The organism is Nocardia sp. NPDC051911 (assembly GCF_040681035.1).
Lineage (GTDB): Bacteria > Actinomycetota > Actinomycetes > Mycobacteriales > Mycobacteriaceae > Nocardia > Nocardia sichangensis.
Genome location: NZ_JBFAXY010000005.1, coordinates 1 through 55,977, shown reverse-complemented (window position 1 = coordinate 55,977; position 55,977 = coordinate 1). Strand labels below are relative to the sequence as shown.

Below are 55,977 nucleotides of genomic sequence, written 5' to 3'. Positions count from 1 at the left end.
GGCGCTGGTCCGTGATCCGGCAGGTACGACCGCCACGGGTGGCAGCAGATCGAGTACTCGCTCGCCCACGTCGCCATGAAGTACGAAGGAGCCGCGCAGCACTGTCGTGGCTCCTGGCAGACCGTCACCGTAGGTGCGTGGGCCCATATTCCGGAGCGCGCCCGGTTCCCGGCTGTGGTCGAGGACGACTTTGCGCCCCTCCTCGATCAAAATCTGAGGCGGGGTGGTCGGACTATCGGCAACCGTATATCCGCCGGTCGTTTTCACCACGGCGATACCGCCCTCGGGCACCGGCACCTTTGTCGTGTGGGCATCGTCGAGCCGCAAGTGCGCCGGACCGCCGAGCACCGCGACGACAGCGAGCGCTGGATGTCCGGATGCGGCGAAGGTCAGCGACCACGGCGGCCGCTGGATGAGCTGGCGTACCTCGGTATTGCCCACTCGCGCTCGATGCAACAGATCGCTCAGCACGTCCACAGCGACCCACGTTAGACGATCACAAAGAAATCCCGGATCTTCTCCCATGGATCGTCTGGCTGCTGCTCGATTGGATGATTGCCATGACCAACATCCTGATTCTCGGCGGCACCGGTAAGACCGGCCGACGGATCGCACGCCACCTCCGAGCCGCGGGCCATCCGGTACGGGCGGTCGCCCGCACCGGGGGCGATATGTCGTTCGACCTGGGCGACCTGACGACTTGGTCGGCAGTGCTCGACGGCGCCACCTCCGCCTATCTCGTGGAACCGGCCCTGCAATTCACCGATGAGGGCCGAGCGCGTATCCCGAAATTCATCGAGGCGGCGGTCGGGGCCGGTGTCCGGCGGCTCGTACTACTGTCCGCACCGGCCGCCGACCAGGCCGATCATCCCCTGCACGCCGCCGAGCGCGCGACCCGGGACAGCGGGCTGGAATGGACCATTCTGCGACCCAACTGGTTCGCGCAGAATTTCAGTGAAAGTTTCTGGCTGTCAGGCATTCTCAACGGCGCGCTGTATATCCCCACCGGCGACGGCCGTACCCCGTTCGTGGACGCCGACGACATCGCCGAAGTCGCGGCGCGAGCACTGCTCGATGACCGGCACAGCGGTAACACCTACGAGCTGACCGGCCCGAGGGCGATCAGCTTCGGCGAAGCCGTGGACATGATCGGAGCGACCATCGGCCGCACGATCCGCCACGTCGACATCGACCCCGTGAATTTCGTCGAACAGCAGATCGGCTTCGGTGTCTCGCCCAAGGCTGCGCGGCTACTCACCGACATTCTCACCCGGCTTTCTCGCGGCGGCCCTGGCACGACACCCACCGACGACGTGCACCGCGCCCTTCACCGTCCGGCCCGGACATTCGAGAACTACGTCGCCGAAGCCGCCGCCTCAGGCTGTTGGCGCCGGACCACTACCTCGTAGCGCAACAGTACGGCTGGTGCTGACAACGGGATGGTCGGGTCGAAACCGGCACCATCGCGATCTTTCACGAGGTTTGGCCGCAGAAAGGGTGGGCGGCGATGAGGAGGGCCGATTCAGCTATCAGTTTTCGAGAGCGGAGCGCGGGTAACACGACCTCGTTGAATGCTGGAATGGAGAAGGAATCGACCATGGGAAAGCAATCGTTCAGCAAAGGAGACGAAGTCGAATGGAACAGCCACGGCAGTACCGCCGAGGGCAAGGTGGAAGAAGTGATCACGTCCGACACCGAAGCGGCGGGCCGAACGGTACGGGCCTCCGAACAGGAGCCACAGTATCGGGTGCGCAGTGCGAAGAGCGGCCGTGACGCGGTGCACAAGCCCGGCGCGCTACGTCCGCACGACGATTGACATCGAAAATTGGAGCCGCGCCATGACGACGGAAGACAAAGACACGCGCACAGAGTTCGGCAACATCGTCAACATGACGGCGAAAGAACTGCGCCGGTGGCTCGACACCGACGAGTCGAAGTCGGTGGGGCAGAAACCGAAAGACGGCGGCGAGTCGACCGGGCACGCGAGCGGGCGGCGCATCGCGGACATCCTCGAGAAGAAGAAACCGACCGACGATGATTACGCGCACATGCGCAAAGTCATCGGCTATGCGCACCGCCATCTCGAGCAGCGACCCTCCGGCGAAATCGAGAACACCAAATGGCGATACTCGCTGATGAACTGGGGCCACGATCCGATGAAAAGCTGACGGCAGCAGCGAATACGCGTCACATCCAGCGTCTCTTGCCGATTCGAGCCGTCTCCGGCGGGCACGGGCAGACGCCGGGCGCCGCTAATCGCGCCAGACAGGTGGGCGCTTCGCCAGGAAGGCCGCCATTCCTTCGCGGGCGCCGGGAAGTTGGGCGGCTGCGGCCATGACTTCCAGGGCGAGGGCGTAGGCGTCTGCCTCGGGGCGGTCGAGCTGGCGGTAGAGGGTGCGTTTGCCCAGTGCTTTGCTGGCGCGGCTGCCGCGGGTAGCTCGGGCGAGCAACTCGTCGACGGCGGTGTCGAGCTCGGCGTCCGGCACCGCTCGGTTGATCAGGCCCCACTGTTCGGCGGTGCGGGCATCGATCGGGTCGCCGGTGAGGGCGAGTTCCATCAGTCGTTTGCGGCCGACGGCGCGGGCTACCGGCACCGCGGGGGTGTGGCAGAACCAGCCGCCCTTGCCACCGGGGAGCGCGAAACCGGCCGATTCGGCGGCGACGGCCAGATCGCACGAGGCCACCAGTTGGCAGCCGGCAGCCGTGGCCAGACCTTGCACGCGGGTGATCACCACCTGCGGTACCGACTCGATGGTCGACATGAGCTCGGTGCACAGTGTGAGCAGTTCCCGCACGCCGAGCAGGTCGCGTGCGGCGACATCGGCGAAATCATGTCCCGCGGAGAACACCGGACCGGCTGCCCCGAGCACTATCCCGGTGGCGTCCGTCTCGCCCGCAGCGCGGAAGGAGGCGAGCAACTCGGCCAGATGTTCGCCGGACAGGGTATTGCGTCGCTCCGGCCGGTTCATCGTGATGCGCACTGTGTCGCCGTCCCGCGCGACCAGCACATGCTGATACTCCAAGGCGGTCATATCTCCACCGTAGAGCTATACGGGGAACGACACGACACTTACGGGATGATCTCCGAACAGCTCGCACGGCTGGGTCCCCCGCTGGGCGGTGGTGGTGGCGGGGCCGCGTCCCGGCTGCGGCGACCTCGATGCGGATGGCCTGCTCGGCATCTTCCTCGCCGCAGGCGCCCGATCGGACGCAGGTGCCCGTTCACCGAGCGCTAAGGCTTGTTCGGCATCGAAGTCGGTAGCGTCGAGAGCGCGGTAGCGACGCGGCCCGACGCTCGGATACCGCAGTGCTCACGTTCGTCAGGATTGGCAACACTGCAAACTGATCGGATGATTGTGGGGATCGACGGCTCATGTTCAGCTCGATGCCAACTGGCGGTCGGGCTCGGACGGTACGCATCGCTGGTGAGAATGCACCGCAGTACCCGAAGCGCGCTCGTCATGGTCGCCGTGTGCGCGACCGCCGTTCTGTCCGCTTGCTCGTCGTCGAACTCGGAGGCGGGCTTCACCGCCGCCAAGGACCAGCCCTTGGTGATCTCGCTGGATGATCTGCTGGCGGCGACCGGCGGCAGCGCCGCGGTCGGGATCACCGATCCGCAGCACGGCACGATCACCCGTCGCACCGACGGTGCGGTGGTGTACACGCCTGCGGCTGGATACACCGGTTCCGACAGCATCACTGTGACCACCACCGACGCCGTGAAGCTGTTCACCACCGATATCCCGCCGCTCGGTGACTTCGGTGGCGTGAGTCTGCAGGGCAGCGGATACGGGTCGGCGTTCACGCCGGTGCCCGGATCGACCGACGAGTTCTATGGTCTCACCGACCGCGGTCCGAACGTGGACGGCAAGGGCAAGAACGAGAAGCTCACGCCGATACCGACTTTCACGCCCACCATCGCGAAATTCAAGTTGGTCGGCACCAAGGCGGTGCTGGAAAGCGCCATTCCCCTGAAGAATTCAGCGGGCCAGCCGTTCAACGGCCTGGTCGACGCCTCCGCAAGCACCGGCGAGACCATCCGCGACCTCAACGGCACCGTCCTGCCGCCGACCGATCACGGCATCGACAGCGAAGGCCTGGTCGCGATGCCCGACGGCAGCTTCTGGGTGTCCGACGAGTACGGGCCGTTCGTCGTGCACTTCGACGCCAACGGCACCGAGCTGGAGCGGCTCGCACCGGGACGCGGTCTGCCCAAAGAGCTTTCGCTGCGCACCCCGAACCAGGGTATGGAGGGGCTCACCATCACGCCGGACGGCAGCACATTGGTCGGCATCGTGCAGAGTGCACTGAACGAGCCAGGTGTCGCGTCGGCGCGTGAGGTGCCCATGACCCGGATCGTCACCGTGGATCTGAAGACCCGGGACGTCAAGGAATTCGTATATCCGCTGGAGAATCCGAAGCAGAAGCTCGCGGTCTCCGAGATCACGGCGCTGAGCGAGACCACCTTCCTGGTCGACGAACGCGACGGCGGCAAATCACCCAAGGCCGACAAGAAGCTGTGGACCATCGACATCACCGGCGCCACCGACGTCGGCCCGCAGGCGAAAGTCCAGAACGCGCACTACGATCCACAACTCGGCCTGCTGGTCGACGGCAAGCCGCTGGAACTCCTCGTCGGTGCCGTGCCCACTGCCGAAGGCGTCGCCACGCTGCGGAAGGCGGGTGTCACCCCCGTCGCCAAGAAGTCCGCCCTGGACCTCGGCGGTCTGCTGGACGGCCTGAACGCCGACGGCAAGTTCTTCGGCCACGACAAGATCGAGGGCGTCGCCACCCGCGACGGCGGCAAGACCCTCTACATCGCCGACGACAGCGACTTCGGCATCGAGGCCGCCACCGGCGACCAGCCGCCGTTCGGACTGAAAGCCAAGCTCCTCGCCAACGGCGCCCAGGACACGGGTGAGGTGCTGATGGTCGACACCACCAAGCTGCCCGCCAAGACGCAGACGCGGACGCTCACGATCACCGTGAAGTAGCGGACGTATGGCGCCCGACGCCGTCGGGAACCCTCCCGGAAGTGGCAACAGCCGTGACCGGGAGGGCGCCATTGGTCAGTGCGAAAACACGTGTGCGGTCCTCTGGAGCCGCTATTCCCGGGTGACACCGTGCCCTGCCCGCTGTCCGGCCTGTGCCCGGGAGTCGACCAGCTGGTGCGACCGGTTTCTCGGCGGCGAATGGCTCGGCGCAGGGAAGAGGCATCGGCGTAGCCGACTCGATGGGCGGCAGCCTCCGCAGTGGTTCCCGATCGGATCAGCGTCAACGCCGTGTCCGTGCGGATGTACTGGACGAAGGCTTGCGGGCTGAGGCCGGTAGCGCGCTGTAGGCGTCGTGCGAGTGTGCGGGTATGAAGTCCCACCGCGTCGGCGAGATCGGCGGTCGTGAAGGATCGGCGGAGATTGCTGACGATCCAGTCGTGGGCGTGCACCAGATCGGGGTCGTCGGCGATCAGCACGGTGAGCATCATGTAGGGACGCTGCGAGGTCCGGCGGTCGATGAGCTGATAGCGGGCGCACAGATCGGCCACGTCCGAGCCGGTGAGCATCTCGATCGCCGCGAGCATGACGTCGACATGGGCGAGTGATGCTCCGCCGGTCACCGTGCGGCCGTGCCGGACCAAGATCTTGTCGGGTTCGACGGTGATCGCGGGGTGCCGTGCCTGGAGTTCGGCTGCGAGGAACCAGGATGTCGTCGCGCGGCCACCGTCGAGCGCTCCGGTTCGCGCGAGCAGGAACACGCTCGAACAAGAGGGTCAAATCCTATGAGAATCTCGATGTTCCGCGCATCGTCGCGCTCAAAGCAGCGGCACGTGCGGCCGGCATGGGAGTTCTCGGACACGTCCCGTACGGGCTCGGGCACGAGGATGCGCAACTGCCGGATGGGCAGCACCTGTTCGGCATGGCGCCGCCGGCCAGTATTCGGCGGGACCACGTCTTCAATCGCATGATCGACTGGGACGCTGTCGACGACCGCCGCATCGATCTCATCCGGCAGGTGAGCGCCGACCGCGGGCTCGCGGTCACGCCGACGCTGAACACCTCCACCGGTGTCCTCGATCTCGAGCGGCATCACCAAGCGCGCGACGAGCCCACAGCGCGAGCGCTGCCGTCGTTCTACTCGGCCATCGTGTGGCACCCTCGACACGGCATCCCTGCCTATCGCGACATCCGACGCGAGGACTTCGATCGGTGCAGGCGCGCCGTGGAGCGCAAACATCTGCTCGTCAACCGTCTCTTCGGTGACGGTGTGCCGCTGCGGTTGGGTACGGACACCCAGCAACCGTTCGTCGCGCCGGGGATCGCCCTGCATCGCGAACTCGAGGCCTTCGAGCAAGCCGGTATCCCACGCCGGGACTCGTGGCGGCTGGCCACCGCCACCGCGGCGAGCGCGCTCGGACTCACCGATATCGGCACCGTGGACCGCGGTGCGCGCGCCGAACTCGTCGTCACTCGATCGGATCCACGCCATCCGAGCTGGTCGGTGAGCCGGGACCTGACGGCGACGGTGGCCAAGGGAACGTTGATCACCGCAGCGGATCTCGACGTGGCCATCGGCAAAGAGCTCGCCCGCTTCGAGGGTGCCTTCGGCGAGTTCACTACGCGATTGCTCGCGCGCCTGACCATGCGGCGGCTCGCCAGGAACTTCGTCAGTTGATCCTGCGATATCCCGTGCGCGCCCCGACCGCTCGGCCGGTTGGGTGCATTGACATGACCGACATCATGCGAGAGCGTAGTTCACATGATGGTCGACATGCGAAATTCGCCCTCCGGGGAGGGGCAGCGCGCGCGACAGAAACGAGAGTCGTTGACGCGCATCCTCGACGCGAGTGCCGCTCGGCTGCGGGTGGATGGTCCCGATGGCGGCGCTATCGGGAAGGTCATGCGGGACGCGGGCCTGACGCACGGAGCCTTCTACTCACACTTCGCGAGTAAGGACGATCTGGCCATCGCGGCCTTCCGGCACGGGCTTGCCGAAAGCCGGCCGCGTTGGATCGGCAAGACGCGCGACGCGTCCTGGGGCGCCCGCGCGGCCCGACTCGCGCGCGGCTATCTCAACCGGACCCACCGCGACGAGCGGGCGGATTCGTGCGCGTTCTCGGCGATCGGATCCGACGCCGCGCGCATGCCCGCCGAGTTCAGGTCAGCCTACGAGGAGGAACTGCGCAAGACTCTCAACGCGATGGGTGGCCGTCCGGTGGACGATCCGCAGGAGCACGAACTCTATGACGAAGCCATCGCGACCCTGGCCTTGTGTATCGGCGGACTCGTGCTGTCACGGGCTGTGGAATCCGAGTCCTTCTCGTCGCGGATTCTTCGCGTGTGCCGGAACGCGGCGGCGCGGATGGGCGCCGCGGTCGACGAGCGCGCCGAGCGCGGGCCTGGGGCAGAGGTGTGAGTGATCGGACTGCCGCAGCGGCATAGACCTGCCTTCAACGGGACACCTACACATAAGGAGACTCTGTAATGCCATACAGTACAGCGCCTTTCGCGGCGAAGAAATTCTCGGATATTCGCGGACAGCGCATGGCCTACATCGACGAGGGGCAGGGCGACGCCATTGTCTTTCAACACGGCAACCCCACATCGTCGTATCTGTGGCGCAACGTCATGCCGCACTGTGCGGGGCTGGGACGGTTGATCGCCTGCGACCTCATCGGCATGGGTGATTCCAGCAAGCTCCCCGATTCCGATCCCGACCGATACACCTATGCCGAGCACCGCGAGTATCTCTTCGATCTGTGGGATGCGCTCGATCTCGGCGACAATATCGTGCTGGTCCTCCACGACTGGGGGTCGGCTTTGGGATTCGATTGGGCCAACCAGCACCGCGACCGCGTCCGGGCAATCGTCTACATGGAAAGCATTGTCATGCCGGTGACGTGGGAACAGTGGCCCGAAGGCGCACGAGGCGTGTTCCAGGGTTTCCGGTCGCCTGCCGGTGAGGGAATGGTGCTCGAGAAGAACATCTTCGTCGAGCGGGTTCTCCCCGGTTCGGTACTCCGGGCGCTGAGCGACGCGGAGATGGCGGAATATCGGCGGCCGTTCGCGTCGCCGGGCGAGGATCGCCGGCCCACTCTGAGCTGGCCTCGCCAGATCCCGATCGAAGGGGAGCCGAAGGATGTCGTCGAGGTGGTCGAGGACTACGGACGATGGTTGAGCACCAGCGATGTCCCGAAGTTGTTCGTCAACGCGGAACCGGGCTCCATTCTCACCGGACCGCAACGCGAATTCTGCCGCACCTGGCCCAATCAGCGCGAAACGACCGTCGCGGGATCACATTTCATTCAGGAAGACAGCCCTGATGAAATCGGCACCGCCATAGCGGAATTCGTCAAGGAAGTACGCTACTGACGGTGCGTGAGTCGCCGAGGCGACAGCGACTGGGCCGGTCGGCGAGCGTATGTCCAGCAGCCGCGCTGGTCCGGTGGAGTCACGGATCCCGGTGAGGTCGATGATCACGGCGACGTACTTGTCGCCGCGCGGTCTTCGGGGGCGGTGATCGTCCCGTGGCGCTGGTCCGGTCAGACGCGGTCGTGGAGAGTGACCTGGTAGCCGTCGGGGTCGGCGAAGGTGAATGTCCGACCGAAGGGGCCGTCGATCGGTGCGGAGACGATGGTGTGACCGTCGGCGACGAGAGCATCGTGAATGGCCTGGACGTCGGTGGCGTGGAGCCAGATCGCGGCGCCGATGCCGGGCTGAGCGACGGATGCGAGATCGGTGCCGGGAACGACGTCGCGGAGTGCGAACGCGATCGGCTTCGTCTCGAAGACGACGGCGTGTGGAGGTCCGGCCTGCGAGCGGACGAGGCCGAGGTACTGCTCGTAGAACGCCTGCGAAGCAACCAGGTCGCGCGCTTGCAGCGAGATGAAGTCGGGGCCGGTAACGGGCATGATGATCTCCTCATTCGGTGTCAGTTTTCTGACATGGGGCCAAACTATGTCAGAATACTGACATGAGTCAAGACCGTGCGGGCGTCGACTTGGAAACGTCACTGGGCTACCTGCTGAAAGAGGCGTCGAGCGTCCTGCGCGTAGCCATGGAGGAGGTGCTGCGGCCACTCGGGATGAGCGTGACGCACTACTCCTGCCTCGAGCTGCTGGCGCAACGACCGGGCCTGTCGAACTCCGAGCTCGCGCGGGGCGCGTTCGTGACACGGCAGACGATGAACGTGCTACTCCAGGCTCTGGAACGAGACGGCTACGTGACCAGGCCCGCGGAGGCGCCCGTCGGGAAGGTTCTTCCCACACGGCTCACGCCCCGCGGACGACGGAGCCTCGAGAAGGCGACCGTGGCGGTCCGGTCCGTCGAGGTCAGAATGCTCGCCGGCCTGACCGAGACCGAGCGGTCCAGCGCGTTGCGGATCCTGCGGAGCATGATCCATTCCCTGCGCGATGGCAACGACGGTGCATAGCTCGTTCCCCGGCGCACGTCTCGTCGCGCTTGGATAGCAGTGCGGCCGAACGTGAAAATACCCGCCTACCTGGCAATGATCGCGTTACCGGGTAGGCGGGTATTCCGCGTCAGCGGCCGATGAACTCCTCGTCTTTGGCGAGGAAGGCCTCGACGGGCATGTGTGGGTCAGGCCGGCTGCTCGACGGTGTCGGGCCTCGGTGTCTTGCGGGCGAGAGCCTGGAGCGCCTCGTCGTACTGGGCCTTGAAGCGAGCCACCAAGTCCGCGACAGTGAGGTTTTCCTTGATCGCGCCGATGCCTTGCCCGGCGCCCCAAATGTCCCGCCATACCTTGGCGCTCGCATTGCCGCCGGAGCCGAAATTCATGATGGAAGGGTCGGAATGGGGGAGGTTATCCGGGTCCAGGCCTGCGGCGACGATGCTGCCGCGCAGATAGTTGCCATGGACGCCGGTGAACAAGTTGCTGTACACGATGTCCTTGGCCCGGGAGTCGACGATCATCTGCTTGTATTCCGCAGCCGCTATCGCCTCGACGGTCGAAAGGAATGCCGAACCGATATAGGCGAGGTCAGCGCCTGCGGCCTGAGCGGCGAGGATGGAGCGGCCGTGGGCGATCGCGCCGGACAACAGCACCGGCCCGTCGAACCACTCCCGGATCTCCTGGACAAGCGCGAACGGCGACTGCGTTCCGGCGTGGCCGCCTGCGCCTGCAGCGACGGCGATGATGCCGTCCGCGCCCTTTTCGATTGCCTTCCGAGCGAACTCGTCGCTGATCACATCGTGCAGGACGATTCCGCCGTAGGAGTGCACGGCGTCGTTGATCTCCGGGCGTGCGCCCAGAGAGGTGATCACGATAGGCACGCGGTGCCGCACGATCACGTCCATGTCGTGTTCGAGGCGGTCGTTGGTCCGGTGGACGATCTGATTGACGGCGAACGGCGCGACGGTGGCGTCCGGGTTCGCCGCCGCGAACGACGCGTTTTCCTCGGTGATGTGGTCCAGCCAGTCCGCCAGCAGTGACGCCGGACGTGCGTTCAGCGCGGGAAAGGATCCGATCACCCCGGCCTGGCACTGCGCGATCACGAGATCGGGTCCGGAGGAGATGAACATCGGCGAGCCCACGATGGGCAGGGTGAGACGACCGGACAGAGCGGCGGGTAAGGCCATGATGACGTCCTTCGAGGAGTTCTGAAGCGTTGACTCGCGGCGATTCCGGCCGCACAGCGCTGCGTTACGACGAAGCTATCGACGCACCCCGCATTCATGCAATAAGTTGCAAAAACATGTGTGGCCGATCACATGCCCTGTGGTCACGGCTTCACAAGTGGCCGGATCCCGGGCCGCGCAAGGTCGCGCGCACAGCCTTCGCCGGGGATACTCCGGATTCAGGTCGCGGGACCGACGCGCTCGACGCTCTCTAACATGGGGCCGTGGCACTGCAGTTCGCGATCCTCACCGCGTTGACCGAACGGGCCTCGACCGGCATCGAACTCGCTCGGCGCTTCGACCGCGCGTTCGGATACTTCTGGTCGGCCACCCATCAGCAGATCTATCGCGAATTGGATCGGCTCAGCGGTGGCGGTTTGGTCGCCGAGGTTTCGCAGCCACAGGCGCCGGGGCGTGGTCAGCCGAAGCGTTTCTCCATCACACCGGCGGGCACCGCTGCGCTTCGCCGTTGGGTGTGCGAGGTCGACGAGCCGCCGCAGCAGCGAGAAACGCTGCTGATCAGGTTGCGAGCAGCGGCCGCCACCGGGGACTTCGAAGGTGTCCGCGAGGTCGTCGCGCACCACCTCGCGGTGCACGAGAAGACGTTCGCGACCTATCGGGAGATCGAGGCACGTGATTTTCCGGCTGTCGGCGACGATGCGGGCGCGATGAGGCATCTGATCCTGAAGGCCGGTCTCGGGACCGAACGTGCCTGGATCGTCTGGTGTAGGGAAGTCATCGAAGCCCTCGATGCCATGCAGACGCCGAGCGAATCGCGCTCGACCTGAGCCTCGGCTCGTGGCGGCCGCGGCCTGCCGGCGAAGTTCGGGGTCGAGGCGGGGTCCGATGGATGGCCCGCGCAGAGCGCGGGCGGCCGCGTGGCGTCATCAAGTGCATGGTCTATCTATGAAACCGATATCCTCGCTGCATGAGGCGTACATCCTTCGCACGATGGCCATGCTCCGTCGCGCGCACGATGGATCTGCTCGGTGATTGGTGGACCCCGCTGGTGATGCGTGAGGCCTTCTATGGAGTACGCCGTTTCGAGGACTTCCAGCAGCAGTTGGGCATCGCGCGCAATACCCTCAGCAACCGTTTGCGTCGTCTGGTGGACGAAGGCTTGCTCGAGAAACGGCCGTATCAGGTCGAGCCGACTTGGTACGAGTATGTGCTCACCGAGAAGGGCGCCGACTTCTGGAGCGTGTTGCTGGCGATTTCGAGCTGGGGTGATCGCTGGCTCGCCGACGAATCGGGTCCGCCGGTGCTTGTGCGGCACACCGCGTGCGGTCATGACACACAGGTCAAGGTGGTCTGCGAGCACTGTGAACAGCCTGTCCCGATCGAGGAATCCCGCCTGCGCATGGGTCCGGGCTACCCCGAACATCTGCGCGAACGTCCCGACGTCGTGGAGCGCTTCGCGCGGCAAGAGTCGAAGTAACTGACGAAAGTTCACCGGGGCGGGTTTCGGGTCACGAGGCGTAGCGGCACACCGAGTTGCTGGTCCACGGCCATCGTCGCTTCGGTGCTCTGCTCTGCCGAAGGACACTCCGAACGAGGCGCTACGCGCACAGTGGCCGCGTTCTTCGCGAGCCGAATTCACCTGCCTCACCAGCGCTTATGTACATGTTGTGTGGCAGATCACATCGATAAATGCGGGCCGTCGGTATTGACCGCGGCCTGTCCGATCCAGCATCGTATGCGCTGAATAAGCGCTTAGTAAGTAGCTGGGAGGTTGGGCACATGCCCGAAGCCGTCATCGTCTCCGTCGCCCGGTCGCCGATCGGACGCGCCGTCAAGGGCTCGCTGAAGGACATGCGCCCCGACGACTTGGCGGCGCAGATCGTCAAGGCCGCGCTGCAAAGGGTGCCCGCGCTCGATCCGGCCACGATCGACGACCTGATGCTCGGCTGCGGCCAGCCCGCGGGCGAATCGGGTTTCAATCTCGGACGGGTGGTGGCGGTACTGGCCGGGCTCGATCGGGTGCCCGGCGTCACGGTCAATCGCTATTGTTCGTCGAGCCTGCAGACGACCCGGATGGCGCTGCACGCGATTCGAGCCGGTGAAGGTGATGTGTTCGTCTCGGCGGGCGTCGAGACCGTCAGCCGCTACAACAGCGGCAATGCCGATGGCCTGCCGGGCACCCAGAACCCCCTGTTCGAGGACGCGGTCGCGCGGACGTCGAAATTCGCTGCGGGAGGGCAGGTTTGGTCGGACCCCCGCGAAGACGGAGCACTGCCCGACATCTATATCGCGATGGGGCAGACCGCCGAAAACGTCGCGCAGTTCGCGGGTGTCAGCCGCGCGGAGCAGGACGCCTTCGGCGTGCGTAGCCAGAACCTCGCCGAAATCGCGCTGTCGAATGGATTCTGGCAACGCGACATCACCCCGGTGACTCTGCCCGACGGCACGGTGGTGTCGGCCGATGACGGTCCGCGCGCGGGTGTGACGCTGGACGCGGTCGCGGCGTTGAAGCCGGTGTTCCGGCCGGACGGCACGGTCACCGCGGGCAATTGCTGCCCGCTCAACGACGGTGCCGCCGCGGTGGTCGTCATGTCGGATACCAAGGCGGCGGAACTCGGATTGACGCCACTCGCGCGCATCGTCTCCACCGGTGTCAGCGGCCTGTCGCCGGAGATCATGGGCTTGGGCCCGGTCGAGGCGTCGCGGCGGGCGCTGGCCAACGCGGGCATGACGATCGGCGACATCGACCTGGTCGAGATCAACGAAGCCTTCGCGGCGCAGGTCATCGCGTCCATGCGCGAATTGGATATCGACCTCGACAAGCTCAACGTCAATGGCGGCGCGATCGCCGTCGGCCATCCCTTCGGAATGACCGGTGCGCGGATCACCACCACCCTCGTCAATTCGCTGCAGTTCCATGACAAACAATTCGGCCTGGAGACCATGTGCGTCGGCGGGGGCCAGGGCATGGCCATGGTGCTCGAGCGGCTGTCCTGAGCGCGCACCGCTGTCGTCGACCGGTTACGCGTGGACCGTCGAGCATCTGTCCATCCCGAAGGAGAACACCATGAGCGATCGCGCAGATTCCCGTCGCGCGAGCGGGGTCGCCCGAGGATGTCGCACACACCGTCTCATTCCTGGCGAGCGAGGGTGCGGGATTTGTGTCGGGGCAGGTGGTGTACGTCGCCGGAGGACCGAAGAACTGACCGGCACGGTTCGCGACCGTCTGCGAGCGGGACCTGCAGTTGACCAGATTCGCTGTGAGGCAGAGTTTCTCGACGGCAACGGACGCCATCCCGGATGTATGGCCGAATCGATGAGAAGAGGAATGTCATGACGAAGACTCAGCAGATCCGTCTGGCGCGGCGTCCGTCGGGGCTGCCCGGCGACGACACCTGGAGCCTGACGACCGAGGAACTGCCCGGACCCGCCGAAGGTCAGCTGCTGGTGAAGATCGACTTCATCTCCATCGATCCCGCCATGCGTGGATGGCTGCGAGATCAGCGTTCCTATGTGCCGCCGGTCGGGATCGGCGAGGTGATGCGGTCGTTGGATATCGGCACGGTCGTGGAATCGGCGCACCCCGACTTCGCCGTCGGTGACACGGTCAGCGGCACTTTCGGGGTGACCGAATACGCGATCAGTGACGGCAGTGACGTCTCGAAGGTCGATCTGACCATCGCCCCCGGCCCCACCTGGCTCGGCATCCTCGGAATGCCCGGCATGACAGCGTATTTCGGCCTGCTCGAGGTCGGGAAGCTGCAGGCAGGCGACACCGTGGTGGTCTCGGCGGCGGCAGGCGCCGTCGGGAGCGTGGTCGGTCAGATCGCCAAAGCCAAGGGCGCGGAGGTCATCGGGATCGCGGGTGGCCCGGAGAAGGCCCGGTTGCTCACCGAGGAACTCGGCTTCGACGCGGCTGTCGACTACCGCAACGACAACGTTGCGAAGCGGCTGCGCGAGCTCGCCCCGCAGGGCATCGACGTCTTCTTCGACAACGTGGGCGGTGACATCCTCGATGCCGCGCTGATGAACTTGCGCCGTGGGGCCCGCGTGGTGCTGTGCGGCGCGATCTCGGCCTACAACGCCGAGCAGCTGCCTCCCGGTCCGTCGCGCTATATGTCACTGCTGGTCTTCCGCGCCTCGATGACGGGATTCGTAGTCTTCGACTACGCCGATCGCTACGGCGAAGCCGTCGCGCAGATCGCGCAATGGCTGGCCGAGGGCAAGCTCGAGAGCCGCGAGCACGTCGTCGAGGGAGGCGTCGCGCGTTTCGGCGAGACGCTGAACATGCTGTTCAGCGGTGCCAACAACGGAAAACTCGTGCTCGCACTCTGAGCGGCGACCACCGCAGCGTATCCGGGATCACAGCCGTGCGACGCGCCGAAGGTCACGACAGCATCGACGCCGGTCGCGCGAGGGCCGGACCGATACCGTCCGGAAGTGTTCGATGGCAGGATGCGAGACTGTTCAAGTGACCGAATCACGTGCGGACGACACACGAGCTCGGCTGCTGGATGCCGCGGTCGTCGCCTTCGCCGAGCGGGGCTTCCACGGCTCCACCACTCGCGACATCACCTCGATCGCGGGGCTGAGCACGGCAGCCATCTATGTGCATCACCGCTCGAAAGAGGAACTTCTCTACGAGGTCTCCCGGACCGGTCACCACAACACGCTGGAGCGCTTAAAGAGCGCTGTCGCTTCCGCTGACGATCCGGTCGATCAGTTGATCGCGGCGGTCCGGGCCTTCACTGTTTTCCATGCTCGGGCGCACACCGTGGCCCGGGTCATCAACTACGAACTCGCCGCACTCAGTCCGGAGCATCAAGGCGAGATCAAGGCGATCCGTCACCTCATCGACGCGGAGATACGGCAGCTGATCGAGCGAGGTGTGGCGGCGGGTGTGTTCGACAACCCGAATCCGCATATGGCGGCGGTCGCTCTGCTGTCGCTCGGCATCGACCTCGCTCGCTGGTACCGGGAGGACGGCTCACTCTCGCCGGAGGAGATCGGCGACTATTACGTGGACCTCGCGCTGCGCATCGTGGGTGCGTCCAAGTAGACCGGTCTCCCGGTGAATGACCGGCTACGGATCGCCGGATTTTGCCGATTCCCTCGTCGGAGAGCCATCGATTACTCCAGCCCGTCATGTCGGCGATCGATGAAGCGACGCCCCGTCTAGGGGCGTCCGAGAGTCGTCCCCAGTGGATCAATCGTGCGGGGTGCCGGGACGATCACAGTTCGCCGACGATGTGCGCGGCATAGCCCCATCCCCGTGAGTCCAAATGTGAAACTCAGCTGTTGAGTGGTCTGAAGAGACCGTTGTAGTGCTTAGTCTATCTATGCAACTATGGGCGAAACAGACGGAAGGAGCTGATCGTGGAGTGGACCGGGCAGGTGTATGCCGACACCCCGACCGTGGCAGTTCAGACCTTCATCGACGCGCCACCGCGACGGGTGTGGGCATTCGTCAGCGATATCCACCTCATGCCGCGGTTGAGTGAAGAACTACAGAGCGTGGAATGGCTCGACGGCGCCACCGGACCCGCGGTCGGCGCGCGGTTCATCGGCCGCAACGCCCACGAGGCCATGGGGAACTGGGAAACGACCAGCACGGTTGTGGAATTCGAGCCGGAGCGGCGCTTCGCCTGGGCTGTCGGCGATCCCGGATACCCATCCAGCATATGGCGTTTCACCCTCCAACCCGAGGGCGCGGGCACCGTCCTGGAGCAGTGGACCCAGATGGGTCCCGCGCGTTCGGGACTCAACTTCGCGATCGATGCCATGCCCGAGAAGGAGCAGAAGATCGTTTTCGTGCGCCTGCGCGAGTTCGAGTTCGGCATGGCCGCCAATCTGTCCGCCATCAAGGATCTAGTGGAGAAGGACGCGTGATGCGCACGGCCACCACCATCGAGGCCTCGGGGGCGAACTGGCCCGACCTCGTCGAATTCGTAGTCGAAGCCGAGAAACTCGGCCTGGACATCTGCTGGATGGCCGAGGCGTGGGGGAGTGATGCGGTGACACCTTTGGGTTTCCTCGCCGCGCGCACCGAGCGAATGCGGTTGGGTACCGGCATCATTCAGCTCGGCACCCGGTCGCCGGTCCTGATCGCCCAGACTGCCATGACCCTGGCACGACTGTGCGAAGGCCGATTTCTGCTCGGTCTCGGTGCTTCCGGCCCGCAGGTCATCGAGGGTCTGCACGGCGTGCCGTTCGCCCGTCCACTGGCCCGCATGCGCGAGACCGTGCAGATAATCCGGGCGGCCTGCACCGGTGAGAAGGTCGTCTTCGAGGGCCGGCACTTCACAATCCCGCTGCCCGGTGGCGAGGGCAAACCGATGCGGCTGAGCGTGCCCGCGGTCGCGGTTCCCATATACCTGGCCACCCTGTCACCGAAGATGCTGGAGTTGACCGGCGAGATCGCCGACGGCTGGCTGGGCACCAGCTTCGTCCCCGAGGGAGCGGACGCCTATTTCGAGCATCTCGACGCCGGGCTGGCCCGTTCCGGCCGGGACCGCGCGGATCTGGACATCTGCCAGGGCGCGGAGATCAATATCGTCGCCGACGAGGCCCAACTCGACGAGGTCCTCGGCAGCCGCAAGAAAGAACTCGCCTTCTCGCTGGGTGGAATGGGATCGGGCTCGACCAACTTCTACAACAACGCCTACAGCCGCCAAGGCTGGGCCGATGTCGCCGCTCGAGTGCGTGAACGGTGGCAGAGCGGTGATCGCGATGGCGCCGCCGCGCTGGTCACCGACGAAATGGTGCTGGCCACCACGCTGATCGGCACCGAGGACATGGTCCGCGAGCGGTTGCGAACCTGGCGCGACACCGGCGTGGACACGGTACGTCTCTATCCCGCGGGCGACACCCTGCACGCGCGACTGGACAATCTCGGCCGCGGCATCGATCTTGTGCACGGGCTGGATGGTCGTTCGACGATCTGTCACTCCCAGGGTGGTTAGACGCATGCTCCGGCGCGAGTGGCGTGCTCTGACCAGCCGGTGAAAGACTGTTGTGATCAGAAGCCGAGGCGTTGTGCCTGGCCACGCGACGGGGGATCGGCGGGAATCCCGGACCGGTCCAGTCCGATGAGCCGCACGGCAGTCAGGGCGACGTAGAGTTCGGCGGCCGCTTTGGGATCGGAGCAGCGGCGGTCGGTCAGGGTTTCGATGCGGCGCAGCCGGTAGTGGATGGTGTTGCGGTGGTAGTGCAGACGTTGCGCGACTTCGGTATTGGAGCCTCCGCATTCGAACCACATGGCGAGCGTGTCGAGAAGGGGATCGCACTCCTCTGGTGGCAGGTCGAGTACGGGTCCGAGGATTTCGTGCGCCATTTCGTGCGCAGCGGACGGAGCATGCGCCAGGACGAGCGGGATGGGTGTGTCGCCGTAGACGGTGACCGTGGCGGTGCCTGCCGGTGCGCAACGCCCGGCCAGTTCGGCCTCCCGCAGTGCGGCGCCTGCGTCCCCCGCGGTCGAGAACGGGCGGCTCACGCCGACCCGGCCTGTGGCGTGTTGCCGCAGTTGAGCGAGTACCTGCTGGTGCGCGCGCTCGGTGGCCGGGCTGAGCAGCCCGATGCGAGCGCCGGCTTCGGTGATCCAGATCGATTCGACGTATTCGGCGCGGAGCCGGGACTCGATGCCCATCAGTGGTGCCAGTGCTTCGGGATCGGCTTCGGCATGCACGACGACGAAGCTGCCCAGCGGGGGCAGGTGGAGGGCGCGGGCGATGTCGCGTTGTGTCGGATCGTGGGAATCGCCGTTCAGTAGACGGCGCAACAGAGCGCGGCGTTCGGAATCGTCGTGGCGGACTCGCTCGGTCAGATAGTCGCCGTACGCCTCGGCCGCCGCTCCCGAATAGTCGTCGATGATCCGCCACATCTCCGACCCGAGCTGGGGCAACACGTCGAGTCTCGTGCCGGTGGCCACTGCGAGCGCGCGTTCCCACAGCAGTCGTCCGGCCAGCCGGTACGCGTGCAGCACCGCGGGGAGGGGCACGCCGAGCTCGGCTTTGACCCGGCCCACCACGGTAGCGGGCTGCAGCCGACGCCCGACACCGCCGGAGAGCTGGCCCAGCAGCGAGACGAGGTTGTCGCGGACGACGAAGCCCAGCTCAGCGTCGGTGAGCGCGGTCGATTCCGCGTAGGCGTGGTCCCCGGTCCGGATCCGGCCGACGAGTTCGGCGGTGAGGTCGTCGACCTCCGCGAGCAGCGTGCGCGCCACCGCGGCGGAATCATTCACGGGCGGCTCCGTCAGCGTGGTCATGGATAGATGGTAGGCATTCGCCGGGAATGCGCTTGTGCTCTGGCACACATATCCGCCGTGGATCGGTAGGCCCGTGCACATGGTGGTTCGAGGCATCCCCCCAGCAGTATCGACTTCGACAGTGACCGGGGTCATAGCGCCCCGATTCGAGAATTGATTTCGAGAGAGGTGCCGACCGTGTACGACTATGTCGTCGTAGGCGCCGGATCCGCCGGATCCGTGCTGGCGAGTCGATTGTCCGAGGACCGGCGGGTCCAGGTGGCCGTGATCGAGGCGGGGCCGCAGGACACGGCGGACGAAATCCATCTGCCGGTCGCATTTCCCTCTCTGTTCAAAAGTCCGCTCGATTGGGATTACGACACCGAGCCCGAAGCCGGGCTGCAATTCCGCCGCGCCTATCTGCCGCGTGGGCGTGTGGTCGGCGGAAGCAGCTCCATGAACGCGATGATCTACATTCGCGGAGCACGTGCCGACTACGACGGATGGAGCTTCGACGAGGTCCTTCCCTATTTCATGAAGGCCGAGGACAACGAACGCGGAAAGGACGCCTACCACGGCGTCGGCGGGCCGCTGGCGGTGAGCGAAAGCCGATCGCGGCATCCGCTGGGCGACGCGTTCCTGCGCGCCGCCGAGCAAGCGGGCCACCTCCGCAACGAGGACTTCAACGGGTCCACCCAACTGGGCGTCGGTCGCTATCAGGTGACACAGCGCAATGGCATGCGGTGCAGCGCCGCCGTCGGTTATCTGCACCCGGCCGCGTCGCGCCCCAATCTGACGGTGGTCACCGGCGCGCTCGCCCATCGAGTCGTCATCGAGAACGGCCGCGCGACCGGTGTGGTCATCGGCCGGGACGGCAGCACGGAAGTGATCCAGGCCCGGCGCGAGGTTGTTCTCGCCGCGGGCGCATACGGATCGGCGCATCTGCTGCTGTTGTCGGGTGTCGGCCCGGCCGATCAGCTGTCGGCGTTCGGGATCGAGACGATCCGCGACCTGCCGGTCGGGCGGAATCTGCAAGACCATCTGTCGGTGTTCCTCAACTACCGCACCGATCGCGAGTCGCTGATGACCGCACTGACCCCGGAAAACCTCGCTCTGCTGCAGGAACAAGGACGCGGCCCGCTGACCTCCAATATCGGCGAGGCAGGGGGCTTCATCGAGACCCGCGGCGGTCTCGCGGGGCCCGACATCCAGTTCCATATGGCGCCGGTGCTGTTCCACGGTGAAGGCATGGGGGCCGCGACGGAGCACGGATACGCCTTTGGCCCGTGCCTGATCAACCCGACGAGCCGCGGCGAAGTCACCTTGCGTTCCGCGTCCCCCGGCACGGCGCCACGTATCCAGCACAACTATCTCCAGACCGAAGAGGACCGCCAGAGCGTGATCGCCGGGCTGCGCGGCGCCCTCGGGATCGCCGATCAACCCGCGCTCCGGGAGCTCACCACCGGTGAATTCTCGACTCCCACTGGCGATTCCGATGCCGAGCTGCTCGATTTCGCGGCTCGGACGGCGCAGACCCTGTACCACCCGACGTCGACCTGCGCGATCGGCGCCGTCGTGGACCCGCGATTGCGCGTGCTGGGATTGCGCGGTCTGCGCGTGGCCGACGCGTCGGTCATGCCGTCGGTAGTGCGCGGAAACACCAACGCTCCCACGATCATGATCGGCGAGAAGGCTTCCGACATGGTCCTCGAGGACGCCGAATCGGAAGGAACCGAAGCATGACCTCGACCGTGACGGCAACCGTCGGCGCCGCGGTCTCCGCACTACGGCGTGGTGAAGTCGAATGGACGCGCACCGCGCTGCCCGCACGGCGCCGACTGCTGGATCAGATTCATGTCAACACGGCGCGGCATGCGCAGGAGTGGGTCGAGACCGCGGCCCGGATCAAGAAACTGACCTCGGATTCGCCCTTGCTCGGTGAGGAGTGGGTGAGCGGACCGTATTCCCTGCTGACCGGGGCTGCCGCGCTCGCGGAATCCCTGCTGGCATTGGAGGAGGGGCGCAGCCCGGTCGACGGGTACCCGATGCGTCCGGCCCCCGGTGGCCGGACGGCCGTCGAAGTGTTTCCGCACGGAGTGTTCGACGCCCTGCTGCTCAACGGATTCCGCGCCGAAGTCTGGTCGCGGCCCGGCGTCGACGCCGAAACCGTCCGCGCCCGCGCGGGCCTGGGGCAGCGCACGCCGACCAGCACCGGCGGCATCGGCGTCGTCCTGGGGGCGGGCAACATCTTCTCGATCGCCCCTCTGGACGTGTTGTACCAGCTCTACGCGGACAACAGGGTGGTGGCGCTGAAGCTCAACCCGATCACCGATCCGCTGCTGCCGGTGCTGGAGAAGATCTTCGCTCCGGCGATAGAGCGCGGATTCGTGCGCCTGATCACCGGCGGCCCTGAGGTCGGCGCGGCCTTGGTGCACCACCCGGATGTCGACGCCGTCCACATGACCGGCAGCGCGGCGACCCACGACGCCATCGTGTTCGGCACCGGAGCGGAGGCCGAACGGAACAAGGCGGCAGGCACGCCCAGACTCACGAAGCCGATCACCAGCGAACTCGGCGGTGTTTCTCCCACCATCGTGGTGCCGGGCCGATGGTCCAACGCGGACCTGCGCTTCCAAGCCGAGCACCTGGCGACGCAGCGCCTCCACAACAACGGGTACAACTGCATCGCCGCACAGGTGGCGGTGATCTCCGCGGATTGGCCGCAAAAGGAGCGGTTCCTCGCCGAACTCCGTGCGGCTATCGGCCGCGCGCCGCAGCGGCCGGACTACTATCCCGGATCCTCCGACCGTGTCGAGGCCGCCCGACAGAGCTACCCGCAGGCGCAAGTGATCGGCGCACGCACCCTCATCGAGGGCCTGACACCGAATCGGCGCGAGCCCGCTCTGCACACCGAATACTTCGCCCCGGTGCTCGGCGTGATCGAATTGCCCGGCGGCGACCCGGCCGAGTTCCTGGCGCGGGCGGTGCAGGTATGCAACGACGAGTTCGAGGGCACGCTCGGCGTCAACATCATCGCCCACCCGGCCACCATCAAACAGTTGGGCGACCGATTCGACACGGCCGTCACCGAACTGCGCTACGGCACGATCGCTGTCAACGCCTGGACCGGCTTGGGCTACCTCACCGCCCGCGCGTCGTGGGGCGCCTTCCCTGGGCACTCTCTGACCGATATCCAGAGCGGCATCGGTGTGGTGCACAACGCCTTGCTGATCGCCGAACCGGAACGAACCGTCCTGCGCGGGCCGTTCCGCCCCTCGCCTCGGTCGCTGCTGCACGGCGAATTCAGCCTGTCGCCGAAGCCGCCGTGGTTCGTCACCAACCGCACGGGCGCCACCACCTTGCGGCGTTTGACCAACTTCGCGAAGAAGCCCGGCGTCGCCCCGCTCGCGCCGATTTTCGCCTCCGCGCTGCGCGGCTGAAACCCATGAGACCAGCCCGGGCCCGGCGGCAACGTCGGCCCGGGCTCACCACGTTCCCGTCGGCCGGGCATTCTTCGAGAAAGACGAGCACGAAATGACTTACCCCGAGCACGACCTGCCGATGCCGAGCACCATGCAGGATGAACCCCTTTCGTTGGCGACGCTGCTGCGCTACGCCACCACCGTGCACGCCGATGCCACGGTCCGCACCTGGACGGGCAGCGGGTCGCGGGTACTGACCTACCGCGAACTCGGTGATCGGGCCGCCCAACTCGCGCACGCCCTCACCGCGCTGGGAATCGGCCGCGGCGACCGAGTGGGCACTTTCATGTGGAACAACAACGAACACCTCCTCGCCTACTGTGCCGTACCCGCCATGGGCGCGGTGCTGCACACCCTGAATATCCGTCTCTTCCCGGAACAGATCGCCTTCGTCGCGAATCACGCGGGGGACAAGGCGGTGATCGTCGACGGTTCGCTGGTGCCCGCCTTCGAGCGGGTGCTGCCGCAGTTGCGTACGGTCCGCCACGTCATCGTCGCCAACGGTGACGCGGCGGCGTTGCGCGCACCCGAGGGGGTGGCGGTACACGAACTCGACACGCTGCTGGCCGGACATTCGTCCACGTTCGACTTCCCCCTGCTCGACGAACGATCCGCCGCCGCGATGTGCTACACCTCCGGCACCACCGGTGACCCGAAAGGCGTTGTCTATTCGCACCGTTCGAACTGGCTGCACTCCATGCACGCCTGCACCACCGACGGCATGGGCATCAGGACGGGCGATCGGGTGCTGGCCATCGTCCCCTTGTTCCACGCCAACGCGTGGGGCCTGCCCTACGCCGCGCTCATGGTGGGCGCCTCGCTGGTGATGCCGGACCGCTTCCTGCAGCCGTCGCCGCTGCTGGAACTCATGGCAGCCGAACGCCCGAGTTTCGCCGCCGCCGTACCGACGGTGTGGAACGGTGTGCTCGCCGCGGTCGACGCCGCCCCGCAGGACCTCGGCCACCTGCGAGCGGTCGTGGTCGGAGGCTCGGCCGTGCCGCCGCAACTGATGCGCGCCTTCGAGGACCGCCACGGAGTGCGCATCATCCAGGCATGGGGGATGACCGAGACCTCGCCGCTGGGCTGCGTCGCGTGGCCGCCACCCGGAACCGAGGGCGAAGACGCCTACGCCTACCGGGTCACCCAGGGACGCTTCCCCGCTCCGGTGCAAGCGCGCCTCGTCGGCGATGACGGCGCGGAGCTGCCCCGCGACGGAAAAGCCGTGGGGGAGCTGGAGGTTCGGGGGCCCTGGATCACCGCGTCCTATTACTCGCCGGATGCGGGCACGGTCGGCTCCGACGCGTTCCGTGACGGCTGGCTGCGCACCGGTGACGTCGGGACCATCACCGCCGACGGCTACCTCACCCTGGTCGATCGAGCCAAGGACATCATCAAGTCCGGCGGCGAATGGATCTCGTCGGTCGCGCTCGAGAACGCGATCATGGCGCACCCGGACGTCGTCGAGGCCGCCGTGTTCGGCGTACCCGACGAGAGATGGGACGAGCGACCGGTCGTCGCCGCCGCGTTGCGGGCCGGAGCGGAGGCGGACGCGGGCGTGCTGCGTGCGTTCTTGGCCGGTAGGACAGCGAAATGGCAACTGCCCGAGCGCTGGACTTTCCTGCCCGAAGTACCCAAGACCAGTGTCGGCAAATTCGACAAGAAAGCCCTGCGCGCCCGGTACTCGTCAGGCGAACTGGATATCGTCGTCATCGATTCGACCAGCACGCAGACGAACTCGGACAGCAGGGCGGGTTGACCGGCACAGGCTCGCCGACCCGGCTCCGCGCAGTCGCGAACCCATCACGGAGATGGCCGGCACCGCTGGGGTCATGCCCACGGCCACTGCCGACGTCGCCGCGAGGTCGAACGACTGTCGGCCATGGCGGCGTAGGTGAGGGAAGTGACCAGCCCGTACGCAAGATGTGGCACGAGATCACTGAGCCAGTCGGAACGTGTCCATCGGCGCGGATCGGAAACACCCAAGTTGAGAAGCGATAGCGCCGTGACGGACATGGCCGTGGCGGTATTGACCGTGCTGGCGGCGAGAATCGACGGCTGCCACTTCATGGAACGGGCGAAACCGTAGGCACAGCCGACCGAAACGCCGGTCCCCGTGCCCAGCAGCGCACCCGCGCCGGAAATCCGGCTGCGCCGTTGTTCCTCGTCACCCGGCACCTGCACGCCCAACCTGTCGGTCATGCGCTCGACGCTCTGTTCGGGCGTGCGACTCGGTGGTCGGGCGCGCGCGATCATGTCGAGGAAGGTGACGGCGTTCAACGCGGTCGTGCCCGCGGCTCCCGCCGCGGCGCCGCGGAGGATCGACTTCAGCATCGCTACACACCTCACATCGGCACGATCGTCTTCAGCCAGCCGTCTTCGCGCCGGTCGAACGTCTCGTAGGCCTCGATGATCGAGACCGGGTCGGCGCGCTGGGTGATGAAGGCGGTCGGATCGATGTCGCCCCGGGCCACCCTGCCCAACAGGCCGGGGACGTAGCGGCGGTGGTTGCAGTTGCCGCCCTGAACGGTGAGATTGCGGTTGACCACGGCGCCGATCGGGAAAGCGTCGAAATTCGGCGGATAGACTCCGATGACGCCGACGCTACCGGCTTTGGCGACTGCCTCGAGTGCCCACCGCGCCGCCAAGCTGGGCGCGTCGCCGGCCAACCACCGCGCGCCCTCGGTCCTGCCCTGCGGGGCCGCCTTCTCGCGCTCGGCTTCCAGCGTCGAATCCGAAACCGGAAGATTCTGTGCGGCCGGTCCGGACTTCGGGCGTTGGGCATCCACACCGACCGCGTCGATCACCCTGTCCACTCCGATACCGCCGGTCAGCTCGCGCACCGTTGCCACCGGATCCTCGGCATTGAAATCGATCGGCTCGGCGTTCTGCGCGCGAGCGGTCGCCAGACGATCGGCGATACCGTCGACGACCAGCACCCGTGCCGCGCCTCGACGCTTCGCTGCGGCGATCGCGCATTGCCCGACCACGCCAGCACCGAGCACCAGTACCGTGTCGCCCTGCCCGACTTGCGCCAATCGGGCGCCGAACCAGCCGGTCGGCAGCACATCGGAGACCATGATCGCCTGTTCGTCGGACACCGAATCCGGGACTTTCACCAGCGTCGTGGCGGCGAAGGGGATGCGCGCGTAAGCGGCCTGCAGCCCCGCGACGGGGCCTGTGCTCTCCGGTCCGCCGAAGAAACTGGTTCCCGCCTGCGGTCCGTTCGGGTTCGCGGTATCGCACTGGGCGAAGTAGCCGGCACGACAGTAGGAGCAGGTCCCGCATGCGATGGTCGAGCACACTACGACCCGATCGCCCTGGCTGAACCCGCGCACCGCTGCCCCGGTCTCCTCCACCACTCCGACAGCCTCGTGCCCGAGCACTGTTCCCGGCTGCATGCCCGGCATCGTGCCGCGCACGAGATGGAGATCGGTACCGCAGATAGCCGAGGTCGTGATCCGCACAAGCGCATCGGTCGGTTCCACTATTTTGGGATCATCGACTTCGTCGAGCCGGATATCTCCCACGTCGTGCCACACCACTGCTTTCATCGAAGCACCCTCCTCGCCGTCAGCTTGCAGAGCGCACACCCGTCCGCTCGACTCGCGATGCGGAGTTCACGACGGCTGGAGTGGGTCGTGTCCGAGTGACATCAGATGCCTGCGCCAGTCGTCTCTGCCCGCGCGCGGCTCGCGCTCTGCTTCCGCACCGCGCACCGCGGTGATTTCGTCCACGGCCCGGCGCATCACCGCGATGTCGTCGGCATCGAGGTCGGTACGACGTTTGCCGAGAACCGCAAGGATGCGCCGGCCGATCTCCGGCCCCGCGCGATCGGGTTCCGTTTCGGTGCCGGTACCGGCACCTTCGGTGCGCAGCCAGTCGCGCAACTGCCGGGACGACATATTGACCAGGCGGTGGAATTCCTCCCACAGCTCGTCGTCGATGACGGTTTCGGCCATGGCTTCACCTCCAGTCGGTTGTCCCGGCGGACGCGTGGCGACTACCCGGGCCTGGGTCGGCCAAACCACCGTTCGGAGCGTATTCCGAACGCACGCGCGGATTCGGATTCGTGCACGCCGAACCGGGTACGCGCCGGATGTGTATGGCACGAATCTCAGAGAAATAGCGCAACGGCGGGGCCCGTTCGTCTCGCTCTGCGTCGACGCCTCGCACAACACCGAAGACGCCGAGCAGCAAAAAGCGTTACGGTGGCGCTCGATCCGCGAGCAATTGGCCGCCCAGCACGTTCCCGAGAAGACGCTGACGCTACTCGACGACGCGATCAGCAAAGTCAAGGCGGAGAAAGGGCGTGCAGGCCGCCTGCTGATCGCCGATTCGGACAGCGTCCTCGTCGATCACATGCTCGCCGAGCCGCCCGCACGCGAGACAGTGCGGGTGTCGGCGCTTCCGTATCTGTTGCCTCTCATCGAGCAGCAGTCCCGTGAGGTGCCGCATGTGATCGCGGTCGTCGACCGTGTCGGCTGCGATCTGTACGGCGTCGACGAGGACGAGAACCTGATCGAGATGACCGCCGAAGGCACCGCGCATCCGGTGCACAAGATCCATCACGGCGGAGGGTGGGCACACCTTTCGATGCAGCGCCGGGTAGAGGAAGTGGTCCGCCGGAACGTCGGTGAGGTCGCCACGGCGGTCCGCGATCTCGCGGATCGCGTCGGAGCGCAGGTCATCGTGCTGGTCGGTGAGGTCGGCGCCCGCGCAGCACTGGCGAAGGCACTCGATTCGCCTACCGCTCGGATCGTCGAGGTCGAGGCCGGTGCCCGGGCCGCGGGTGCTGACTCCGCCGCGCTGGAAGCGCAGGTGCAGCAAGCGGTGCGGACGCAGGCACGGCAGCGCCAGGGACAGGTCGTCGAGCAACTGAATACCGCGCGGGGCAGGGCAGACGGCCTGGCCGTCGAGGGGCTGCCCGAGACGGTCTCGGCGCTGCTGGCGGCGAACGCCGATACTTTGCTGATCGATCCGGACACCGTGGGGGACCGATCCGTCGAACTCGATCCGGAATTGCTTCGCGGCATCACCGCGGCGCAGTGGATCGATGATGCGACATCGTCTCGCGCCTACCGCGCGGACGAAGCGTTGCCGGTGGTCACATTGCTGCAGGGTGGCTCGATCGTGCCCGTCGAAGGTGCTGTCGTACCCCGGGAAGGGGTCGCCACCCTTTTGCGCCACCGCTAGCGCGCCGGTGTCCAGCAACCGCAACAGGAGAAGATCCCATGGAACGAGGAAATACCAAGCACGGTCCCGTACACGACGACGAGTTGGCCCACGAGTTGGAAGGCACGATACGAGGCAATCGTTCCAGCCGAGCAGAAGAGTGGCATGACCCCGAGCCGCCGGCTGACGACGACACCCTCATCAACGAACAGGTGCAACGGACCGAACATCCGTAGCACTTCGAACTGAAGCATCGAATTCACCGGACGCGCGAACGCTGGAATACGGCAGTGCGGAATGGTGGGCGCACGCACGTTTCCGCGGTTCGAGGTTGCATCTTGTACCTGGGTACGGGCTTACCGTGAGGGCATGACGATCACGCCTCCGACCGGTGATTGGGTACCGGACTCGTGCACACTGCCCACCGTAGAACAGTCGGTACGAGTCGCTGAGTTCGACCGTTTCATCACCGGATCGGTGCGGCGCACGGATCGGCCCGCGCGCACGCGACTGAATCTCCTACTGGCCGCCGAGGCGGAGGAGGAGGAGGGCCGTGACCTCGCCGCGCGCGAGTCCGGTTGCTGCTCGTTCTTCACCTTCGGCTTCGACGCCACCGAGGACGGTCCGGTGATGCGTATCGCCGTTCCCGACAATCAGGCCGCGGTCCTCGACGCGCTGGCCGCGCGGGCGGACGCCTGGATCGGCGGCGATCGGCGTTGACCGGATTGCGCACCGGCGAGCTGGCCGCGGCCGCCGGGGTGAACACTCAGACGTTGCGGTACTACGAGCGGCGCGGTCTGCTCGCCGAACCGCAGCGGTCTCTCGGCGGGCATCGACTGTATCCGGAGCGGTCCGTCACGGTGTTGCGTGTGATCAAGGCGGCCCAGCGGCTGGGGTTCACCCTCGACGAGGTGGCCGAGCTTTTGGCCGCCGCCCGATCGGGTCGCCGTACTGCTGTCGGGCTACAAGCGCGCGCGGCGGCCAAATTGGCCGAGATCGATGCGAAACTCACCGAGCTGACCGCGGTGCGCGACACCTTGCATGCCGCATTGGAGGCAGGTTGTGACGACTTGCTTGCCTGCAGCGAAAGCCCTTGTTGCCCAGTACCGTTCACCTCCGACTCCGCCGGTGAAGGAGGCGAGTGTGGGTGCTGAGCGCACGCGGACGCGACGCTGGTGGGTATCGATCGGGCTGGGCGCGCTTCTGTGTGTCGGATGCTGCGCGCTTCCAGTCCTGGTCGCCGCCGGAATCTTCGGCGGCGGGGTGGCGTTGGTGAGCCTTTCGTGGCTGGAGTCGCTGGGCATCGCCCTTATTGTCGCCGGTGCGATCGGTCTGTTGTGGACCCGCGCCCGGCGCGCCGGATGCACGACCACCTCGGGGCATTGCGCGGATGCGGGATGCGGCTGCGGCACGGGCGCCTCACTTCGAATTCGCCGCGCTTTTCGAACGACGGCTGGCTGTGCCGTGCCTGGTGCCTTCGGTGATGACGTGACCCGCGGCTTTGACCGTGGCGAGTACGGGTGTCACTTCCAGTGTTCGAATGGCGTCGTCGCTGCCGAGGCGGCGGGTCAGGTAATGGTGCAAGGCGCTGGGATTCGGGCACATCGCTTGGGCCACAAGGTTACTCGGACCGGTGGTGGCGAGCACGAAGGCGAGTTCGGGATGCCGCGCCAACTCGAGGCCGACCTGGTCGAGCCGCGCGGGAGCGACCGACATCCACAGCAGTGCCTGGGTGGTGGCGCCGAACCGGGTGTCGTCGGCCTGGACATCGAAGAAGATCTCGCCCTGCGCCCGTAGATCGGCCAGGCGGCGCGCGACCGTCGCCGGGGACCATCCGGTGGCTGCCGCCAGCTCGGCCAGCCCGGCCCGTCCATCGGCTTGCAGCGCGGACAACAGGGCATCGTCGGCGCTGGAGAGCCGGCGTGCGGACAGCGCGTCGTGATGGGGTGGTGTGAGTTGTCGCTGCTGGTGCTCGGTGAGGGTTGCGACTTGTCCGTGCCACGGCGTCGGACCGCCCAAATAGGTGTGGAGCACATAGTGAGCCGACACGGTCGTGATACCGGCGGTGCGGGGGATCTCCTGCAGCAGCAGCGGATGTGCCGCGTCCGCCTGGCGCGGCATGCGAAGGATGAGAAGGATTTCCGTGCCACCCGACAGGAGTTTGATCCATGAGGTGTCGGGTCGTCGGGCGAGGGAATGAGCGAGTGTCCGGGCTGCCGTCGTGGTGGCGCCGAGGCGGACCAGCCAGCGGGTGTGGTCGTCGCGGTCGAGACGGCTCAGCCCGACCACCCGCAACCCGGCCTCGGCGCGCAGTCGCCGGTAGCGCCGGGCCACCGTCTGCGTCGACACACCGAGCACCGTGCCGATACGGCTGAACGTTGCGCGGCCATCGATGTGCAGCGCATGGACGATGCCCCGGTCCAGCTCGTCTATCACGGTCATTTCTTTCAGCATTCCGTCTTCAATGGAAAATTTCCACCGATATCTCCCTGTGGATGGAGCTGGCGGGGGCTCCGGGCCGATGCTGGGTCCCGTCGTCGGACAGGACGTGACGACAACGATCCACGGAAGGGACTCTCATGATTCTGGTTACCGGCGCCACCGGCACTGTCGGCCGCTCGCTCGTCGACCGACTCGTCGCCGCGAAGGTGCCCGTGCGCGCGATGACCCGTCGGCCCGCCGCCGCCGGTCTTCCCGCTGCCGTCGACGTCGTCGCGGGCGACTTGGGTGATCGCGGCAGCATCGCCGCGGCGCTGCGCGGGGTGGACCGCGTGTTCCTGCTTTCCACCGGCCCCGACATCCCAACCCACGACGCGAACCTGATGCGCGAAGCCGTACGCGCCGATGTCGCGCATGTCGTCAAGCTGTCCTCCGGGCGTACCGGCGACGACACCGCGACCGACCCCATCCCGAGCTGGCATCGCCGCGGTGAACAGGCACTGCGCGACAGCGGCATTCCGTGGACGATCCTCGGCCCGCTCGGGTTCATGGCCAACGCATTGCACTGGGCCGACTCGATTCGGAACCGCGACAGCGTGTTCGCCGCCTATGGCCACGGCCGCATCGCGGTCGTCGACGAACACGACATCGCCTCCGTCGCCGCCACCGTGCTCACCACCGACGGTCATGACGGGCGAACCTACCGGCTCAGCGGACCGGAGGCTTTGACCCCCGCCGAGATGACCGCCGTACTCGCCGACGTGCTGGGCAGGCCGCTACGGTTCCTGGAAGTCGAGCCCGCCGCCGCCCGTCAGGCGATCTTGGACCACGGACTTTCCGAGATCATGGCCGACGCCATCATGGCACTGCGAGCCACCGCGCTGGAGTCGTTCACCTCCGTCGTGCATCCGACGGTGCAGAAAGTCACCGGCGTGCGGCCGACCTCGTTCCGCGAATGGGCCACCCGACACCTTGCCGACTTCGCGCGTGTGTGACAGCGCGTGCACATCTCGATTCCTACCGTTTCAGATTCTCGTGCGGCGTGTCGCTGAAGGTCAGCCCGCAGCGTCGGATTTGAATGCAGGCTGGCCGGTCGACAAATGCGCGAACTACTGGAGGTAGAAGATCGTGATCCGGCGGTTTCTCTTGCCCGGCAGCAGGCGCAGCGGTGCGATCGGCGGTGTGGCACTCGGGCTGCTCTTGGCGACGACGGCAACCGCGCAACCGCTGTATCCACTGCCCGATCCGGACCCGTTCTATGCCGCCCCGGCGGATCTGGCGGCACACGAAGCAGGGGATGTGCTGGGTGTGCGGGCACTGCCCGCGCTGGCGATCTTCCCCGCAGCCACTGTCACGCTGGTCAAGTTCCGGTCCACCGACTCGCATGGAGCGCCGATCGCGGCGACTACGACGGTTCTGACTCCCTTCGCCCGACAGCCCGGCGGGCCGCTGCTGTCGTATCAGCACTTCATCAACGCGCTCGGCACCGGCTGCGCGATATCGCACAAGCTGTACAGCGACGATCTGAACCTGGTGGCGACCACGCCGATCTTGAACGTGGCGCTGGCCCAGGGCTGGACTGTGGCGCTGCCGGATCACCTCGGACCGCAGTTCGCTCTCGGGGCAGCGCGTTTGGGTGGCCATGTCGTATTGGACGGCATCCGTGCGGTGAAGCGGCTACCCGCACTCGCCGTGGAGCACAGCCCCGCGGTCATGGCCGGTTATTCCGGCGGTGGCCTGGCCACCGCATGGGCGGCCGCGTTGCAGCCGGCATACGCACCGGAGCTGAAACTCGCGGGTGCGGCCATCGGTGGTGCCCCGATGAATCTGATGACGATGGCCGAGACACTGGGCCTGGACCGGCACCCCTCGTTCGGGTTGGCCATGGCGGCGGCGATCGGTCTGGAGCGGGAGTACCCGGACCGACTGCCGACGAGCTCGTATCTCAACCCGCGCGGCCTCGCGGTCGCTCAGGACATGGCCAACAGTTGCAGCAACGACATCCTCACCGCGGGCGTCGACGGCAGCGCTCGGGAGTACCTCGACAACACCTCGATCGTCGACAGCCGCGAAGCCCGCTCGGTGGTGGAGGAGAACAGCCTGGAACTCTATCCCGGTATGCCGGAAAACCCGATCCTCGAATGGCATTCGCCGAAGGACCAGCAGATTCCGCTCGGTGCGATCGAGAATACCGTCCGCCGCTGGTGCGCGGCCGGGGTGCGGGTGCAGACGGTGCTGGTGCCGTCGGTTGAACTGCCTTCCGCGCTGGAACATTTGGCCCCTGCGGTATTGGGTGCGCCTGCGGTGCTGCTGTGGCTCGAAGGCCGGGCCCGCGGAGAGCTCGCCCCTACCAATTGCTGACATCGACGCCCACGTAGCGAAGCGGAACTGCGGCAGATGGCCGCCGAACGCCGTGGGCGGATGGCCCCTGGCCGGCAGGAGGTAGACCGCGTCGGTGTGGTGCGCGGTCACTTCATGAGGGCGAAGTTGCGCCAGAGGTTGATGAGGCTTTCGGTTCCTCCGAACAGGGTGGTGAAGTTGGTGGAGTCGATCATGACGATGTCGCCTGCGCGTCGGTCGGTGGGCGGCAGCCAGATCGCGGTGTTGAATTCGGTGTTGCCTTCGGCGGTGAAGGGGTGGGGTCGGTCGAGGTCGATGGGTTGCCGGGCGAGCAGGCGCACGGATGCGCTTGCGGGCGCGGTGAGGTGATAGTGCGGGAGGTGGGGGTGGAAGTTGAATGTGGTGACGTTGTCGAGCAGGTGCAAGTCGTCGAGGTCAGGAAATGTGGACAGGGGCGCAATGGATTTCGTGCCTTCGGCGACGGCGGGTCGGAGTCCGTACATGTTGTGCACCGGAACGTCGAGGGCTTTCATCAGTGAGCGGGTGTAGGCGCTGAAGCGTTGTTGGCGCGGCACCAGCGGGTCGCCGTGGTGCTGAAATTCGACTTGGCGTTGCTGGAGGTCATCGGTGCAACCCACGTCGTGATGAGGCGCCAAAAGCAGACAGGTGCCTTCGCGTCGCAGCCATTCGTCGAGGGCCGCGATCTCGTCGGGCGCGGCTTCTGCCTGACCGAGAACGTGGTCGAGGCCGAAGATCATGAGAGTATCGGTGTCGGCCAGAATGCGTTCGTCGAGGGGCAGTTCGAACCCGGCTTGATCGATGCGCTGGAAGACCGCGACGGGGTGACCGGTGGCCTCTCCGGCGATCTGCTGGAAGGTAAGGGTGGAGCGGTGGAACAATTCCAGCGTTCCGGCGATCCCTTGCAGAAAGTGCGCGGCGTCGTACTCGGGCGTCTCGTAGGCAGGCCAAGCCGCTTGGCGCACCTCGGTCATGGTGGAGAAGCGGTTGTCGAGCGCGGCGGGATCGCGCTGTGCCTCCCAGGGATAACTCCACGTCCAGTAGATGCTCAACCGGCGTCTGCCGGGAGTGTAGGTGCGTGGCAGCTGAGATTGGTTGTAGGTGCGTGCCTGGGTGACGGTGCTCATGGTGCCACCTCGTTGTCGGTAGGGGTGCAGAGGTAGCGCAGTGCGCGGACACCGGGCATGAAGAAGTACGCGCCACCCCTGAGAGTTGTGAACGCCGGTAATCCTCTGATGGTCTTGCGGATCGGACGTTTGGGGATCTTGTATTCCAGGGTGCCGTCTTGGTTGCCGATGATCGGATCCCGCTCGTTGCCGAGTTCGTGGAACGTCTTGTCGTTGATCCACACGTTCTGGGCGAATTCGAATTGGCGCACCAGGCTGGCACACAGCACGAAGGCCGCGATTCCGCGCTCGGCGCCGTCCTCGGAAACGCCTTCGGGGAGGTGCGGTCCGTAGGTGGCGCCGCGGCGGATCATGCGCCGCCGCTGCATGTTCACCGCGGTGTCGCGGGGATTCAGCCTGCGGATGTGCGAGCCCAAAGGCACGGCGTACCCGTAGGGGTCCATCTGTTTGTAGTTGAAATCGTTGTTTCGCCGCATATCTGCGCCGAGTTCGGGATCGTCCCGCTCGGGGGCGAGCACCAGAGGAGCGCCGCTGCGCCAGCGGCCCATGAGTTTCGCGGCCAGCAACTCCTGTTCCTCCGGGGTGTCGGTGTGCTCGGCCAGGAACTCGCGGAATCGCCCGACGTGTTCTTGTAAGCGCCGGTAGGCCATGTAGCTGCCGTTGCGCGACAATACCTCCGGTTGCGGCAATCCCACCGGAGGACCGTCCTCGTCGGGATATCCCAGGATGAACTCGCCGGCCTTGATCGGGGCACCCGTGCCCGGTGTGGGCTGCTCACCGGAGCCTTCGATCACCGGCTGCGACAACCTGTCGCGGTAGCCGAAATGGTCGTGCGGGTACTCCAACGGCGGAACGGCCGCGAGGTCCAGCGACGACAGCACCGTCACTCCGGTGCAGCGGCCGAGCAGCTGCTGGTGCTCGTGCACCCAGCGAGCGCGTTCGGCGTCGTCGTGGGCGAACAGGATCGCGATCGCGTGTAGATCGTCGCCCGCCAATCCACCGACCCAATGGTCGGGGTGAGCGGTCCCGGTGTCGCCCAGGATGGCGGCCCGCGCTGCCATGCCCTGGCGGAACTCCTCGGGGAACGTTGCCAGTGACTGTTCGGGCACGCCGAGTGCGCGTAGGCCGGTCCAGGTGAACGCGAGTGTCACCCATCGGCGGTCGGTGGTCACGGAGCGTTGTGCGTCGGCGGCCGAGGCCACGCGGTCGACCATGGCCGACAGCCACGCCCGCCCACCGGTGGCACTGGCGAACGACAGGAACTCGTAGCGTCCGGTCAGCGCTGGGACGCGAGTCAGCAGAATGTGCTGGATGTCGTCGAGTTCGAGCATCGGCAAACCTCTCGGTCCCTACTGCATCTGGTCGAGCATGTCGGAAAATGCCGCCTTCACGCGCAGCGCCTTCTTGACCTCGTCCGCGGTCACATAGGGGTACTCACCGTACTCCAGGAAGCTCGGGAATTGATGCTCACGGAAGAACTCGACCACCGCATCGGTATTGGTCTTCCAGTCTTCGGGGAACCCTTCGAGGTTCACGAATACGGTTGTGATGCCCGTCGACAGGAACAAGGCGATAGCATCCTCGACGTACTTGTCGAAGTCGGTGTCGAAGATCCCCTGATATTGGAAACACAACCCGTCGCCGATGTCGAACAGTACCCACCGCAAGTAATGCAGCCGGAGCGGCGCCAGCACAGTGGGATCTTCGGCTACCGCGGCCTCGATTTGCTTGCCGTACTCCCGGATCGCCTCCTCACGGCCGGGTTTGACCCGCGCGATGATCGAGAAGCCGTAATTGGCGGGTGTGCGGGGAAAGACCGGCCCGTACCGGCCTTGCTCTAGCTCGAAGAACCCCTCCTTCGGCAGGGCCATCGCCGCCGGCCTGGACCAATCCGCATCGCCTGTGGTCATGTCCGCCTCCATCTCGAGCGGTGCGGCGCGGAGCGAGCTGGAATTCCTCGGCCGGACCGCTCTTGTCGTTGTTATCTGATCGTTTGACCGAGGTGTGGGTCTCGAAATCCATCGCTGCCCTTGGGTAAGCGGATTGCGACGATCGCCGGAGCCGCGGACGGATGGGGCTGCTGGTCCGCATTGCTGCCTGCGACAGCGGGCCGCCCGCCGGTCGAGCCGACCCGCCGCATTTCGACCGTGGCACGGCTGGTCTCGGGACAAGGATCCGATTTCTCGCGGGTCCATGTACCGGTCAAGAATTCGGTGGGGTCGGGGCCCACGTCGGACGCGAACAAATCCCAATTGAATGTCGCGATGGTGTGCGGCTCGTTCGATTCCGCGAAGCAGGGAAAGGGGATGCTGTAATCGGTCCGCCAGACCCCGCCCTCGAGCCTCAACATCGGAGCGAAGACGGCGCGTGGATCTTTGCGCGGATCTGTGCCGGAATTTGTGTCCGTCGTTGCGGCGCAGCGGTCGCCCTCACGCATGCACAGGGTGTTGTATTGCTGCCGGAACTTGCTCGGCGGTGGGGGATTGGGAACGTCTGGTGTCGCGGTATACGTGATGGTTACGTCGTAGGAGCCGCTGATCGGCGCGATGGTCGGGCTGGGACCGCGGTCGGGGATGGTTTCGGGAGGGACGACGTCGACCTTCGGGTCGATCTCGCCGACGCGGGAAAGCTTCATCTCTTGTTGTTGGGTGTATGCGCAAGGGCCGCCGACGAAACTGAAGGAGTTTCCGGTCCACGCCGGGATGCCGGGTCGGAATTCGAGTCGCTGCCATGCCGGGACGTTCTGCGGCACCTTGGTGATCGGACTTTCGCAATCGGGGTCGGGGCGGGCCCGTATGTCTCTTGTGATCGTCCACGTGCCGTCGCGATAGTCCGCGCTGAACTTGGCCGGGGCTGTCTCCCGCTCGGCCGTGCTCTGGCTGGTTATCGAGGCCACGCAGCGTTCGCCGTGCGGTGGGCAGTCGGATCGGACTGACCATGTCCTTTCTTGGGGGGGACTGTTGTCCGGCTTCCCGTTGAGAGTTTTGGGCGTGTAGGTGACTTCGTATTTGCCGTCGAAAGCGACTTCCGGCTTCGATGGCCGGGTCAGCCACCAAATACCCGCTCCTAGGGCCGCGGCGATGAACGCGGCGACCACGGTCACCACTACCCCCACGACAGGCCGTTTACGTCGAGGCGGTGCGGTGCCGCCACGTGCGATCCCGCCCGATTCGGATCGAATGGGCTGAAGACCGGGCAGATCTACGGGAGGTCCAGCGTTGATCGTGGAATTTTGCTCCGCGTACGGCTCTGTGGGGGGTACCGGCGACGGCGGCCCGGGCCGATCGCGGAGATCTCCGAAGCCGGGGGGCACCGAAGCGGGGCCGGCTCGGGGAGCGCTTCCGGCGGCAACCGCAGGAGCAGTGGTGAGAGCGTGTTCGGCGGCGGCTGCCAGCTCTCCGGCGGTCTGGTAGCGGTCGTCCGGGTCCTTCGCCATGCCCCGGGCGATGACATCGTCGAACCCGACCGGTAGGTCGAGCCGCCGCATGCTCGGCGCCGGGGGTGCTGCGGTCAGGTGCGCCGCGACCTGTTGCTCCGTGCTGGTGCTCGGGTAGGGCGGTATTCCGGTCAGGAATTCGCACAGCACACAGGTAAGGGCATACACGTCGGACCGAGCGTCGGCGACCCCGCTGGTGAATCGCTCCGGAGCCATGTAGGCCAAGGTTCCGATCATCGTGCTGGTGCTGGTCAGCGGGGTATTGCTGGCCGAGCGCGCGATACCGAAGTCGATCAGATAGACGAAGCCGGTATCGGTGACCAACAGGTTGGATGGTTTGACGTCGCGGTGTACCAGACTTTGAGCGTGCGCCGCATCCAGTGCCGCCGCGACTTGGGAGATCACCCCAACCGCTGTCGCAGGCTCCATCGCACCATCGCGGTTGAGCAGGGTTCTCGCGTCGTCGCCATCGATCAAGCGCATATCGAGATAGAGGTGGCCTTCGATCTCGCCGTAGCCGTGGATCGGGACCACATGTGGTTCGCGCAGTTGAGCGGTGTCGTGAGCCTCGCGTCGGAACCGCTCCCGGAAGCTGGGATCAATCGCACAGCGCTCGGGCAGCAATTTGATCGCCACGATGCGGTCGGTAGCGGTGTCATAGGCCCGCCATACCTGGCCCATGCCGCCTTCGCCGATCAACTCGTGCAACCGGTAGCGACCGAACGCTATGCCGTTCACCGACCACCTCCCGCACGGATGAATCGCGTTCGCTATGGAGGATCAGCATTGTGAAAAGGTCGCGGTATCGATGATATCGGCCTCGGCATTCCTACTGCATCATTGTCGCGATGCTGCCCGCGTTGCACCTCTCCGAGACAGTTTCGACGGGCTGGCCGACGCGTCGGATCCTCACACTTTCTCGGTGGCGGGCAGATGGGCCGCGCAGACCGCCTCGACGAATTCGCCGACGGTGCTATCGGCCAGATTGCGGGCCAGATCGGCCTCGGTGATGATGCCGACCAGCATGCCGTTGTCGGTGACCGGGAGCCGACGGATCCGCTGCTGCTCCATGAGGACCAGCACGTCGCGCACATCGGTGTCGATATCGACGGTGTGCAGTCGGTCGGCGCCCTGCGCCAATTCGCCGGCGGTGGTGGTCTTCGGATTCGCGCCGACACCGACCACCTTCACGACGATATCCCGATCGGTGACTATGCCGACGGGACGGCATTCGCCGTCGCAGATGGGCAGTGCGCCGATGTCGAGCTGCCGCATGCGTTGGGCGGCTGCCTCCATGGTTTCTCGAACACTGATGTGCTGTACGTCGGGCCGCATGATGGTCCGCGCGGTCGTCATGATGCATCTCCTTCTATTGCGGTGGCGTGTTCGCTACTCCGATCATCATTCGACGGCGGCGAAGGTATCGACAGGGCAGAAGGTCATCTGGCGACCGCCTCGGGCGCCGTTGCGCGAACTCGAGCAGTGAGTGTACAGTCACTCACATGAGCAGACGTGCCACTCTTTCCACCGCGGAACTCCGGCGCGAGGCCGTCGTCGACGCCGCGATCGACGAGTTCGCCCGCACCGGCTATCACGGCACGCCGATCACGAGCGTCGCGGCGCGCGCATCGATCTCGCCCGCGTACGTCTTCAAGTTGTTCCCCGGCAAGGTATCGCTGTTCGTCGCCGCGCTCGATCGCGCCTTCGAACTGATCGAGGAAGCGTTGTCGGCCGGCGCGTCCCGGCCGGGCGAGACCGACCCGGATGCGATCCTGTATCGGATGGGTGGCGCCTACGCCGAGCTCATCGCGGACAACCGACTGCTCATGGTGCAGGTGCACGCCCAATCCGCGGCCGACATCCCGGAAATCGCCGCCGCTATGCGCAGCGGGCTCGAACGGGTCACCGCGTTCGCCGCGGAGCGGTCCGGCGGCAGCGCCGAGCAGGTCCAGCGCTTCATCGCCTACGGCCAGCTCTGTCATCTGATCACCACGCTCGACATCGACGCGAGCGCAGGAGAGTGGGCGGCAATGCTCACCCAGGGGATCCGGCACCCGAACCGCATGTAATCGACGTCCCGAGTGGCGAAGTCGCCATTTACCCATCGAGTGATTGATCAATCACACACTAGGAGGTTCCGAGATGAGCACACCGAACGTGACAGTTACCGAGATCGTGTTGCCCGGCAAAGTCGAACCGAGCGGACTGCGGGTGCGGCAGCGCGAACTGCCGCCACCCGGTCGGGGGCAGGCGCTGGTGCGGGTAGAGGCCACTGGAGTCTCCTTCGCCGAGCAGCAGATGCGCCGTGGCAAGTACTACGACCAGCCGCCGTTCCCGTTCGTGCCCGGCTACGACTTGGTCGGCGAGGTCGTCGCCGTGGGTTCGGGAGTGGACGCGGCGCTGCGGGGCCGCCGGGTCGCCGCGCTCACCAAGACCGGCGGCTGGCGCAGCCACGTGCTGCTGGACGCCGCCGACTTGGTGCCGGTGCCGGACGGGCTCGACCCGGCAGAAGCGGAGACGCTGGTCGTCAACGGGATCACCGCGTGGCAGATGCTGCACCGGGTCGCCGGAACCCGGCGCGGTGCGACGATTCTGGTGCACGGCGCGAACGGCGGCGTCGGCTCCACGCTGGTGCAGCTGGCCCGCGCGGCCGGTATCGCGGTGATCGGCACCGCGTCGGCCCGCAACGCGGACGCGGTCCGGGCGCTCGGCGCGCAGTGGGTGGACTACCGCGGCGACGTGCCCGCCCAGGTCCGGGCGCTGGCGCCGAACGGTGTTGACGCCGTGTTCGACCACGTCGGCGGCCCCGGCATCGTGGACTCCTTCCGACTGCTCGCGCCCGGTGGCACCCTGGTGTCCTACGGCACCGCGGCTACCCGCGACGTCGAAGGCGATTCCCGGCTTCCCGTGCTGAAACTGCTCGCCCGGCTGCAACTGTGGAACGCGGTGCCGAACAAGCGCAGAGCGCACTTCTTCAATCTGTGGGCGGGCAAGCGCGACGCCGCGGCCTTCCGCGCCCGGATCGCCGAGGACCTCGGGCAGGTGTTCGATCTCGCGGTGGCCGGGTCATTGCGGGGACAGGTCGCCGCACGGTTGCCGCTCACCGAGGTCGCCGAGGCGGTGCGGCTCGCGGAGTCGGGCACGGTGGTCGGCAAGGTTGTGCTGGAACCGTGAACCACGGCTCCCGGACTCTCGATGGTCGCACGGCATGCCCGAAATCATGGAGCTCGTCTCCGATCTCGGCGAGTACCGCGGCAGCGCCGCGCCCGGGAAGCATGCCCACTGAGCTCGGCGTTCGCCCGGCTCGGCAGCCGAGATGGGCGCCACCATATCCGAATGGTCACAGCGGTCGGCATTCCGCATCAGGTCGGATATCCCGGGGGTAGCGTCCTTATCGCAGTGTGCACGTTCTCTCCTGAGCACCAAGCAGTTTCTGCTCGCTACCACTCGGACTGTTCGTCCGGGGCGGTTACCGATTCAGACCGCACGGAACCAGGACAAGGAGATCGTCATGAAAGCCACACGCCTCGTTCGTTTGGGTCTTCCCCCGTTTTTCGCCGCCGCGGCGGCGCTGTTGTTCTGTCCGCCGACCGCCACGGCGCAGGAGATGTGGAACTACAACTGTTCGTCCCATTCGCCGGTGTGGGAAGGCAGGGTGACCGCCATGGACTGCACGCCGTCGAACGGTGCGCCCGCGAGTGGAGAGATCACGCAGCCGTTCCAGGTGAACGGCGGCGAGGTCATGAACTGCTCGTCCGGATGGGCGCACCTCCCCGATTTGATGGGCAAGGAATGCGGACCGGCGCCGATGCGATAGCTGATCGACCGCGTCGGCGGGTGGACCTTGTCGATTCCGGCAAGGCCCACCCGCTTTCTGCTACCAGGATGGTGCGATGACCATCACTGCCGAGGATCTTTCGCACCTGCGCCGCTGCGTCGAACTCGCCCGGGAGGCGCTCGACGACGGGGACGAGCCGTTCGGCTCGCTCCTGGTCTCGGCCGACGGGGAAGTGCTCTTCGAGGATCGGAACCGGATCAAGGCGGGTGACGCGACACGTCATCCCGAATTCGAGATCTCTCGCTGGTCCGCGGCACATCTGTCGCCTGACGAGCGCGCCGCGGCCACCGTCTATACCTCCGGCGAGCACTGCCCGATGTGCGCGGCGAGCCACGGATGGGTCGGCCTGGGGCGGATCGTGTACGCCGTGTCGTCCGGTCAATTGGTGTCCTGGCTGGCGGAATGGGGTGTCCCGCGTGCCCCGGTCGCGGCGCTGCCGATCACCGAGGTCGTGCCGGACGCCGTGGTCGACGGGCCGGTCGCCGAACTCACCGACGCGATCGAGGCACTCCACCGTGCGCACGCTTTCCGCAGCTGAACGCAACTCAGCCGCAATGGTGTTCAGTTCTCGGCGGTGACGGGACTCCGGTCCAGAATGGTCCTGCTGATTCAGGAGAGGTTCGCCGGCTCCTCGTCGATGAGGTGGTGGCCGCACTCGAAACCTCCCGTTCCCGAATCACATTCGCCGATTCATTCGGTAGGCGGTTGCCGTACGGCTCGAGTGGCGCATCCGGGGCGACTGGATCTGCTGGTGCAGTCGTCCCCCGGGCGATGCCGCAGGGGGATGTGGCGTCGATGTATCACCGGAAACTAGCTGATCATCAACTGCACCAACCGGTCTGGCGGGCACATGTGGGGGTGGAAGCGGTTCGGCGAAGCTGCCGCCGAGCCCCTTCGGCTGGCCGGTGGCGGTCCGGGAGGTTATGATCAACGCGATGATGACTCCATCTGTTCAAAGATTGGGGGTTCCGTTCGCGCAAGGTGAGTGCTGATGCTCACTCACATCGCGAACGAGGACGACTCCCGCCTTTCCTTCTGGCTGCGTGTGCGTGAATTCGCCGTGCCGCCCTCCATGATCGAGACTGCTACCGCCCGCCGTCGCGTGGGGGACTGGGCGGGCGCGTGTGCCGCGGCAGGCTTCGATGTCGATTTCACTGTGCGGTCGGTGGCGCGTAGCCACGGGCACGAACTCGCGGCTCGAATCCGGGCCGATCTCCGCCATCTGGCTCCTGACCTGTTGCGCTGGCATCTGCCGAGAGTCGCTCCGGACGGGTTGTTGCGGCCGGGTCTGACCATCGCCTTGGCGCGGTACGACACGGCACCGGACCAGCGCGGCGGCGCACGTCCCATGCACCTTGTCGTTCGGACCGCGCCGGCTTGGGCGGACGCCGGTCAGCGGATCAGTCTCGCGCTGTGGGACGGGTCCGCCGCCGGAACCAGCGCCGGGCTCCATCCGCATCCTCGCCCACACCGGCGTTTTCGCCTGGATCTTCATCGCCATTTGTGGGACGCGCGCAGAGTCGGCGAGCTGCGCACACGGTCCGGGGCCGAGCGGCACGCGGATACTTGCGCGATGCCGGCCGCCGAACTGCTCGCCGCGGTGCCGCAGGTCCGCCGCTGCGCCGTCGACCGCTGGGCGGCCGAGGCGGAGATGCTGCGCCACACCGAGGGACGGCGTAGCGGTACTTTCGTGGTGCGGTTCGGGGCCCGGCAACGGTTGGTTCTCGACGTGGACGGAAACGGTTCTGGACCGTCCATGGTGCGGATCGCGTCGGGATACCCGGTTGGCGGCGTCTCCGCGCTGCCCGTCCTGCCCGACGCGGCGACCTGGGTGCTGCCCGATCTGGCACTGCTTCGTGCCGGCGCGATAGCGGCCGATCGGCTGCATCCGCTGGTCGCCTCGGCACTGGTACCCGACTACTCGCCGAACGATGCGCCACGCATCCTGGACCGGGCAGGTCAACCGCGCCTGGTGCAGTGCAGGGGAGAACAGCACAGGATCGGGCTGGTCGACGGGTTCCTGGCCGCGCTGGACCATAACCAGGCCGAGATCCGGCGGGAAGAACTGCTGGTCGCCCTGACCGGCACTCCACTGCCTTGCCTGCAGGCCATCGATGAGGCGCACCGTCATCCGGACTGTCTGGTCGGTGTCCGTGAGCGTTTGGACCATGGCGACACCGCCGGCGCGCTGGCCATCGTAGCGGGACTGCTCGGTCCCGACGCGGTACTGCGCGACGGTGCTCTGCGCGACGAACTGGAAACGTTCGCGCGACAACGAATTACCTATGGACTGTTCAAGGCGGGCCTGTCCGAGCCAGGGATCGGGCGCGTTCCGCCGGTGCGCCGTCCACGCGACCGCCGCGCGCACCCCCGCAACGCGACCTCGCGCTGACCCGGCGACCTCGCCGCACATCCACTCGACAACGCAACCCCTTCAGGTGATCACACATGCTTACTGCTGTCCGTACGGCCGCCGATCCGGCCCGCCCCGCCCAACTCGATGTGGCCGACGAGTTGCTGAGTCTGCTCCGCGAGGTAACCACCGAACCGCGCCCCGATAACCAACTGGAGGCCTTGGCGCTGGCCGTGGCCGCCGACCTGCCGGTTCTCCTATGGGGTGAACCAGGGATCGGGAAGACCGCGGCCCTGACCCAGCTCGCCGCCGACCTGGACCTGCCGCTGACCACGGTGATCGCGAGTGTCCATGAGCCGTCCGACTTTTCGGGCCTGCCCATCATCGGGGACGATCCGGCGGAACACGGAGTCCCGATGGCTCCGCCGGATTGGGCCGTACGGCTCGTCCGGACCGGGCGCGGACTGCTGTTTCTGGACGAACTGTCCACCGCCCCGCCTGCCGTGCAAGCCGCCCTGCTCCGTCTGGTCCTGGAGCGGCGGATCGGCACCGTGCAACTGCCGCCCGGTGTTCGGATCGTCGCCGCGGCCAATCCGCGATCCTCGGCGGCCGATGGCTGGGAACTGAGCCCGCCACTGGCCAACCGGTTCGTGCATCTGCAATGGGCCCACGATCACGAAGTGGTCGTTCGGGGCCTCGGCGGGACCTGGCCCCATGCGACGCTACCGCGGCTGGCACCCGAAAGATTGGGCGACGCTGTGACTTTCGCGCGCCGCGCGGTGTGTGCGCTTCTGGCGGCTCGTCCCGCTCTCGTGCATCAACTCCCCAGCACCGAAACCCGCCGAGGCGGTCCCTGGCCGTCGCCTCGAAGCTGGGAGATGACATTGCGGCTGATCGCCTTCGCCACCGCGGCCGGTTCATCCCGGGATGTGCTTTCCCAGCTGGTCCGAGGCACTGTTGGCGAGGGGCCGGGCTTCGAGCTGCTGGCGAGCTTGGACCGGATGGACCTCCCGGACCCGGAAGTGCTGCTCGCCGACCCGGCGGGAGCCGTCCTGCCCGAGCGGGGGGATCTGCGGCAGGCTGTGCTCGACGGCGTTGTGGCTGCGGTCCGCAAACGGCCGGAGAAATCCCGCTGGGATGCGGCATGGGCGCTTCTGGTCAAGGCTTCGGAAACCGGGGCGCCGGATCTGATCGTCGTTCCCGCAACCACTCTCGCCACGCTGCGCCAGGACGACTGGGACGTGCCCGCGGCCATCGAGGAACTCGCCGGAGTGGTATCGGTGTCCACGGAAGCGGATCGGGCAGCGGGCCGTGTCGCGGCGAAGGCAGGCCGATGACCGCGAACGCGCTGCGGCCGCTGGACCGCGACAAGCTCTTCGCCGCCCGATTGCACGCCGCCAGGGTCCGGCCCTACTTGGCGACCGCTCTGTTCGCGCTGTGCGTCGTCGAATCGCGCCGAGTACCGACGATGGGTGTCGACCGGCACTGGCGCTGCTACGTGTCGCCTGCGTTCGTGGACCGGACTTCGGTAGCGGATCTGGCCGGGGTGTGGGTGCACGAGGTGTCGCATCTGCTGCGCGACCATCACGGTCGCAGTGACCGCTTCGCCCGGCAACACGACTTGACCGGCCCGGCGGAACGACTGCGGATGAACATCGCCGCGGACTGCGAAATCAACGACGACGCATTCGGCGACGGGCTGACCCGCCCCGATGACGCTGTCACGCCCGAGTCGTTGGGGTTGCCCGAGGGGGAGCTCATGGAGGACTACCTGCGCAAGTTCCGGCTCGGACCCACTACGCAGGGCATAGCGTGGCTCGACTGCGGCAGCGGCGCAGACGGATTGGAACGCGAATGGGAACTCGGGCCCGACGGTGCGGACGGACTCAGCGAACACGAACGAGACGCCGTCCGATTCCGGGTGGCGCAGGGCATCATCGGCCGTCCGGGGAACGCCTCGAAAGGGTGGCGGCGCTGGGCGGAAGAGGCGTTCCATCCGCCGCAACCGTGGCGGGATCTGCTGGGAGCGGCTCTCCGCTCCGCGGTCTGCGTCGCCGGTGCGGGTGCGGACTACACCTATGGCCGGCCGGCACGGCGCTCGGCGGGGGTGCCCGGCGTAGTGCTGCCGAGTCTGCGGCGAACGCCGCCTCGGGTCTCGGTGCTCATCGATACCTCGGGGTCGGTCAGTGATACGGAACTGGGCAGCGCGCTGCTCGAGGTGGCCGCCATCGCCCGTGCCGTGGGCGGCCGCCGCGACCTGGTCACCGTGCTGCCGTGCGACGCGGCGGCGAGGATCGTGCATCCCTTGTGCCGTGCCGAGCGGATACCACTGGTGGGCGGCGGCGGCACTGACCTGCGCACGGGCATCGCCAAGGCGATACGAGCCCACCCCCGCCCGGATGTCCTCGTGGTGCTGACCGACGGCCAGACACCCTGGCCGACCACACGGCCACCGTGCCGGACGGTGGTAGGGCTGTTCCGTCGGCAGCACGCCGCTTCGTGGCGCGAAAACGACCCCGATTACGTTCCGGACGCGCCTCCCGCATGGGCCCGAGTAGTCGATATCGGATAGGCCGCCCGCCGCTCGGACGATGGTGCTCGCTCGGGGTCGCCACCTGGCGATCTCACGAGGGGGGATCCGGCCTCGGTGAAATCGGGGCCCTGATTAGCATCGATACGCGTGTAAATCGAGGAGATCCGAGGACCTACGTTGACTACCGAACAACTCGACCGCTGGAACGCCCAGGAAGCCGCCGCCGAGGCAATGATTCCCATCATCGGCACGTTGTATCGGGGCAAGGGCGTGACGATCCTGCTGCACAGCCGGTCGCTGGTGAACAAGTCGGTGATCAGCATCCTGCGGACGCACCGCTTCGCGCGGCAGATCGAAGGCGAGGAGTTGTCGGTGGACGAGACTCTTCCCTTCCTGCGAGTGCTCAGTGAACTGGATCTCGGGCCATGCAAGATCGATCTCGGTCAGTTGGTCATGACCTATCGCGCCGACGATCGCGGACTGTCGATCCGCGAGTTCACCGCGGCGGTGCTGGCCGAGGTGACCAACGGCAACAAGGCTCTGTCCCCGGGCCCGAGGGATGTCGTCCTCTATGGCTTCGGCCGCATCGGTCGCCTGGTCGCTCGCCTGCTCATCGAGAAGGCCGGATCCGGCAACGGGCTGAACCTGCGTGCCGTGGTGGTGCGCAAGGGAGGCGACGACGATCTGAGCAAGCGAGCGTCGCTGCTTCGCAGGGATTCGGTGCACGGCGCATTCAACGGCACGATCAAGGTCGATACCGGCAACGACACGATCACCGCGAACGGGAACACGATCAAATTCATCTACAGCGATGATCCGACGACGATCGACTACACCGAGTACGGGATAACGAACGCGATCCTGATCGACAACACGGGCAGGTGGCGTGATCGGGACGGGCTGTCGCAGCATCTGCGCCCCGGCATCGCGAAAGTCGTTCTCACCGCGCCCGGTAAGGGCGATATCCCGAATATCGTGCACGGCGTGAACCATCGCGGCCTGGACCTGTCGCAGCAAATCTTCTCGTGCGCCTCGTGCACGACCAACGCGATCGTTCCGCCGCTCAAGGCCATGGACGACGAGTACGGCATCATCCGCGGGCACGTGGAGACGGTTCATTCGTTCACCAACGACCAGAACTTGCTGGACAACTATCACAAGGCGGACCGGCGCGGTCGTTCCGCGCCGTTCAATCTCGTGCTCACCGAAACGGGTGCCGCGTCCGCGGTCGCGAAGGCTATGCCGGATTTCAAGGCCAAGATCACCGGCAACTCGATTCGTGTTCCCACCCCCGACGTTTCGGTCGCGATTCTGAACCTGCAGCTTCAGCGGGAGACGACGAAGAGCGATGTGCTCGCTTACTTGCGCGGGGTTTCGCTCGCCGGGCCGTTGAGCCGAAACCTCGATTACACCGCCGCCACGGACGTGGTTTCCAGCGATTTCATCGGATCGCGCGCAGCGTCGATCATCGATGCCAATGCCACGATCGTCGAGGGTGACACCGCGATTCTCTATGTCTGGTACGACAACGAATTCGGCTACTCGTGCCAGGTGGTGCGGACGGTGCAGTACATCTCGGGCATCGAGTACCCGACCTATCCTCAGGCCGGCGCGCGGCTGGACGGCACCGCCGACGCCCGCGTGCTGACTACTACCGACGCTCGGTAACTCGCACAACCGACACGGAAGTGTCTCGGCCATAGGACAATTCCTCATCTCGCGCCTGCCGATGTCTGTGCAACCCGATCGTCACGCGGATGTGTCGTCGATCGGCACATCCGTTCACCTCGCAGTGGTCTCATCGCGACACTCTAGTTCTCGAGGCAGGTGAGTCTTCCGCGCCGACTTCCGATAGCCTGCTGTCGTCGACGCCGGGCACGGAAGGACAACGTCCGAGCCCGGAGACCAACAGTGACAACAGGATGTGCAGGCAATCCGTGGTTCTCGAAAGTTCTACCGGTCGGACGATGCCGACCTCCTCCGTCACGACAACCGCGCTCGCGGACTATGACCCGATCGATCGGGACGGACCGCAAGCAGCGCCGGTTGCTTCGTCGCCGACCGCCGAGATCAAGGAAAACCGACCGGCGCGTGGCAGCGAGTATGCGGTGTTGCTGCGTCGAGTGCGCCAAGCCGGGCTACTGGATCGGCGGTTGCGGTACTACGTTCGGAAGAGTGCGGTCACCGCGGTGGCGTTCGCTGCCGGGTGGGCGGCGTTCGTCATGGTCGGCGACTCGTGGTGGCAGCTGGTGGTTGCCGCTTTCTTGGCAGTGGTCTTCGCGCAGTTCGCGTTCCTCGGTCATGATGCCGGGCACCGACAGATCTTCGCCGGTCGGCGGGCCAACTACTTGTTCGGTGTGATCGCGGGCAATCTCGGCATCGGGGTGAGCATCGGCTGGTGGGTAAGTAATCACAACCGCCACCACGCTCACCCCAACACCGAGGGTTCGGATCCGGACGTGATGGGGGTGCTGGCCCATTCCGGCCATCGAGCACGGACCGGCAAAGGCATCCGGCGGTTGATTTTCCGCTATCAAGCCTGGCTGTTCTTTCCGATGTTGTTGCTCGAGGCAGGCAGTCTGCACTACGCGAGTGTCCGGGCGGTGCTGCGCTGGGCGATACCCAACCGCGTCTGGGAGGCCGCGCTGTTGGCCGCGCACGCCGCCGGGTATCTCGCCGCGGTCTTCCTGGTCTTGTCGCCGGGTAAAGCGGTCGTCTTCATCGCTGTGCACCAGGGCCTGTTCGGGTTCTATATGGGCTGCACTTTCGCGCCCAACCACAAGGGGATGGAGGTACTGGCCGAAGGCGAGTCGGCAGACTTTCTGCGTCGGCAGGTGCTCACGTCCCGCAATGTCCGCGGCGGCCGAGTCGTCGACGCCGCCTTCGGCGGACTGAATTACCAGATCGAGCACCACCTGTTCCCGTCCATGCCGCGGCCCAACCTGCGCCGGGCCAAGCCGATGGTCGAACAGTTCTGCGTCGAACTCGAGGTGCCCTACTGCGAGACCAGCGTCCTGGACTCCTACCGCCAAGCGCTGAGCCACCTCCACGCCGTCGGCCGACTCGCCGGCCCGCAATCTTCTGCGGTAGCCGACAGTCGACCCGACTGACTTCTCACCTCAGCTGAACCATTACAGCGCTCTCTACCGGCTTCTGGCCTGGTCAGCTCGTTCCGCGGCACAGCAGGACACTCGGACTCGATCCTGTCAGCGGACCCGAGCACCTTTCGCCCGCTCGGCGTGACATTTTCGCGACCATTTCGTAATGTATCGGTGACCTATTCTCGACTGTAATCGGTAGCCGACATCATGCCTGGTCAACACCGTAAACGGACCGCAGCCCGGAAGCTCAGTGCCCTGGCCGTATGCGGCATCGCCGCGGCCCTCGCCGTCGTGTTGTGGGCGGTATCGCGACCGGGCCTGGAGGCTCGGCATGCCGCAGCGGCCGATTCGCCGCCGTCGGCAGCCGTCGCGCCGCCGACCAGCGTGCCGTCGATCACTCGGCCGACAGCGGCGGCGTCCGCGGCCGAGCAACCACCACCGTCGGCCAGGGAGGCTGCGCAGCACCTGCCACCACCGCCTCCCCCTGTCCCGTGCTCGACCGAACTCGCAGGCACGCGGCCGCACGTGGCGCAGGTGGGCAACCTACTCAAGAAGACGTTCGCCGTCGCCGACATCGGCGGCGCCATCGGCCGTAGCGACGGCGACCACGGCGCAGGCTTGGCACTCGATCTCATGACACCCGATTCCGCGCGGGGCGACGCGATCGCCGAATACGTGCTGGCCAATCAGCAGCGTTTCGGTGTGACCTACGTGATCTGGCGGCAGCGGTACAACGATGGCAGCGGTTGGTCCTATCTGGAAGACCGCGGGAGCCCGACCGCCAATCACTACGACCATGTGCATGTGTCGTTCGACAAGGCCGCCCAGGGGGACGTAGCCTGCTGAACTTCATTCGGTGGGTGGCCCGAAAAAAGTTCGTGCCGTCCGGCGACTTCGCCGGGCGGCACGAACCTGTGTTCAAGGAAGCTCAGCGCTCGCAGCACTGGGAGCTGTCTCCCTAGCGGGCAAACGGAATCTCGGGGTCCATCCGCCGCATCTGCTTCGATGCGGCGAATCGACTAGTTCAGCTGTAGCGAATTCACCGCTGTAGTGCGGGCCGCGGTGCGGAGCGGAGCGGCGCAGGGAAGTCCGGCCCCGAAGGGGCAGACGGACGATGCGGTGATCTACCGAGACCGGATCAGGAGGCGGGCTTGGGCTGGGTCAGGTCCCGGATGCCGGTGATCGCATCGATGACGTTGACGACGGCGGAGGTGCCCCCGTCGAGGGCCGAGCTGCCGGAGTCCAGCATGGCGGAACCGGAGGACGAGCCGGCCGAACCAGTGGACGAGCCACCGTCGGCCGAACCCGAGGCCAGGCCCGCGGAACCGGTGCCGGCGGCGGAGTGGGCGGCGGAGGCCACCGCGACCGGGCCGAAGAACAGGGCAGCGGCGGAGACGGTGCTGGCGGCGAGAAGGGCCTTACGAGAGAACATCTACGGAGCTTCCTTTCACAGTGGGATAACGACGCCATCACGGGCGCACCAGCAACGTTAAGAAAAAGAAATCTACAAATCCACTTCTCTTGCTGTGGTAATCATCACCGTTAATAGTTGGCTAACTGAATATTTTGCCGAGGTAACACAAATTGATCTTCATCCCTCGGTGAAGTCTATGATCAAATCAAATCGATTTCTCGACACCCCGCGTATCAACGTGCGGCGGAGTCGATCTCGCGGTGCGCTTCCATTCCGTTCGGCGTGAGTCGAGCCGACGGCACACTCGGTGCCACCAACCTGTGTCGTCTGGTTTGACCTGCTAGGGGACGAGTCGCACTGCGGTATGTCGGTACAATTCCGCATCCCATGCACGTCCTGCGGGGGCTCTCCCGTGCCCAAACGGTGCATTCGACTATCGAACGCCCCTCCGGTGGATCCATCCAAGTGGAAGCATGCTCTCCGGTTTCGGTCGACTATTGCGCAAATCTGCGGATCCTCGGCGTCGCGATCGCTTTATGTCGCAGAAATAAACACGTCTTCTGCAAATATGCAGACAATGCATGAGCCTGGACGGACGGTTGTTGAAGATGAAATCGGCGACTGCATCCCGTTACGGACCTGCCGGATGTGCTGGCTGGTGCCGCTGAGACCGCCCTGGGGCTTGGTGTCGACGTGATAGACGAGCATGCCGCCCGCGCTGAGGCCGCGCAGCATGATCGGCCGGTTGTCCCGGTCGTGTGCGGTGAGGTCGACGAGAAGGTTGACCCAGTCGTCGATGATCGGGTTCGCGTCGGGCTCGACCGCTCCGCCCCTGTCTCGGCTCGATGCTCCGACGACCGGTAGTCGAGTCGAATCGGCTGATCTTGAATGGGGTATGTTCGAAAGGCTGGCATGGCAGGAGGATTCGAGGGTGACCGCAGTGAACGGTATGTCGGTCGACGTCCGGACATCCGACGGTGTCGCTGACTCGTATGTCGCCTACCCCGACGATGGCGCCGCCCATCCGGGAGTGCTCGTGATTCAGGACGGTTTCGGACTGCGGCCCAGCCTGCGATCACTGGCCGATCGGATTGCCGCCCATGGCTACACCGTTCTGTTGCCGAACGCCTATTACCGGCACGGGCGTGCGCCTGTGATCGAGCTGCCGGACTTCATCGACCCGGGGGAGCGGCCGGAGATCTTCCAACAGGTCTTCCCGATGATCCGCGAGCTGACCCCGGAGCTCCTGCGTTCGGATGTCGGCGCATATCTCGAGTGGCTGGCAGCGTCGCCGCAGGTCATAGCGGGAAAGGTCGGCGTCACGGGTTACTGCATGGGTGCGCGGCTGGCGGTGCTGACCGCCGCCATGTTCCCCGATCGGGTTGCGGCGGTGGCAGGATTCCACGGCGGACCGCTGGTGACCGACACCCCGGACAGTCCGCATCTCACCCTCGGAAACGTCACGGCGGAACTGTATTTCGCCCACGCGGGCGAGGATCACCACATGACTCCGGAACATATCGCCCTGTTCGACAAGGCGCTGGATGCCGCCGGTGTCCGCCACCGCACCGAGGTCTACGAGGGTGCCCAACACGGCTACACCCAGGCCGATACCTCCGCACACGACCCCGAGGCCGATGAACGGCACTACCGCGAACTGCTGGCCCTGTTCGACCGCAATTTGCGCCAGTAGCCGGGCTCGGCCGACCTCGCGGAAGCAGCTGTCAGGTCGGCGGCGCGTGTCGGATGCCCCGCCATCCTAGCGGGAATCGGACCCCGGAGGCCTGGACGTCGTGAATCAGCTGCGCGTAGCCTTCGCAGACCTCACCGAGATGAAACCATGCCTCGTGCCGCACGTCGTTGTCATCGACGTGTAGCACCGTCCACCACGCGTTGGCATAGATCTTTGCGATATGGCTGATCACCTCTCCCAGGGAATGGGTGTGCCTGCGCGCTCCGGGGGCTCTCGGAACATGGACGAACGCCCACGAATCGATCTCGCTGACGATCTCGGCAATGTCGATGTGGACGCGAGCTTCATCGAATTCGGCGGGAAGACGCGTTCGATTCAGGCGCACTGGGATCAGTGCCGCGTGCAGATCGCCCAACTCCCTAGCCCACTCGATCAGCGATGATCCTTGCGTAAGGTGACCAGCGATCGCCGCCAATAACTGATCAGGCCCGAGCAACGGTGCTTTTTCTTCCTCCGGATCGCCGTCGTCGCGCGGCCGGAGTGGTTCGGCTCGGGAGCAGAAGGCCGTGGCGGTCATCGTCGCACCTCATACCGAGGCGCGATGGAGGTCGGTGCGGTTTCTTCCGCAAGGTGAACCGCGTGGCGGAGTCCCTGACCATGAGCTGCGCCGGAGGTGAATTCGACGCGTTCGTCCAAGCGTCCCACTGGAGTTCCTTCAACCGGGTTTTGCCGTTGCTGTCGATGGCGGTCGTCGCCGATGACCTGTGCGGACGGTGGAGATCTGCCACACCTTGATACCTGATCGACCATTGTCAGCAGAGTGTATACACTATGACATCAGGAAATGCGCTCGTCAACGGTTCTATGCCTGAAGGCGGTGGGAGTGCGACGAGATGCGGGCTCGAAGGGGCCCCCGCTCAATGCCATTCGTAGGTGCCGCGGCCGAGTGACAGGCGCATCGAAACGCTGCCCTCGTTGAGGCGCCACCGATGAACGACGAAGCTGCGCAGACCCGCCGTGACGAACGGATCCGCTGACGCGATGGCGGTTGCGTCGGCTTCGTCGGAGGCGCGCAAGATCGTGACGCCCGATCCCGGACCGGCGCCGGGGCCGCTGACGAGGAGGCCCGACAGGAAGACGAGGCCGCGTTCCTCGAGGTCCAGCAGCCAGGCTATGTGCGCGGGGGCGAGGGCGGCGATGTCCTCGGAGGTCGTCCCGGCCGAAGGGGTCGAGGTCACCATCCAGTAGTCCCGGCCCAGGAGCAGTGAGGGGTCAGGGGCGTCGCGATCGGCGGCGGGAGGCAATAAACTCATCGCATAACTGTATGCAATTTCCGTGCGGCGGCAACATCCGGAAGAGCCTTGACAGTAAAAGTGCATACACATTACGGTCGGACGCGTAGCGAACAGGAGTGACGCCACCTGCGGACTCCTCGGCCGGGCCGTTCCAGGAGCACTCGATCGACCAGCACATGACCCGGCCGCCACCACGGGAAGGAAGATTCACCATGCCGATCGCTGAACTCGGTCATTTCGGAGTTTTCTGCGATGACCTGGAAGCCAGTACAGCGTTCTACCGCGACGTCCTCGGACTGACGGTCACCGACGAGGACCTGAATCTGGGCATGCGGTTCTTCAGTGCCCGGCCGAACTTCGAACACCACGAGTTCCAGCTCGTCGAAGGCCGGACCGTGGCGCGCGCCGACGAGAACACCAAACTGATTCAGCAGGTCTCGTTCCGGGTCAATCATCTGACCGAGTTGATCGAGTTCCACCGCAGATTCATCGAGCACGATGTCGACTTCGACATGATCGTGACGCACGGCAACGCGTTCGGCATCTATTTCTTCGATCCCGAGGGCAACCGTTGCGAGGTGTACTGGCAGACCGGACTGCCCGCCCGCCAGCCATTCCTGGCAGCGATCGACCTCACCGAACCGATCGAGAAACTGCTGGCCGACAACGCGGCGCTGGTAGCTCGGTACGGGGAGACCGGCTATCTGCAGCCGGGGCTGGTGAAGAACCTCATCCCGGACGCGATCGACTCCTGACACCGTGCGTTCGGCAAGTTTCCACAGGAGAGAACACCCATGATCACGCTGACCGACATCGCCTATGTGCGGTCAGGAGTCGCCGATCTCAGGACCGCCGTCGACTTCGCGACCCGCATCGTCGGTCTCGAACTCGCCGGTGAGACCGAACCAGGGATCGCACACCTTCGCGCCGACTCCCGCCACCACTGTCTGGCTTTGGTCGAGGGGGTGTCGGGGGTCCTGGCCTCCGGGTTCACCGTCGCCGACACGGATGCGCTGGAAGCTGCCGAGAACGAACTCGAGCACGCCGGTTTCGCCGTGCGGCGCGGGTCGAAGCAAGAGGCTCGCTCGCGACGCGTGGCCGAGTTCATCGGCTTCGACGATCCCTTCGGCAATCGCATCGAGCTGGTCAGCCAACAGGAGACGATCACCCGCCCCGTCGCTTTCGCTCGGCCGGCAGGCATCACGGAGTTCGGGCACCTCTGCCTCGACGCACCGGATGTGCACGAGGCCTACCGGTTCTGGAACGGGCACTTCAACGCCCGCGTGTCGGATTGGATCGGCGACGCCGCGTGCCTGATGCGGATCGATCCCGTCCACCACAAGCTCGCCGTATTCCAGGGCGAGAGCGCTGGTCTGTGCCACATGAACTTTCAGGTGGAGTCCATCGACGACGTCTTCCGTTCCTGGCACTTCCTGCGGGAACGCGATGTCCAGATCGAAATGGGCCCTGGTCGCCACCCGCAGTCGACAGCGGTGTTCCTCTACTTTCTCGGTCCCGAAGGCTTCACCTACGAATACTCGTTCGGGGTGCGTCGCATCGAGGACGACGCGGCTTGGCGACCGCGCACGTTCGATCCGGATGAACCCGGCTCGATCGACATGTGGCTGGGTCCGGTCAAGCGGGTCTCCACGCAGCACGCGGCCTCGATGGCCGGAACCCGACCCACCCCGACGAGGAGTTAGCAAGTGGCCGTCATCACCAGCGATCATCCGACCGCATCGATACGCGAAGTCGATGGGGTGCGCACCGCTGTCATCGACACCGGGGAGCCCGCAGGCGAGAGCGCGCAGCCGCCGCTGCTGCTCCTGCACGGGTCCGGTCCCGGTGTGAGCGCCGCGGCCAACTGGCGTCCCGTGCTGCCGTCCCTGTCGCACAGCCGACGCGTCATCGCCCCCGATCAGTTGGGCTTCGGTGGCACAGCCACCGGTGCGGCGCGCACGTGGGGCCGACAGGCGTGGACCCGGCACGCACTCGCGCTCATGGACGAACTCGGCATCGAGACCTACGACATCATCGGCAACTCGATGGGCGGGGCAATCGCCTTATCACTCGCGGCCGAGCGTCCGCAGGCCGTTCGTCGACTCGTCCTCATGGGCTCGATGGGTGTCGCGATGGCGCTACCGCAAGGGCTCGACACCGTCTGGAACTACCGGCCGGGAATCGAGAACATGCGCGAGATCATCGGGCTGTTCGCCTACGACCGGGGACTGATCACCGATCAGCTGGTCGAGATGCGATACGGGGCAAGTGTCGAGCCCGCCGTCGCGAAATCGTGGGAAGCGATGTTTCCCGAACCGCGCCAACGCTGGGTCGACGACCTGGCCCTGTCCGGTGCCGAGTTGACCCGGGTGGCACAGCCGACCCTCATGATTCACGGGCGAGACGACCGGGTGGTGCCGTGGAAGGAATCCTCGGGGGCGTTGCTGGAACTTCTTCCTGACGTCCGGCTGCACGTGCTCGGCAACTGCGGCCACTGGACCATGATCGAGAAGACCGCCGAGTTCCTCGGCGTCGTGGAACCGTTCCTGTCCGAGGCCTGACCTCGCTCAATGTGGCTTTCTGTGGGGAAGTCATCGATGGAAGAAGGAGTTCCGATGTTGAGCACTATGCAGGACGAGCCGTTGTCGTTGGCGACGTTGCTGCGCTACGCATCGACGTTCGCTGGGGATTCGACTGTGTCGACGTGGACGGGTACCGGTGTGCGCACCATGACTTATCGTGAGGTCGGGGCGGAGTCGGCGCGGTTGGCGAACGCGTTGGGTGGGTTGGGTATCGGGGTGGGTGATCGGGTGGGCACGTTCATGTGGAACAACAACGAGCATCTGGTGGCCTATATCGCGGTGCCCGCGATGGGTGCGGTGCTGCACGCGTTGAACATCCG

Annotated in this window: 58 protein-coding genes and 2 pseudogenes (1 of these 60 only partly in view); 42 read left to right on the top strand and 18 right to left on the bottom strand. The window is 66.0% G+C overall.

Annotated elements, in window-relative coordinates:
* Positions 1-477: the beginning of an AraC family transcriptional regulator gene (locus AB0L97_RS07875; RefSeq protein WP_364426222.1), read on the bottom strand. It extends 501 nt beyond the left edge of the window; 477 of the gene's 978 nt are visible here — the first part of the coding sequence; its start codon is at positions 475-477; the stop codon falls past the left edge of the window.
* Positions 478-560: 83 nt separating this feature from the next.
* Between AB0L97_RS07875 and AB0L97_RS07870 the strand changes: the two genes are divergently transcribed.
* The 3 genes from AB0L97_RS07870 (at position 561) to AB0L97_RS07860 (ending at position 2,168) form a co-directional block, all read left to right on the top strand.
* The gene (locus AB0L97_RS07870; RefSeq protein WP_364426219.1) at positions 561-1,409 is read left to right on the top strand and encodes an NAD(P)H-binding protein; all 849 of its coding nucleotides are present in this window, start codon (positions 561-563) and stop codon (positions 1,407-1,409) included.
* Positions 1,410-1,597: 188 nt separating this feature from the next.
* Positions 1,598-1,816: a DUF2945 domain-containing protein gene (locus AB0L97_RS07865; protein ID WP_364426216.1), complete on the top strand. Its 219-nt coding sequence runs from the start codon at positions 1,598-1,600 to the stop codon at positions 1,814-1,816.
* Entirely contained in the window at positions 1,755-2,168 is a 414-nt protein-coding gene (locus tag AB0L97_RS07860) for a DUF3140 domain-containing protein (RefSeq protein WP_364426213.1), read from the top strand. The genes AB0L97_RS07865 and AB0L97_RS07860 overlap by 62 nt, the downstream gene beginning before the upstream one ends.
* Positions 2,169-2,252: 84 nt before the next feature.
* Here AB0L97_RS07860 and AB0L97_RS07855 read toward each other — a convergent pair whose 3' ends face one another.
* On the bottom strand, positions 2,253-3,032 hold the full coding sequence (locus AB0L97_RS07855; RefSeq protein ID WP_364426210.1) for an enoyl-CoA hydratase-related protein: 780 nt from the start codon (positions 3,030-3,032) through the stop codon (positions 2,253-2,255).
* A 399-nt stretch (positions 3,033-3,431) separates the two neighbouring features.
* On the opposite strand from AB0L97_RS07855, the gene AB0L97_RS07850 reads away from it, so the two are divergent.
* Complete coding sequence (locus tag AB0L97_RS07850; protein ID WP_364426774.1) at positions 3,432-4,994, top strand: esterase-like activity of phytase family protein; 1,563 nt, start codon at positions 3,432-3,434, stop codon at positions 4,992-4,994.
* A 248-nt stretch (positions 4,995-5,242) separates the two neighbouring features.
* Here the strand turns inward: AB0L97_RS07850 and AB0L97_RS07845 are convergent.
* Positions 5,243-5,374 (bottom strand): annotated as a pseudogene (locus AB0L97_RS07845) (hypothetical protein); the annotation flags it as partial.
* Here AB0L97_RS07845 and AB0L97_RS07840 point away from each other — a divergent pair.
* The 4 genes from AB0L97_RS07840 (at position 5,363) to AB0L97_RS07825 (ending at position 8,366) form a co-directional block, all read left to right on the top strand.
* Complete coding sequence (locus AB0L97_RS07840) at positions 5,363-5,599, top strand: hypothetical protein (RefSeq protein WP_364426801.1); 237 nt, start codon at positions 5,363-5,365, stop codon at positions 5,597-5,599. The pseudogene AB0L97_RS07845 and the gene AB0L97_RS07840 overlap by 12 nt on opposite strands.
* Positions 5,600-5,835: 236 nt before the next feature.
* Positions 5,836-6,669 carry a hypothetical protein gene (locus AB0L97_RS07835; RefSeq protein WP_364426207.1) on the top strand — a complete coding sequence of 278 codons (834 nt, stop codon included), beginning with the start codon at positions 5,836-5,838 and terminating at the stop codon, positions 6,667-6,669.
* A gap of 84 nt (positions 6,670-6,753) precedes the next feature.
* The gene (locus AB0L97_RS07830) at positions 6,754-7,410 is read left to right on the top strand and encodes a TetR/AcrR family transcriptional regulator (protein ID WP_364426204.1); all 657 of its coding nucleotides are present in this window, start codon (positions 6,754-6,756) and stop codon (positions 7,408-7,410) included.
* A 68-nt stretch (positions 7,411-7,478) separates the two neighbouring features.
* Positions 7,479-8,366, top strand: coding sequence for a haloalkane dehalogenase (locus AB0L97_RS07825; RefSeq protein ID WP_364426201.1), 888 nt, complete (start codon positions 7,479-7,481; stop codon positions 8,364-8,366).
* A 170-nt stretch (positions 8,367-8,536) separates the two neighbouring features.
* Here AB0L97_RS07825 and AB0L97_RS07820 read toward each other — a convergent pair whose 3' ends face one another.
* A complete protein-coding gene (locus AB0L97_RS07820) occupies positions 8,537-8,905 on the bottom strand; it encodes a VOC family protein (RefSeq protein WP_355073863.1) in 369 nt (122 codons plus the stop codon).
* Between the two features lie 62 nt (positions 8,906-8,967).
* Here AB0L97_RS07820 and AB0L97_RS07815 point away from each other — a divergent pair, with 62 nt between their 5' ends.
* Positions 8,968-9,426 carry a MarR family transcriptional regulator gene (locus AB0L97_RS07815; RefSeq protein ID WP_355073861.1) on the top strand — a complete coding sequence of 153 codons (459 nt, stop codon included), beginning with the start codon at positions 8,968-8,970 and terminating at the stop codon, positions 9,424-9,426.
* A 167-nt stretch (positions 9,427-9,593) separates the two neighbouring features.
* Here the strand turns inward: AB0L97_RS07815 and AB0L97_RS07810 are convergent, their stop codons facing one another.
* Entirely contained in the window at positions 9,594-10,592 is a 999-nt protein-coding gene (locus AB0L97_RS07810; RefSeq protein ID WP_364426196.1) for a nitronate monooxygenase family protein, read from the bottom strand.
* A 263-nt stretch (positions 10,593-10,855) separates the two neighbouring features.
* On the opposite strand from AB0L97_RS07810, the gene AB0L97_RS07805 reads away from it, so the two are divergent.
* The 8 genes and pseudogenes from AB0L97_RS07805 (at position 10,856) to AB0L97_RS07770 (ending at position 17,554) form a co-directional block, all read left to right on the top strand.
* Positions 10,856-11,419 carry a PadR family transcriptional regulator gene (locus AB0L97_RS07805; protein ID WP_364426193.1) on the top strand — a complete coding sequence of 188 codons (564 nt, stop codon included), beginning with the start codon at positions 10,856-10,858 and terminating at the stop codon, positions 11,417-11,419.
* 140 nt (positions 11,420-11,559) lie between these two features.
* On the top strand, positions 11,560-12,069 hold the full coding sequence (locus tag AB0L97_RS07800) for a helix-turn-helix domain-containing protein (protein ID WP_355073848.1): 510 nt from the start codon (positions 11,560-11,562) through the stop codon (positions 12,067-12,069).
* A 302-nt stretch (positions 12,070-12,371) separates the two neighbouring features.
* Positions 12,372-13,589 (top strand): acetyl-CoA C-acetyltransferase, encoded by a 1,218-nt coding sequence (locus AB0L97_RS07795; protein WP_364426771.1) that lies wholly within the window; start codon positions 12,372-12,374, stop codon positions 13,587-13,589.
* Positions 13,590-13,663: 74 nt separating this feature from the next.
* Positions 13,664-13,798, top strand: a pseudogene (locus tag AB0L97_RS07790) (SDR family oxidoreductase); the annotation flags it as partial.
* 127 nt (positions 13,799-13,925) lie between these two features.
* Positions 13,926-14,927 (top strand): NADP-dependent oxidoreductase, encoded by a 1,002-nt coding sequence (locus tag AB0L97_RS07785; RefSeq protein WP_364426189.1) that lies wholly within the window; start codon positions 13,926-13,928, stop codon positions 14,925-14,927.
* Between the two features lie 136 nt (positions 14,928-15,063).
* Positions 15,064-15,651 carry a TetR/AcrR family transcriptional regulator gene (locus tag AB0L97_RS07780; RefSeq protein ID WP_364426186.1) on the top strand — a complete coding sequence of 196 codons (588 nt, stop codon included), beginning with the start codon at positions 15,064-15,066 and terminating at the stop codon, positions 15,649-15,651.
* Positions 15,652-15,968: 317 nt separating this feature from the next.
* Positions 15,969-16,481, top strand: coding sequence for an SRPBCC family protein (locus tag AB0L97_RS07775; protein ID WP_364426183.1), 513 nt, complete (start codon positions 15,969-15,971; stop codon positions 16,479-16,481).
* Positions 16,481-17,554 carry an LLM class flavin-dependent oxidoreductase gene (locus tag AB0L97_RS07770; protein ID WP_364426181.1) on the top strand — a complete coding sequence of 358 codons (1,074 nt, stop codon included), beginning with the start codon at positions 16,481-16,483 and terminating at the stop codon, positions 17,552-17,554. Before AB0L97_RS07775 ends, AB0L97_RS07770 begins: the two co-directional genes overlap by 1 nt.
* A gap of 56 nt (positions 17,555-17,610) precedes the next feature.
* Here AB0L97_RS07770 and AB0L97_RS07765 read toward each other — a convergent pair whose 3' ends face one another.
* Positions 17,611-18,855 (bottom strand): helix-turn-helix domain-containing protein, encoded by a 1,245-nt coding sequence (locus tag AB0L97_RS07765; protein WP_364426179.1) that lies wholly within the window; start codon positions 18,853-18,855, stop codon positions 17,611-17,613.
* Between the two features lie 177 nt (positions 18,856-19,032).
* Between AB0L97_RS07765 and AB0L97_RS07760 the strand changes: the two genes are divergently transcribed.
* The 3 genes from AB0L97_RS07760 (at position 19,033) to AB0L97_RS07750 (ending at position 24,072) form a co-directional block, all read left to right on the top strand.
* Positions 19,033-20,577 carry a GMC family oxidoreductase N-terminal domain-containing protein gene (locus AB0L97_RS07760; protein WP_364426177.1) on the top strand — a complete coding sequence of 515 codons (1,545 nt, stop codon included), beginning with the start codon at positions 19,033-19,035 and terminating at the stop codon, positions 20,575-20,577.
* Entirely contained in the window at positions 20,574-22,274 is a 1,701-nt protein-coding gene (locus tag AB0L97_RS07755; protein ID WP_364426175.1) for an aldehyde dehydrogenase family protein, read from the top strand. Before AB0L97_RS07760 ends, AB0L97_RS07755 begins: the two co-directional genes overlap by 4 nt.
* Positions 22,275-22,395: 121 nt before the next feature.
* On the top strand, positions 22,396-24,072 hold the full coding sequence (locus AB0L97_RS07750) for a long-chain fatty acid--CoA ligase (protein WP_364426768.1): 1,677 nt from the start codon (positions 22,396-22,398) through the stop codon (positions 24,070-24,072).
* Between the two features lie 71 nt (positions 24,073-24,143).
* Here AB0L97_RS07750 and AB0L97_RS07745 read toward each other — a convergent pair whose 3' ends face one another.
* The 3 genes from AB0L97_RS07745 to AB0L97_RS07735 all read right to left on the bottom strand — a co-directional run bounded on the left by AB0L97_RS07745 (position 24,144) and on the right by AB0L97_RS07735 (position 26,275).
* Positions 24,144-24,647, bottom strand: coding sequence for a hypothetical protein (locus AB0L97_RS07745; RefSeq protein WP_364426173.1), 504 nt, complete (start codon positions 24,645-24,647; stop codon positions 24,144-24,146).
* A gap of 11 nt (positions 24,648-24,658) precedes the next feature.
* A complete protein-coding gene (locus AB0L97_RS07740; protein WP_364426171.1) occupies positions 24,659-25,867 on the bottom strand; it encodes an alcohol dehydrogenase catalytic domain-containing protein in 1,209 nt (402 codons plus the stop codon).
* 66 nt (positions 25,868-25,933) lie between these two features.
* Positions 25,934-26,275, bottom strand: a complete 342-nt coding sequence (locus AB0L97_RS07735) for a DUF3140 domain-containing protein (RefSeq protein ID WP_355073834.1) — start codon at positions 26,273-26,275, stop codon at positions 25,934-25,936.
* Positions 26,276-26,414: 139 nt separating this feature from the next.
* Between AB0L97_RS07735 and AB0L97_RS07730 the strand changes: the two genes are divergently transcribed.
* From AB0L97_RS07730 to AB0L97_RS07715, 4 genes are all read left to right on the top strand, one after another.
* Complete coding sequence (locus tag AB0L97_RS07730; RefSeq protein WP_364426169.1) at positions 26,415-27,509, top strand: Vms1/Ankzf1 family peptidyl-tRNA hydrolase; 1,095 nt, start codon at positions 26,415-26,417, stop codon at positions 27,507-27,509.
* A gap of 38 nt (positions 27,510-27,547) precedes the next feature.
* The gene (locus AB0L97_RS07725; protein WP_355073830.1) at positions 27,548-27,724 is read left to right on the top strand and encodes a hypothetical protein; all 177 of its coding nucleotides are present in this window, start codon (positions 27,548-27,550) and stop codon (positions 27,722-27,724) included.
* A gap of 133 nt (positions 27,725-27,857) precedes the next feature.
* Complete coding sequence (locus tag AB0L97_RS07720; RefSeq protein ID WP_364426166.1) at positions 27,858-28,208, top strand: hypothetical protein; 351 nt, start codon at positions 27,858-27,860, stop codon at positions 28,206-28,208.
* On the top strand, positions 28,205-28,642 hold the full coding sequence (locus AB0L97_RS07715; protein WP_364426164.1) for a MerR family transcriptional regulator: 438 nt from the start codon (positions 28,205-28,207) through the stop codon (positions 28,640-28,642). Before AB0L97_RS07720 ends, AB0L97_RS07715 begins: the two co-directional genes overlap by 4 nt.
* A gap of 265 nt (positions 28,643-28,907) precedes the next feature.
* Here AB0L97_RS07715 and AB0L97_RS07710 read toward each other — a convergent pair whose 3' ends face one another.
* The gene (locus tag AB0L97_RS07710) at positions 28,908-29,930 is read right to left on the bottom strand and encodes an Lrp/AsnC family transcriptional regulator (RefSeq protein ID WP_364426162.1); all 1,023 of its coding nucleotides are present in this window, start codon (positions 29,928-29,930) and stop codon (positions 28,908-28,910) included.
* A 137-nt stretch (positions 29,931-30,067) separates the two neighbouring features.
* Between AB0L97_RS07710 and AB0L97_RS07705 the strand changes: the two genes are divergently transcribed.
* Together AB0L97_RS07705 and AB0L97_RS07700 are read left to right on the top strand one after the other, a co-directional pair.
* A complete protein-coding gene (locus AB0L97_RS07705) occupies positions 30,068-30,922 on the top strand; it encodes an NAD(P)H-binding protein (RefSeq protein ID WP_364426160.1) in 855 nt (284 codons plus the stop codon).
* A 133-nt stretch (positions 30,923-31,055) separates the two neighbouring features.
* On the top strand, positions 31,056-32,288 hold the full coding sequence (locus AB0L97_RS07700; protein WP_355073821.1) for a lipase family protein: 1,233 nt from the start codon (positions 31,056-31,058) through the stop codon (positions 32,286-32,288).
* Positions 32,289-32,395: 107 nt separating this feature from the next.
* Here AB0L97_RS07700 and AB0L97_RS07695 read toward each other — a convergent pair whose 3' ends face one another.
* The 5 genes from AB0L97_RS07695 to AB0L97_RS07675 all read right to left on the bottom strand — a co-directional run bounded on the left by AB0L97_RS07695 (position 32,396) and on the right by AB0L97_RS07675 (position 38,204).
* Positions 32,396-33,412, bottom strand: coding sequence for a hypothetical protein (locus AB0L97_RS07695; RefSeq protein ID WP_364426157.1), 1,017 nt, complete (start codon positions 33,410-33,412; stop codon positions 32,396-32,398).
* Positions 33,409-34,743, bottom strand: a complete 1,335-nt coding sequence (locus tag AB0L97_RS07690; RefSeq protein WP_364426155.1) for a peroxidase — start codon at positions 34,741-34,743, stop codon at positions 33,409-33,411. Before AB0L97_RS07690 ends, AB0L97_RS07695 begins: the two co-directional genes overlap by 4 nt.
* A gap of 18 nt (positions 34,744-34,761) precedes the next feature.
* Positions 34,762-35,322: a hypothetical protein gene (locus AB0L97_RS07685; protein ID WP_364426765.1), complete on the bottom strand. Its 561-nt coding sequence runs from the start codon at positions 35,320-35,322 to the stop codon at positions 34,762-34,764.
* A gap of 71 nt (positions 35,323-35,393) precedes the next feature.
* Positions 35,394-37,556 carry a serine/threonine-protein kinase gene (locus AB0L97_RS07680; protein ID WP_364426153.1) on the bottom strand — a complete coding sequence of 721 codons (2,163 nt, stop codon included), beginning with the start codon at positions 37,554-37,556 and terminating at the stop codon, positions 35,394-35,396.
* Between the two features lie 201 nt (positions 37,557-37,757).
* Entirely contained in the window at positions 37,758-38,204 is a 447-nt protein-coding gene (locus AB0L97_RS07675) for a CBS domain-containing protein (RefSeq protein WP_364426151.1), read from the bottom strand.
* Positions 38,205-38,350: 146 nt separating this feature from the next.
* On the opposite strand from AB0L97_RS07675, the gene AB0L97_RS07670 reads away from it, so the two are divergent.
* The 10 genes from AB0L97_RS07670 to AB0L97_RS07625 all read left to right on the top strand — a co-directional run bounded on the left by AB0L97_RS07670 (position 38,351) and on the right by AB0L97_RS07625 (position 49,519).
* A complete protein-coding gene (locus AB0L97_RS07670) occupies positions 38,351-38,917 on the top strand; it encodes a TetR/AcrR family transcriptional regulator (RefSeq protein ID WP_356964234.1) in 567 nt (188 codons plus the stop codon).
* Positions 38,918-38,990: 73 nt separating this feature from the next.
* Positions 38,991-40,022, top strand: coding sequence for a medium chain dehydrogenase/reductase family protein (locus AB0L97_RS07665; protein WP_364426148.1), 1,032 nt, complete (start codon positions 38,991-38,993; stop codon positions 40,020-40,022).
* A 337-nt stretch (positions 40,023-40,359) separates the two neighbouring features.
* Positions 40,360-40,665 carry a hypothetical protein gene (locus AB0L97_RS07660; RefSeq protein ID WP_364426146.1) on the top strand — a complete coding sequence of 102 codons (306 nt, stop codon included), beginning with the start codon at positions 40,360-40,362 and terminating at the stop codon, positions 40,663-40,665.
* 76 nt (positions 40,666-40,741) lie between these two features.
* A complete protein-coding gene (locus AB0L97_RS07655; RefSeq protein WP_364426144.1) occupies positions 40,742-41,224 on the top strand; it encodes a nucleoside deaminase in 483 nt (160 codons plus the stop codon).
* A gap of 453 nt (positions 41,225-41,677) precedes the next feature.
* On the top strand, positions 41,678-43,078 hold the full coding sequence (locus AB0L97_RS07650) for a hypothetical protein (RefSeq protein ID WP_364426142.1): 1,401 nt from the start codon (positions 41,678-41,680) through the stop codon (positions 43,076-43,078).
* Between the two features lie 56 nt (positions 43,079-43,134).
* Positions 43,135-44,376, top strand: a complete 1,242-nt coding sequence (locus AB0L97_RS07645; RefSeq protein ID WP_364426140.1) for a MoxR family ATPase — start codon at positions 43,135-43,137, stop codon at positions 44,374-44,376.
* On the top strand, positions 44,373-45,611 hold the full coding sequence (locus AB0L97_RS07640) for a VWA-like domain-containing protein (protein ID WP_364426138.1): 1,239 nt from the start codon (positions 44,373-44,375) through the stop codon (positions 45,609-45,611). The genes AB0L97_RS07645 and AB0L97_RS07640 overlap by 4 nt, the downstream gene beginning before the upstream one ends.
* 138 nt (positions 45,612-45,749) lie before the next feature.
* Complete coding sequence (locus tag AB0L97_RS07635; protein ID WP_364426136.1) at positions 45,750-47,240, top strand: glyceraldehyde-3-phosphate dehydrogenase; 1,491 nt, start codon at positions 45,750-45,752, stop codon at positions 47,238-47,240.
* Positions 47,241-47,539: 299 nt separating this feature from the next.
* The gene (locus AB0L97_RS07630; protein ID WP_364426134.1) at positions 47,540-48,682 is read left to right on the top strand and encodes an acyl-CoA desaturase; all 1,143 of its coding nucleotides are present in this window, start codon (positions 47,540-47,542) and stop codon (positions 48,680-48,682) included.
* Between the two features lie 198 nt (positions 48,683-48,880).
* Positions 48,881-49,519, top strand: coding sequence for a hypothetical protein (locus AB0L97_RS07625; protein WP_364426132.1), 639 nt, complete (start codon positions 48,881-48,883; stop codon positions 49,517-49,519).
* A 292-nt stretch (positions 49,520-49,811) separates the two neighbouring features.
* Here AB0L97_RS07625 and AB0L97_RS07620 read toward each other — a convergent pair whose 3' ends face one another.
* On the bottom strand, positions 49,812-50,105 hold the full coding sequence (locus AB0L97_RS07620) for a hypothetical protein (protein WP_355073792.1): 294 nt from the start codon (positions 50,103-50,105) through the stop codon (positions 49,812-49,814).
* Positions 50,106-51,018: 913 nt separating this feature from the next.
* On the opposite strand from AB0L97_RS07620, the gene AB0L97_RS07615 reads away from it, so the two are divergent.
* On the top strand, positions 51,019-51,780 hold the full coding sequence (locus AB0L97_RS07615; protein ID WP_364426129.1) for a dienelactone hydrolase family protein: 762 nt from the start codon (positions 51,019-51,021) through the stop codon (positions 51,778-51,780).
* A gap of 31 nt (positions 51,781-51,811) precedes the next feature.
* Here AB0L97_RS07615 and AB0L97_RS07610 read toward each other — a convergent pair whose 3' ends face one another.
* Positions 51,812-52,357 carry a hypothetical protein gene (locus AB0L97_RS07610; RefSeq protein WP_364426127.1) on the bottom strand — a complete coding sequence of 182 codons (546 nt, stop codon included), beginning with the start codon at positions 52,355-52,357 and terminating at the stop codon, positions 51,812-51,814.
* A 62-nt stretch (positions 52,358-52,419) separates the two neighbouring features.
* Between AB0L97_RS07610 and AB0L97_RS07605 the strand changes: the two genes are divergently transcribed.
* Positions 52,420-52,575, top strand: coding sequence for a hypothetical protein (locus tag AB0L97_RS07605; RefSeq protein ID WP_364426125.1), 156 nt, complete (start codon positions 52,420-52,422; stop codon positions 52,573-52,575).
* A 122-nt stretch (positions 52,576-52,697) separates the two neighbouring features.
* Here the strand turns inward: AB0L97_RS07605 and AB0L97_RS07600 are convergent, their stop codons facing one another.
* Positions 52,698-53,093 (bottom strand): YciI family protein, encoded by a 396-nt coding sequence (locus AB0L97_RS07600; RefSeq protein ID WP_364426123.1) that lies wholly within the window; start codon positions 53,091-53,093, stop codon positions 52,698-52,700.
* Positions 53,094-53,287: 194 nt separating this feature from the next.
* Here AB0L97_RS07600 and AB0L97_RS07595 point away from each other — a divergent pair, with 194 nt between their 5' ends.
* The 4 genes from AB0L97_RS07595 to AB0L97_RS07580 all read left to right on the top strand — a co-directional run.
* Positions 53,288-53,830 carry a VOC family protein gene (locus AB0L97_RS07595; protein WP_364426121.1) on the top strand — a complete coding sequence of 181 codons (543 nt, stop codon included), beginning with the start codon at positions 53,288-53,290 and terminating at the stop codon, positions 53,828-53,830.
* Positions 53,831-53,869: 39 nt separating this feature from the next.
* Positions 53,870-54,778: a VOC family protein gene (locus tag AB0L97_RS07590; protein WP_364426119.1), complete on the top strand. Its 909-nt coding sequence runs from the start codon at positions 53,870-53,872 to the stop codon at positions 54,776-54,778.
* A gap of 3 nt (positions 54,779-54,781) precedes the next feature.
* Positions 54,782-55,636, top strand: coding sequence for an alpha/beta hydrolase (locus AB0L97_RS07585; RefSeq protein ID WP_364426117.1), 855 nt, complete (start codon positions 54,782-54,784; stop codon positions 55,634-55,636).
* A gap of 54 nt (positions 55,637-55,690) precedes the next feature.
* On the top strand, positions 55,691-55,977 hold a 287-nt coding region (locus AB0L97_RS07580; protein ID WP_364426115.1), incomplete at its 3' end, for an AMP-binding protein.

Coding starts and splice junctions, on each gene's coding strand:
- AB0L97_RS07870 (WP_364426219.1), top strand. CDS start 561: ATGACCAACATCCTGATTCTCGGCGGCACCGGTAAGACCGGCCGACGG.
- AB0L97_RS07865 (WP_364426216.1), top strand. CDS start 1,598: ATGGGAAAGCAATCGTTCAGCAAAGGAGACGAAGTCGAATGGAACAGC.
- AB0L97_RS07855 (WP_364426210.1), bottom strand. CDS start 3,032: ATGACCGCCTTGGAGTATCAGCATGTGCTGGTCGCGCGGGACGGCGAC.
- AB0L97_RS07850 (WP_364426774.1), top strand. CDS start 3,432: ATGCACCGCAGTACCCGAAGCGCGCTCGTCATGGTCGCCGTGTGCGCG.
- AB0L97_RS07840 (WP_364426801.1), top strand. CDS start 5,363: ATGAAGTCCCACCGCGTCGGCGAGATCGGCGGTCGTGAAGGATCGGCG.
- AB0L97_RS07835 (WP_364426207.1), top strand. CDS start 5,836: ATGGGAGTTCTCGGACACGTCCCGTACGGGCTCGGGCACGAGGATGCG.
- AB0L97_RS07830 (WP_364426204.1), top strand. CDS start 6,754: ATGATGGTCGACATGCGAAATTCGCCCTCCGGGGAGGGGCAGCGCGCG.
- AB0L97_RS07825 (WP_364426201.1), top strand. CDS start 7,479: ATGCCATACAGTACAGCGCCTTTCGCGGCGAAGAAATTCTCGGATATT.
- AB0L97_RS07820 (WP_355073863.1), bottom strand. CDS start 8,905: ATGCCCGTTACCGGCCCCGACTTCATCTCGCTGCAAGCGCGCGACCTG.
- AB0L97_RS07815 (WP_355073861.1), top strand. CDS start 8,968: ATGAGTCAAGACCGTGCGGGCGTCGACTTGGAAACGTCACTGGGCTAC.
- AB0L97_RS07810 (WP_364426196.1), bottom strand. CDS start 10,592: ATGGCCTTACCCGCCGCTCTGTCCGGTCGTCTCACCCTGCCCATCGTG.
- AB0L97_RS07800 (WP_355073848.1), top strand. CDS start 11,560: ATGAGGCGTACATCCTTCGCACGATGGCCATGCTCCGTCGCGCGCACG.
- AB0L97_RS07795 (WP_364426771.1), top strand. CDS start 12,372: ATGCCCGAAGCCGTCATCGTCTCCGTCGCCCGGTCGCCGATCGGACGC.
- AB0L97_RS07785 (WP_364426189.1), top strand. CDS start 13,926: ATGACGAAGACTCAGCAGATCCGTCTGGCGCGGCGTCCGTCGGGGCTG.
- AB0L97_RS07770 (WP_364426181.1), top strand. CDS start 16,481: ATGCGCACGGCCACCACCATCGAGGCCTCGGGGGCGAACTGGCCCGAC.
- AB0L97_RS07765 (WP_364426179.1), bottom strand. CDS start 18,855: ATGACCACGCTGACGGAGCCGCCCGTGAATGATTCCGCCGCGGTGGCG.
- AB0L97_RS07755 (WP_364426175.1), top strand. CDS start 20,574: ATGACCTCGACCGTGACGGCAACCGTCGGCGCCGCGGTCTCCGCACTA.
- AB0L97_RS07750 (WP_364426768.1), top strand. CDS start 22,396: ATGCCGAGCACCATGCAGGATGAACCCCTTTCGTTGGCGACGCTGCTG.
- AB0L97_RS07745 (WP_364426173.1), bottom strand. CDS start 24,647: ATGCTGAAGTCGATCCTCCGCGGCGCCGCGGCGGGAGCCGCGGGCACG.
- AB0L97_RS07740 (WP_364426171.1), bottom strand. CDS start 25,867: ATGAAAGCAGTGGTGTGGCACGACGTGGGAGATATCCGGCTCGACGAA.
- AB0L97_RS07735 (WP_355073834.1), bottom strand. CDS start 26,275: ATGGCCGAAACCGTCATCGACGACGAGCTGTGGGAGGAATTCCACCGC.
- AB0L97_RS07725 (WP_355073830.1), top strand. CDS start 27,548: ATGGAACGAGGAAATACCAAGCACGGTCCCGTACACGACGACGAGTTG.
- AB0L97_RS07720 (WP_364426166.1), top strand. CDS start 27,858: ATGACGATCACGCCTCCGACCGGTGATTGGGTACCGGACTCGTGCACA.
- AB0L97_RS07710 (WP_364426162.1), bottom strand. CDS start 29,930: ATGACCGTGATAGACGAGCTGGACCGGGGCATCGTCCATGCGCTGCAC.
- AB0L97_RS07705 (WP_364426160.1), top strand. CDS start 30,068: ATGATTCTGGTTACCGGCGCCACCGGCACTGTCGGCCGCTCGCTCGTC.
- AB0L97_RS07695 (WP_364426157.1), bottom strand. CDS start 33,412: ATGAGCACCGTCACCCAGGCACGCACCTACAACCAATCTCAGCTGCCA.
- AB0L97_RS07690 (WP_364426155.1), bottom strand. CDS start 34,743: ATGCTCGAACTCGACGACATCCAGCACATTCTGCTGACTCGCGTCCCA.
- AB0L97_RS07685 (WP_364426765.1), bottom strand. CDS start 35,322: ATGACCACAGGCGATGCGGATTGGTCCAGGCCGGCGGCGATGGCCCTG.
- AB0L97_RS07675 (WP_364426151.1), bottom strand. CDS start 38,204: ATGACGACCGCGCGGACCATCATGCGGCCCGACGTACAGCACATCAGT.
- AB0L97_RS07670 (WP_356964234.1), top strand. CDS start 38,351: ATGAGCAGACGTGCCACTCTTTCCACCGCGGAACTCCGGCGCGAGGCC.
- AB0L97_RS07665 (WP_364426148.1), top strand. CDS start 38,991: ATGAGCACACCGAACGTGACAGTTACCGAGATCGTGTTGCCCGGCAAA.
- AB0L97_RS07660 (WP_364426146.1), top strand. CDS start 40,360: ATGAAAGCCACACGCCTCGTTCGTTTGGGTCTTCCCCCGTTTTTCGCC.
- AB0L97_RS07655 (WP_364426144.1), top strand. CDS start 40,742: ATGACCATCACTGCCGAGGATCTTTCGCACCTGCGCCGCTGCGTCGAA.
- AB0L97_RS07650 (WP_364426142.1), top strand. CDS start 41,678: ATGCTCACTCACATCGCGAACGAGGACGACTCCCGCCTTTCCTTCTGG.
- AB0L97_RS07645 (WP_364426140.1), top strand. CDS start 43,135: ATGCTTACTGCTGTCCGTACGGCCGCCGATCCGGCCCGCCCCGCCCAA.
- AB0L97_RS07640 (WP_364426138.1), top strand. CDS start 44,373: ATGACCGCGAACGCGCTGCGGCCGCTGGACCGCGACAAGCTCTTCGCC.
- AB0L97_RS07630 (WP_364426134.1), top strand. CDS start 47,540: ATGCCGACCTCCTCCGTCACGACAACCGCGCTCGCGGACTATGACCCG.
- AB0L97_RS07625 (WP_364426132.1), top strand. CDS start 48,881: ATGCCTGGTCAACACCGTAAACGGACCGCAGCCCGGAAGCTCAGTGCC.
- AB0L97_RS07620 (WP_355073792.1), bottom strand. CDS start 50,105: ATGTTCTCTCGTAAGGCCCTTCTCGCCGCCAGCACCGTCTCCGCCGCT.
- AB0L97_RS07610 (WP_364426127.1), bottom strand. CDS start 52,357: ATGACCGCCACGGCCTTCTGCTCCCGAGCCGAACCACTCCGGCCGCGC.
- AB0L97_RS07600 (WP_364426123.1), bottom strand. CDS start 53,093: ATGAGTTTATTGCCTCCCGCCGCCGATCGCGACGCCCCTGACCCCTCA.
- AB0L97_RS07595 (WP_364426121.1), top strand. CDS start 53,288: ATGCCGATCGCTGAACTCGGTCATTTCGGAGTTTTCTGCGATGACCTG.
- AB0L97_RS07590 (WP_364426119.1), top strand. CDS start 53,870: ATGATCACGCTGACCGACATCGCCTATGTGCGGTCAGGAGTCGCCGAT.